Annotated in this window: 56 protein-coding genes (1 of these 56 running past the window's edge); 39 read left to right on the top strand and 17 right to left on the bottom strand. The window is 42.8% G+C overall.

Annotated features, from left to right (window positions below):
* The 4 genes in view from ACTF5Q_RS01680 to iolC are tightly spaced (at most 15 nt apart) and all read right to left on the bottom strand, a layout consistent with a single transcriptional unit that may run on beyond the window.
* Positions 1-347: the 5' portion of a hypothetical protein gene (locus ACTF5Q_RS01680; RefSeq protein ID WP_438952981.1), read on the bottom strand. Its footprint begins 28 nt before the window's first position; only the first 347 of its 375 coding nucleotides appear in the window; it begins with the start codon at positions 345-347; its stop codon lies beyond the left edge, outside the window.
* A complete protein-coding gene (locus ACTF5Q_RS01675; RefSeq protein ID WP_438952980.1) occupies positions 319-1,158 on the bottom strand; it encodes a class II fructose-bisphosphate aldolase in 840 nt (279 codons plus the stop codon). Before ACTF5Q_RS01675 ends, ACTF5Q_RS01680 begins: the two co-directional genes overlap by 29 nt.
* The gene (locus ACTF5Q_RS01670; protein ID WP_438952979.1) at positions 1,155-1,997 is read right to left on the bottom strand and encodes a 5-deoxy-glucuronate isomerase; all 843 of its coding nucleotides are present in this window, start codon (positions 1,995-1,997) and stop codon (positions 1,155-1,157) included. The genes ACTF5Q_RS01675 and ACTF5Q_RS01670 overlap by 4 nt, the downstream gene beginning before the upstream one ends.
* 15 nt (positions 1,998-2,012) lie before the next feature.
* The gene (gene iolC, locus ACTF5Q_RS01665; RefSeq protein ID WP_438952978.1) at positions 2,013-2,990 is read right to left on the bottom strand and encodes a 5-dehydro-2-deoxygluconokinase; all 978 of its coding nucleotides are present in this window, start codon (positions 2,988-2,990) and stop codon (positions 2,013-2,015) included.
* A 127-nt stretch (positions 2,991-3,117) separates the two neighbouring features.
* Between iolC and ACTF5Q_RS01660 the strand changes: the two genes are divergently transcribed.
* The 8 genes from ACTF5Q_RS01660 to ACTF5Q_RS01625 all read left to right on the top strand — a co-directional run bounded on the left by ACTF5Q_RS01660 (position 3,118) and on the right by ACTF5Q_RS01625 (position 11,666).
* The gene (locus ACTF5Q_RS01660; RefSeq protein ID WP_438952977.1) at positions 3,118-4,215 is read left to right on the top strand and encodes a Gfo/Idh/MocA family protein; all 1,098 of its coding nucleotides are present in this window, start codon (positions 3,118-3,120) and stop codon (positions 4,213-4,215) included.
* A 52-nt stretch (positions 4,216-4,267) separates the two neighbouring features.
* The gene (locus tag ACTF5Q_RS01655) at positions 4,268-5,416 is read left to right on the top strand and encodes a Gfo/Idh/MocA family protein (protein ID WP_438952976.1); all 1,149 of its coding nucleotides are present in this window, start codon (positions 4,268-4,270) and stop codon (positions 5,414-5,416) included.
* A 15-nt stretch (positions 5,417-5,431) separates the two neighbouring features.
* Positions 5,432-6,430: an inositol 2-dehydrogenase gene (gene iolG / locus ACTF5Q_RS01650; RefSeq protein WP_438952975.1), complete on the top strand. Its 999-nt coding sequence runs from the start codon at positions 5,432-5,434 to the stop codon at positions 6,428-6,430.
* A 93-nt stretch (positions 6,431-6,523) separates the two neighbouring features.
* Positions 6,524-7,420: a myo-inosose-2 dehydratase gene (gene iolE / locus ACTF5Q_RS01645; protein WP_438952974.1), complete on the top strand. Its 897-nt coding sequence runs from the start codon at positions 6,524-6,526 to the stop codon at positions 7,418-7,420.
* A gap of 36 nt (positions 7,421-7,456) precedes the next feature.
* Entirely contained in the window at positions 7,457-8,263 is an 807-nt protein-coding gene (iolB, locus tag ACTF5Q_RS01640) for a 5-deoxy-glucuronate isomerase (protein ID WP_438952973.1), read from the top strand.
* Complete coding sequence (locus ACTF5Q_RS01635; RefSeq protein ID WP_438952972.1) at positions 8,263-9,018, top strand: SDR family NAD(P)-dependent oxidoreductase; 756 nt, start codon at positions 8,263-8,265, stop codon at positions 9,016-9,018. The genes iolB and ACTF5Q_RS01635 overlap by 1 nt, the downstream gene beginning before the upstream one ends.
* Before the next feature lie 126 nt (positions 9,019-9,144).
* Positions 9,145-10,668, top strand: a complete 1,524-nt coding sequence (locus ACTF5Q_RS01630; RefSeq protein WP_438952971.1) for an acyl--CoA ligase — start codon at positions 9,145-9,147, stop codon at positions 10,666-10,668.
* Between the two features lie 14 nt (positions 10,669-10,682).
* Complete coding sequence (locus ACTF5Q_RS01625; protein ID WP_438952970.1) at positions 10,683-11,666, top strand: 2-dehydropantoate 2-reductase; 984 nt, start codon at positions 10,683-10,685, stop codon at positions 11,664-11,666.
* A gap of 36 nt (positions 11,667-11,702) precedes the next feature.
* On the opposite strand, the gene ACTF5Q_RS01620 is transcribed toward ACTF5Q_RS01625, so the two are convergent.
* The 7 genes from ACTF5Q_RS01620 to ACTF5Q_RS01590 all read right to left on the bottom strand — a co-directional run bounded on the left by ACTF5Q_RS01620 (position 11,703) and on the right by ACTF5Q_RS01590 (position 18,822).
* The gene (locus ACTF5Q_RS01620) at positions 11,703-12,410 is read right to left on the bottom strand and encodes a hypothetical protein (RefSeq protein ID WP_438952969.1); all 708 of its coding nucleotides are present in this window, start codon (positions 12,408-12,410) and stop codon (positions 11,703-11,705) included.
* 61 nt (positions 12,411-12,471) lie between these two features.
* The gene (idi, locus tag ACTF5Q_RS01615; RefSeq protein ID WP_438952968.1) at positions 12,472-12,999 is read right to left on the bottom strand and encodes an isopentenyl-diphosphate Delta-isomerase; all 528 of its coding nucleotides are present in this window, start codon (positions 12,997-12,999) and stop codon (positions 12,472-12,474) included.
* Positions 12,996-14,174, bottom strand: a complete 1,179-nt coding sequence (locus ACTF5Q_RS01610) for a geranylgeranyl diphosphate reductase (RefSeq protein ID WP_438952967.1) — start codon at positions 14,172-14,174, stop codon at positions 12,996-12,998. Before ACTF5Q_RS01610 ends, idi begins: the two co-directional genes overlap by 4 nt.
* A 1-nt stretch (position 14,175) precedes the next feature.
* Positions 14,176-15,465: a BCD family MFS transporter gene (locus tag ACTF5Q_RS01605; protein ID WP_438952966.1), complete on the bottom strand. Its 1,290-nt coding sequence runs from the start codon at positions 15,463-15,465 to the stop codon at positions 14,176-14,178.
* Position 15,466: 1 nt separating this feature from the next.
* Entirely contained in the window at positions 15,467-16,372 is a 906-nt protein-coding gene (gene chlG, locus ACTF5Q_RS01600; protein ID WP_438952965.1) for a chlorophyll synthase ChlG, read from the bottom strand.
* Positions 16,373-16,465: 93 nt separating this feature from the next.
* The gene (ppsR, locus tag ACTF5Q_RS01595; protein ID WP_438952964.1) at positions 16,466-17,884 is read right to left on the bottom strand and encodes a transcriptional regulator PpsR; all 1,419 of its coding nucleotides are present in this window, start codon (positions 17,882-17,884) and stop codon (positions 16,466-16,468) included.
* Positions 17,881-18,822 (bottom strand): cobalamin B12-binding domain-containing protein, encoded by a 942-nt coding sequence (locus ACTF5Q_RS01590; protein ID WP_438952963.1) that lies wholly within the window; start codon positions 18,820-18,822, stop codon positions 17,881-17,883. The genes ppsR and ACTF5Q_RS01590 overlap by 4 nt, the downstream gene beginning before the upstream one ends.
* A 150-nt stretch (positions 18,823-18,972) precedes the next feature.
* Between ACTF5Q_RS01590 and bchF the strand changes: the two genes are divergently transcribed.
* The 15 genes from bchF to ACTF5Q_RS01515 all read left to right on the top strand — a co-directional run bounded on the left by bchF (position 18,973) and on the right by ACTF5Q_RS01515 (position 34,664).
* The gene (bchF, locus tag ACTF5Q_RS01585) at positions 18,973-19,470 is read left to right on the top strand and encodes a 2-vinyl bacteriochlorophyllide hydratase (protein ID WP_438952962.1); all 498 of its coding nucleotides are present in this window, start codon (positions 18,973-18,975) and stop codon (positions 19,468-19,470) included.
* Entirely contained in the window at positions 19,463-20,734 is a 1,272-nt protein-coding gene (locus tag ACTF5Q_RS01580) for a ferredoxin:protochlorophyllide reductase (ATP-dependent) subunit N (protein WP_438952961.1), read from the top strand. The genes bchF and ACTF5Q_RS01580 overlap by 8 nt, the downstream gene beginning before the upstream one ends.
* Positions 20,735-22,267 carry a ferredoxin:protochlorophyllide reductase (ATP-dependent) subunit B gene (gene bchB, locus ACTF5Q_RS01575; protein ID WP_438952960.1) on the top strand — a complete coding sequence of 511 codons (1,533 nt, stop codon included), beginning with the start codon at positions 20,735-20,737 and terminating at the stop codon, positions 22,265-22,267.
* Positions 22,257-25,784, top strand: coding sequence for a cobaltochelatase subunit CobN (locus tag ACTF5Q_RS01570; RefSeq protein WP_438952959.1), 3,528 nt, complete (start codon positions 22,257-22,259; stop codon positions 25,782-25,784). Before bchB ends, ACTF5Q_RS01570 begins: the two co-directional genes overlap by 11 nt.
* Positions 25,785-25,817: 33 nt before the next feature.
* Positions 25,818-26,717, top strand: a complete 900-nt coding sequence (gene bchL, locus ACTF5Q_RS01565) for a ferredoxin:protochlorophyllide reductase (ATP-dependent) iron-sulfur ATP-binding protein (protein ID WP_438952958.1) — start codon at positions 25,818-25,820, stop codon at positions 26,715-26,717.
* Positions 26,717-27,388, top strand: coding sequence for a magnesium protoporphyrin IX methyltransferase (gene bchM, locus ACTF5Q_RS01560; RefSeq protein WP_438952957.1), 672 nt, complete (start codon positions 26,717-26,719; stop codon positions 27,386-27,388). Before bchL ends, bchM begins: the two co-directional genes overlap by 1 nt.
* Positions 27,385-28,830, top strand: coding sequence for a PucC family protein (locus ACTF5Q_RS01555; protein ID WP_438952956.1), 1,446 nt, complete (start codon positions 27,385-27,387; stop codon positions 28,828-28,830). The genes bchM and ACTF5Q_RS01555 overlap by 4 nt, the downstream gene beginning before the upstream one ends.
* A gap of 28 nt (positions 28,831-28,858) precedes the next feature.
* Positions 28,859-29,626 carry a photosynthetic reaction center subunit H gene (puhA, locus tag ACTF5Q_RS01550; RefSeq protein ID WP_438952955.1) on the top strand — a complete coding sequence of 256 codons (768 nt, stop codon included), beginning with the start codon at positions 28,859-28,861 and terminating at the stop codon, positions 29,624-29,626.
* A gap of 22 nt (positions 29,627-29,648) precedes the next feature.
* The gene (puhB, locus tag ACTF5Q_RS01545) at positions 29,649-30,287 is read left to right on the top strand and encodes a photosynthetic complex putative assembly protein PuhB (protein WP_438952954.1); all 639 of its coding nucleotides are present in this window, start codon (positions 29,649-29,651) and stop codon (positions 30,285-30,287) included.
* Positions 30,288-30,295: 8 nt separating this feature from the next.
* Positions 30,296-30,766 (top strand): photosynthetic complex assembly protein PuhC, encoded by a 471-nt coding sequence (puhC, locus tag ACTF5Q_RS01540; RefSeq protein WP_438952953.1) that lies wholly within the window; start codon positions 30,296-30,298, stop codon positions 30,764-30,766.
* Between the two features lies 1 nt (position 30,767).
* On the top strand, positions 30,768-31,064 hold the full coding sequence (locus ACTF5Q_RS01535) for a hypothetical protein (protein ID WP_164377612.1): 297 nt from the start codon (positions 30,768-30,770) through the stop codon (positions 31,062-31,064).
* Complete coding sequence (gene acsF, locus ACTF5Q_RS01530) at positions 31,061-32,158, top strand: magnesium-protoporphyrin IX monomethyl ester (oxidative) cyclase (protein ID WP_438952952.1); 1,098 nt, start codon at positions 31,061-31,063, stop codon at positions 32,156-32,158. Before ACTF5Q_RS01535 ends, acsF begins: the two co-directional genes overlap by 4 nt.
* A complete protein-coding gene (gene puhE / locus ACTF5Q_RS01525; RefSeq protein ID WP_438952951.1) occupies positions 32,158-32,973 on the top strand; it encodes a putative photosynthetic complex assembly protein PuhE in 816 nt (271 codons plus the stop codon). The genes acsF and puhE overlap by 1 nt, the downstream gene beginning before the upstream one ends.
* Positions 32,963-34,177, top strand: a complete 1,215-nt coding sequence (gene hemA, locus ACTF5Q_RS01520; RefSeq protein ID WP_438952950.1) for a 5-aminolevulinate synthase — start codon at positions 32,963-32,965, stop codon at positions 34,175-34,177. Before puhE ends, hemA begins: the two co-directional genes overlap by 11 nt.
* Before the next feature lie 67 nt (positions 34,178-34,244).
* A complete protein-coding gene (locus ACTF5Q_RS01515) occupies positions 34,245-34,664 on the top strand; it encodes a c-type cytochrome (RefSeq protein ID WP_438952949.1) in 420 nt (139 codons plus the stop codon).
* A 24-nt stretch (positions 34,665-34,688) separates the two neighbouring features.
* Here the strand turns inward: ACTF5Q_RS01515 and bchO are convergent, their stop codons facing one another.
* From bchO to crtA, 4 genes are read right to left on the bottom strand one after another with little or no spacing between them, the layout of a single operon-like run.
* The gene (gene bchO, locus ACTF5Q_RS01510; RefSeq protein ID WP_438952948.1) at positions 34,689-35,540 is read right to left on the bottom strand and encodes an alpha/beta fold hydrolase BchO; all 852 of its coding nucleotides are present in this window, start codon (positions 35,538-35,540) and stop codon (positions 34,689-34,691) included.
* Positions 35,537-37,216: a VWA domain-containing protein gene (locus tag ACTF5Q_RS01505; RefSeq protein WP_438952947.1), complete on the bottom strand. Its 1,680-nt coding sequence runs from the start codon at positions 37,214-37,216 to the stop codon at positions 35,537-35,539. Before ACTF5Q_RS01505 ends, bchO begins: the two co-directional genes overlap by 4 nt.
* Positions 37,217-37,218: 2 nt before the next feature.
* Positions 37,219-38,223: a magnesium chelatase ATPase subunit I gene (gene bchI / locus ACTF5Q_RS01500; protein ID WP_438952946.1), complete on the bottom strand. Its 1,005-nt coding sequence runs from the start codon at positions 38,221-38,223 to the stop codon at positions 37,219-37,221.
* Positions 38,220-38,987, bottom strand: a complete 768-nt coding sequence (gene crtA / locus ACTF5Q_RS01495) for a spheroidene monooxygenase (RefSeq protein WP_438952945.1) — start codon at positions 38,985-38,987, stop codon at positions 38,220-38,222. The genes bchI and crtA overlap by 4 nt, the downstream gene beginning before the upstream one ends.
* 41 nt (positions 38,988-39,028) lie before the next feature.
* Here crtA and ACTF5Q_RS01490 point away from each other — a divergent pair, with 41 nt between their 5' ends.
* The 3 genes from ACTF5Q_RS01490 to tspO are packed head-to-tail and all read left to right on the top strand — an operon-like array spanning position 39,029 to position 42,069.
* Complete coding sequence (locus tag ACTF5Q_RS01490) at positions 39,029-40,573, top strand: phytoene desaturase (protein WP_438952944.1); 1,545 nt, start codon at positions 39,029-39,031, stop codon at positions 40,571-40,573.
* Between the two features lies 1 nt (position 40,574).
* Positions 40,575-41,591 (top strand): phytoene/squalene synthase family protein, encoded by a 1,017-nt coding sequence (locus ACTF5Q_RS01485; RefSeq protein ID WP_438952943.1) that lies wholly within the window; start codon positions 40,575-40,577, stop codon positions 41,589-41,591.
* Positions 41,592-41,622: 31 nt separating this feature from the next.
* Positions 41,623-42,069, top strand: a complete 447-nt coding sequence (tspO, locus tag ACTF5Q_RS01480) for a tryptophan-rich sensory protein TspO (RefSeq protein WP_438952942.1) — start codon at positions 41,623-41,625, stop codon at positions 42,067-42,069.
* A gap of 4 nt (positions 42,070-42,073) precedes the next feature.
* Here the strand turns inward: tspO and crtC are convergent, their stop codons facing one another.
* Both crtC and crtD read right to left on the bottom strand, forming a co-directional pair.
* The gene (gene crtC / locus ACTF5Q_RS01475; RefSeq protein WP_438953077.1) at positions 42,074-42,925 is read right to left on the bottom strand and encodes a carotenoid 1,2-hydratase; all 852 of its coding nucleotides are present in this window, start codon (positions 42,923-42,925) and stop codon (positions 42,074-42,076) included.
* A gap of 17 nt (positions 42,926-42,942) precedes the next feature.
* Positions 42,943-44,502 carry a 1-hydroxycarotenoid 3,4-desaturase CrtD gene (crtD, locus tag ACTF5Q_RS01470; RefSeq protein ID WP_438952941.1) on the bottom strand — a complete coding sequence of 520 codons (1,560 nt, stop codon included), beginning with the start codon at positions 44,500-44,502 and terminating at the stop codon, positions 42,943-42,945.
* Between the two features lie 28 nt (positions 44,503-44,530).
* On the opposite strand from crtD, the gene ACTF5Q_RS01465 reads away from it, so the two are divergent.
* From ACTF5Q_RS01465 to dxs, 13 genes are all read left to right on the top strand, one after another.
* Entirely contained in the window at positions 44,531-45,457 is a 927-nt protein-coding gene (locus tag ACTF5Q_RS01465; RefSeq protein WP_438952940.1) for a polyprenyl synthetase family protein, read from the top strand.
* A gap of 4 nt (positions 45,458-45,461) precedes the next feature.
* Complete coding sequence (locus tag ACTF5Q_RS01460) at positions 45,462-46,571, top strand: methyltransferase (RefSeq protein ID WP_438952939.1); 1,110 nt, start codon at positions 45,462-45,464, stop codon at positions 46,569-46,571.
* A 100-nt stretch (positions 46,572-46,671) separates the two neighbouring features.
* On the top strand, positions 46,672-47,613 hold the full coding sequence (bchC, locus tag ACTF5Q_RS01455; RefSeq protein ID WP_438952938.1) for a chlorophyll synthesis pathway protein BchC: 942 nt from the start codon (positions 46,672-46,674) through the stop codon (positions 47,611-47,613).
* A complete protein-coding gene (locus ACTF5Q_RS01450; RefSeq protein ID WP_438952937.1) occupies positions 47,610-48,623 on the top strand; it encodes a chlorophyllide a reductase iron protein subunit X in 1,014 nt (337 codons plus the stop codon). Before bchC ends, ACTF5Q_RS01450 begins: the two co-directional genes overlap by 4 nt.
* A 1-nt stretch (position 48,624) precedes the next feature.
* Positions 48,625-50,205 (top strand): chlorophyllide a reductase subunit Y, encoded by a 1,581-nt coding sequence (bchY, locus tag ACTF5Q_RS01445; RefSeq protein WP_438952936.1) that lies wholly within the window; start codon positions 48,625-48,627, stop codon positions 50,203-50,205.
* Positions 50,205-51,677 carry a chlorophyllide a reductase subunit Z gene (bchZ, locus tag ACTF5Q_RS01440; protein ID WP_438952935.1) on the top strand — a complete coding sequence of 491 codons (1,473 nt, stop codon included), beginning with the start codon at positions 50,205-50,207 and terminating at the stop codon, positions 51,675-51,677. The genes bchY and bchZ overlap by 1 nt, the downstream gene beginning before the upstream one ends.
* A gap of 4 nt (positions 51,678-51,681) precedes the next feature.
* Positions 51,682-51,903, top strand: coding sequence for a cytochrome PufQ (pufQ, locus tag ACTF5Q_RS01435; RefSeq protein ID WP_438952934.1), 222 nt, complete (start codon positions 51,682-51,684; stop codon positions 51,901-51,903).
* Positions 51,904-52,035: 132 nt separating this feature from the next.
* Complete coding sequence (gene pufB / locus ACTF5Q_RS01430) at positions 52,036-52,191, top strand: light-harvesting antenna LH1, beta subunit (RefSeq protein WP_029207953.1); 156 nt, start codon at positions 52,036-52,038, stop codon at positions 52,189-52,191.
* A 13-nt stretch (positions 52,192-52,204) separates the two neighbouring features.
* On the top strand, positions 52,205-52,369 hold the full coding sequence (gene pufA, locus ACTF5Q_RS01425) for a light-harvesting antenna LH1, alpha subunit (protein WP_020044325.1): 165 nt from the start codon (positions 52,205-52,207) through the stop codon (positions 52,367-52,369).
* A 133-nt stretch (positions 52,370-52,502) separates the two neighbouring features.
* A complete protein-coding gene (pufL, locus tag ACTF5Q_RS01420; RefSeq protein WP_154033431.1) occupies positions 52,503-53,342 on the top strand; it encodes a photosynthetic reaction center subunit L in 840 nt (279 codons plus the stop codon).
* A gap of 2 nt (positions 53,343-53,344) precedes the next feature.
* Complete coding sequence (gene pufM / locus ACTF5Q_RS01415; protein ID WP_438952933.1) at positions 53,345-54,331, top strand: photosynthetic reaction center subunit M; 987 nt, start codon at positions 53,345-53,347, stop codon at positions 54,329-54,331.
* A 1-nt stretch (position 54,332) separates the two neighbouring features.
* Entirely contained in the window at positions 54,333-55,439 is a 1,107-nt protein-coding gene (gene pufC / locus ACTF5Q_RS01410; protein WP_438952932.1) for a photosynthetic reaction center cytochrome PufC, read from the top strand.
* Between the two features lie 211 nt (positions 55,440-55,650).
* A complete protein-coding gene (dxs, locus tag ACTF5Q_RS01405) occupies positions 55,651-57,594 on the top strand; it encodes a 1-deoxy-D-xylulose-5-phosphate synthase (RefSeq protein ID WP_438952931.1) in 1,944 nt (647 codons plus the stop codon).
* The last annotated feature ends 77 nt before the right edge of the window (positions 57,595-57,671 follow it).

Below are 57,671 nucleotides of genomic sequence, written 5' to 3'. Positions count from 1 at the left end.
GAAATGGTTAGGGCATTTCCTGTTTTCCAATACGAAGAACTGCAAAAGTAAAGCCCGGCTCTTATTTTTTCTTTCATTTGATCATCTAAGTTAAAATGCGCTCCATTAATTTCTAATGCAATCTGTGGAGTAATCCTAATATACCACCCTATAAAATCTGGGTTTGGTTCCTTAGTTAAGTTTCTGGTGGCTAATATATCCCCGTAAACGACGATGAGTTCAGATTCATAGTTTTTAATTTGCTTGGCGCTGGCTGTTAATGGAAACAGTAAAGCTAAAAATACAATGATTTTTAATCCAGACTTCATCTTCTTGTTTTTACTTCTCACTCTTTGGTTTAAATCCATTTAAAACTTTTCTTGTAGCTTGCACCAATGGTTCATGTGTCTTTTTTAAAATCTCCACGCGGTCAAATTGATCGGGATCAGATATTATAGCTTTTCTTAAAGCGTGACCAAAGGCCATTCTTAACTCTGTGCCTATATTGAACTTACATATTTTTGAATTTATTGATAAAAAAGATCGTTGTTTTGCCGGCACTCCGGATCCTCCGTGGATCACTAGTGGTATAGAAGTTACTTGCTCTATTTGCCTGATCTTCTCCACGTCCAGGTTACCCTCTTTGTGTCTTTGTAAATGAACGTTTCCAACGGATATGGCCATTGCGTCGACTTTTGTATCTTTTGCAAATATTTTTGCTTCTGATGGATTCGTGCCGTTTGATTTCTCTCCATCTGAATAACCTACAAAGCCAATTTCACCTTCGCACGAAATATCCGCTTCATGAGCCAACTCAGCGATACGTGCTGTTCGGTCTATATTTTCCTGAAGTGAAAGTCTCGAGCCGTCAAACATTACTGAGGTAAATCCACATTCAATAGCCTCTTTGCACTCCTCCTCTGTATACCCGTGATCTAAATGAGCTACTACAGGCACGCTTGCCTCACTAGCTAAATAATTGAACATCTTTCCTAAGATTGGCAAAGGTGTATGAGATCTGCAAGAAGGGCCCGCTTGAAGAATAATTGCAACATTTTCTTCTTCTGCTGCGCGAACATAGGCTCGCATATCTTCCCATCCAAGTGTTACCAGCCCGGCAACTGCGTATCCTTGTTCCATGGCAGGCTGTAATACGTCGGTTAGTCTAGCAATTGTCATTTAAATTTTGCCACCATATCCATGATGCCTGGTATTGTGGCTAATTGCTCTTCATGCGTTGGCTGAAAATATTGTTTTAATGGCCTTTGGCTTAATCCGCCAAGTATTGTGAAGTAATACATTTCGTAGCCCGGTAGTGCACAGCAGGGGTGGTAACCCTTATCGATTAAGACTGTCGAGCCATCAATTATATGATAAGCTTCACCCGGTTTATTATCCTCGCGTTGCAGCATCTGTAGGCCAGAGCCATAATTTGGCTTAAACCTAAAATTATAGGTTTCGTCATGTCGGGTCTCCTGAGGCAAACGATCAGTATCGTGCTTATGAGATGGGAAGCCAGACCAGCCACCAGAGCCTACTGTATAAAGTTCGCTTACGAGTAGTCTTCCAACTTTATCTCTTTGGTTAGCACCCAAGATATGTTTTATTTTGCGATGGGTTTTTGTTTCGTCCGATCCGTATTGAACTAAATCTATATCTTTGGGTCTTACTGCAAAAGGTTCTAACACTTTTTCATATTTCGCCCCAGCAATAAAAATCTCGGCTGTATCAGTAATACACTCAAAGCAAACTTTTGTATCTGTGGGGACATAGACACCTTCTGGTTCTCCACCCCAAACGTCGATAGATCTATTTCCCACTGACTTGAAATGTTGACCATCAACATCAACATTGATGGTGCCAGTAGCTGGTACTATGCAAGTTTCATACTTGTTTAATCTGTATTTAAAATTTTCACCTTTCGTTAATTTTACGATGTTGAAGTAATTTAGTGGCACGAGATCATGGTCCACATTCACTATAGGGATGTTTTTGTTATTGTATGGGGCAATATGCATAGGTTAGCTTTCTTTTTATGTTGCTTTGGACGAGTGGGTTTTTAAGAATGCCCCCAATTCATCTACCGTTGGCATTGCTCCAGCACAACCAGGTCGGGATACTACAATCGCAGCACAGGCTGAGGCCCTAAGAACAGAATCTTTGAGGTTGAAGCCATCTGCTATTGAAGCGAGCAATCCTGCCATAAAACTGTCACCCGCACCAACTGGCTTAATCGCCGAAGTGGGGTAAATACCAGTTTTAATTTCCTTTTCCTCCGTCAATGAAATAGCACCTTTCTCACCCATTTTATAAATTACTGTTTTTCCCAAAGAAGCTAACTCTTTCGCTTTATCGAGGCCTTTGCCATAGTCTCCGGCCATAAAGCCAAACTCTTCATCGTTTCCAACAATAAGATCGCTACTCATTCCGGCCTTCGATAATACGTCAGAAGCAATTTCAGCTGATGGCCAACTGTAAGGTCGATAATCAATATCAAATATCACGGGCATACCGGCTTGGCGTGCATTTTCGATGGCATGAAATGTTGAAGCCCGAGAAGGTTCTGAAGCAAACACAGTCCCCGCGGTTATTATCGCACTATAGTTACTGTAATCAACTAAGTCTACATCCGCTATTTGTACTTGAAAATCTGCTGCATTATTACGGTATATAACGTTCTGAAAATTCTCTAAGGTACTTTCATAAATAGCAAGAGAAGTGCGGCATTCTCCAGAAACCGCCTTTACATATTTTGTTTCCACTCCGTAGTCTCTCAATCGGTTAAGTGCAAACCGTCCAATTGCATCATCGGAAACTGAAGTAATTAAGCTCGCTTGTGAGCCAAGCTTTACCAATCCTGCACATATATTTGCGGAAGATCCACCCAAGTCGGACCTAAAAATTTGAGAGTTTTCACTTTTTACGCCTACTTCATCACAAAATAGATCAATACCTGCTCTTCCAAATACTGCGAATTTCTTGCCTTTTATAGCCTCAAATAAATCGTTCATTACCTTAAAATTTCTTTCATTATTTCGTGTGTAAAATACAAAATCTTTTATGTTGCCGTCTTTCCAAACTGGTGATACGCGTTCCTGCAAAGCTTATATTTTGGTTTGGCAGAGGTTCTAGCTAAAAATGCGTGAGATTGGAATAGGCATTGTCGGGGGCGGCTATATGGGAAAAGCCCACTCAGTTGCGATGTCTTCGGTTGGAGCTATTTTTGATACCTACTTACGGCCAAGACTTCAAATGATTTGCGCTCGGACTAATACGACTGCTGAGAAATATCGAAAGGCATATGGTTTCAAAACAGCAACCTCTGATTGGAATGTTTTAGTGAAAGACCCTGCTGTGGAAGCAATCGTTATTGCGACACCACAAACCGAACATCGTGAAATTGCTTTAGCAGCCTTTGCAGAGGGTAAGCCAGTATTCTGCGAAAAACCTTTGGGATCTTCTTTGGAAGATGCTCGAATAATGACTGACGCCGCAGATGCAAGTGGACTGCCAAATATGGTAGGTTTTAATTACATTCGGACGCCGGCAAGCCAGTTTGTACGAAGGTATTTGGCTAATGGTGAACTTGGAAGGGTGACTTGGTTTCGTGGCGAGCATACAGAAGATTTTCTTTCTGACCCACAAACACCCGCATCATGGCGATGCACTAGTATGTCAAATGGTACGCTGGGTGATCTGGCTCCACATATGATAAATGCAGCTTTGGCACTGATGGGACCGATCAGATCGTTAATGTGTGAGTACGAAACAGTACATGAAAAGCGTCCGGGTGGAGATGTCATTAACGATGATCATGCTCAAATTATGTGTCGATTTGATAGCGGGGCTATGGGGCACATGTATTTTAGTCGAGTAGCGACTGGTCGCAAAATGGGATATGCTTACGAAATCCATGGAACTAAAGGATCTGTTCGTTTCGATCAAGAGGATCAAAATTCAGTATGGTTATATCGATCAGAAGGACCAGAAGCTGAGAGAGGTTTCAAACAGATTTTAACTGGACCTGCGCACCCTGACTACGAACCTTTTTGCCAAGGCCCAGGTCATGGGACTGGATATCAGGACCAGATAATAATTGAAGCTCGTGATTTTCTTCTCGCAATTGAAAAAAATAAATCGTATTGGCCATCTTTTCAAGACGGTTTGCAGGTTGCTAAGGTGGTAGATGCTGCTCTTCATTCTGGAGAAAAAAGATCCTGGGTTAATTTGGCTTAAAATCAATTGAGAACTTTTAAAAACGAAATTAAACCTCCAAGAAAGACTAAGTATGACAAAATTAAAATGGGGAATGATAGGCGGCGGAGAAGGAAGCCAAATCGGTCCAGCACATAGGCTGGGAGCAGTAGCGGACGGTCGTTTTGAGTTGGTGGCCGGCGCCTTGGATCACAGGCCGGCAAAAGGTAAGGCATTTGCTGAAAGCTTAGGTATTGATAGTTCTAGAGCCTACGGTAGCTGGTCAGAAATGCTTGATGGCGAGAAAAATAGAGATGATGCAATTAACCTTGTAACTGTTGCGACCCCAAATGCCACCCATTTTGAAATAACGAAATCTTTTTTAGAGGCTGGCTTCAATGTTTTGTGCGAGAAGCCGATGACTATGACAGTTGAAGAAGGCGAGGAAATTTACAAAATCGCTCAAAAAAGTGGTAAGGTCTTCTCAGTTAACTATTGCTATTCTGCTTATCCAATGGTGAGGCAGGCTCGTGCAATGGTGCGAAGCGGTGATATTGGTAAATTAAGGCTAATAATTACAAATTTTAGTCATGGGCACCATGCAGATGCAGAGGATGCAGAAAATCCACGAGTGCGATGGCGTTACGATCCGCAGATGGCTGGCGTTTCTGGTCAGTTTGCTGACTGTGGTATTCATGCAATGCATATGGCTAGTTTTATCTCTGATGATACCGTGGATAGTTTGAGCGCAGATTTTGCGTCAACTATTTCTACAAGAATTTTAGAAGACGATGCTTTTGTTAATTTTCGCCTCAGTAAAGGGACCGTTGGGCGTTTATGGACTTCATCTGTGGCAATTGGCAGGCAGCACGGCTTTGATATACAAATTTTTGGTGAAACGGGTGGATTACGTTGGGCCTCTGAGCAACCAAATCAGTTAATCTATACTCCATTGTCAGGTCGAACCCAGATAATTGAAAAGGGTGAGGCTGATTTGTATGAAGATGCTAAACGTTTAACTAGGGTTGCAATAGCTCATCCCGAAGGTTTTCCACTCGCCGTTGCTAACATGTATATGGATTTAGCTGATGCGATAAGCGGAAGTGATAGAGATGGTTTGCCAACTGCTCAAGACGGTCTTCGATCGATGGCGGCAGTGTATGCGGCTGTGAAGTCCGCAAAGCAAAATGGTTCATGGGTTGATGCTAGGCCTCCAATTTTTAGTGACGAAAATAAACTTTAGAACTGGAGAAAGATAATGTTAACTGTTGGACTTATTGGGGCAGGACGCATTGGGCGAGTACATGCTAGTACGATTGTGCAAGATGAAGGGTCACAGTTAGTAGCAGTTGCAGATAGTGTTGATGAAAACGCCAAAAATTTGGCAGAAACATATGGAGTTAATCCAACATCAGTAGATGCGATTTTTGAGGATAATTCAATCGAGGCAGTTTTAATTGCCAGTTCAACGGATACACACTCTGATTTTATAGAAAAAGCCTCTATAGCTGGAAAGGCAATCCTTTGCGAGAAACCAGTTGATTTGAGTTTAGCTCGCGCAAAACGGTGCCTCGAAAATACAAAATCAAATGAACATTCAATTATGATGGGTTTTAACCGCAGATTTGACCCAAATTTTGTTGCTTTGAAAAACGCACTTGATGGAGGTGAAATTGGGACAGCAGAGCTGCTATCAATTACTTCTTTTGACCCTGCTCCGCCACCTATTGACTACGTAAAAGTTTCTGGCGGTATTTTTAAAGACATGATGATCCATGATTTTGATATGGTAAATTTTTTGTATGGAGAGTTGCCAAAATCCATCTTTGTTTCTGCAAGCGCAATTATTGATAAAAAAATTGGGGCGGTAGGAGATTATGATACTGCTGTGGCAACTTTGAAATATAGGGACGGCAGGTTGGCGGTGATTAAAAATTCGCGCCGAGCAACTTATGGATATGATCAAAGGACTGAAATCTTGGGTTCCAAAGGGTTGTTACAGGTTCAGAATATGGTTGAAAATTGTATGGTAAAGTCAACTGAAATGGGCGTTGAAAGCTCAAAACCGGAGTACTTTTTTTTAGAGAGATATAAGTCTGCTTATCAAAATGAATGGGCAGCATTTGTTACAGCATTAAAAACGAAAACCCCCATGCCAGTTTCATTATCCGATGGGATTGCTGCTTTAGCGATTGCAGAAGCAGCGGCTGCATCAGCCGAGAAGGGTTCCGAGGTAGAGATAGCAAACTTTCTATGAGTAAAGAAACATACATAATTAATAGAAGCCAGAATTACAGACACATCGATAGTGGTATAATATTGCGGTCAATTAATAAGAAAGATTTCAAAAATGAGTGTTAAAATTGGTATATCGCCGATTGCTTGGCAAAACGATGACCTTCCCGAATTAACGAAAGACTATACGATGGAGCAGGCCTTACAAGAGGCTAGAGAAATCGGCTATACTGGTGTTGAGAGAGGTCAGCGTATGCCTCATGATACAGAGGGGCTTAAAACCTATCTTGAGAGCGCAAAGATTGAACTTTGTGGTGGTTGGTGCTCAGGAAATAGTCTTGTAAATAATTTTTCTGAGGAGTGTAAGGCAATTAGTCAGCAAGTTGATCAATTCGTAGAATTGTCCAGTCCATGCATCGTATACGCTGAATGTTCAAATACAGTTCAGGGCGAAATAGAAACGCCTGTTAATAGCCGCCCTAAATTAACGCGTGATGAAATTTCCTCCTATGCTTTGAAAATTAGTGAGGTAGCAAAGTGGTGCGCTGATAAGGGAATGCCGATGGCATATCATCATCATATGGGATCAATAATTGAGACTGAGGATGATGTGAACTGGCTAATGGATGCATCCAGCAGGGATTTAAATTTATGTTTTGACACTGGTCACCTACTTTTTGGTGGAGGTGATGTAATGGCAACATTAGATAGATGGGGTGATCGCATCCATCATGTTCATTATAAAGACATTCGGCCAAGTATTGTTGGAGATGTTAGAAAAAATAATAAAAGCTTCCTGAATGCTGTAATTGCCGGTGCTTTTACAGTCCCTGGTGACGGTTGCATTGATTTTCAAGCTGTATCAAATTCATTGGCGGCAATGTCTTATTCGGGCTGGATTGTCGTTGAGGCCGAACAAGATCCTGCAAAGGCGCCGCCTTATGATTATTCCAAAATGGGATACGATCATATTTTGAAAGTGTGCAAAAAAGCTGATCTTTCAATCAATTAATTTTATTTGCCAATTCAAGCTAAAGGAATTCGTCAAATGGATAGTTTACATCTTAAGCCGACGACTAATAACGGTTTGGTCCACAATATAACTCCAGAAAATGCCGGTTGGAGATATGTGGGTTTCGATTTGCACAGGTTATCTGCCGGACAATCTGCAAATGGTGCCACGGGAGACCGTGAAGTGATTATTGTTATCGTAGAGGGCAAGGCGCATATTAAAAGCAGTGAAAACGATTGGGGTGTTCTTGGCGATCGTATGTCTGTGTTTGAGAAAACCCCACCCCATTCCCTGTATCTCCCTAATGATCACGAATGGGAAGTGGAGGCATCCACAGAATGCACTGTGGCCGTATGTTCCGCTCCCGGTAGGAGGAATTATGAGCCTTGTTTGGTGGGGCCGGATAAAATTAATCTCACCAAAAGAGGGCAGGGTGTTAATACACGGTATATTAACAACATAGCAATGGAAGATTTAGATATTTGTGACAGTTTGCTAGTAACCGAAGTCTTTACACCTGCTGGGAACTGGTCGTCTTACCCGAGTCATAGGCACGATGAAGATGATTTTCCTAGGATTACATATTTAGAAGAAACTTATTATCACCGTTTGAACCCTGAAAATGGATTTGGTTTTCAGCGTGTGTATACTGACGATAGATCTTTAGACATAGCTATTCCAGTAGAGGATGGCGATGTTGTTCTTGTCCCGAAAGGTCATCACCCTTGTGGAGCACCTTATGGCTTTGAAATGTATTATTTGAATGTTATGGCGGGTCCCCTCAGGAAGTGGCGGTTTTTGCCAGCTCCTGAGGTTGAATGGATCCTTGAGAGGGATGGTTAATGCCAGGGTCTGCAATTTATCCAAGTCTAAAAGATAAAATAATTTTTATCACTGGGGGAGCATCGGGTATTGGTGCGTCAATCGTTCGCGCATTTGATCGTCAGGGCGCAGTTGTTGGAATATTAGACATTGATAGTGCATCAGCCAACAAGCTTATAACCGATCTAGATGGGCCCCATCAATTTGTACAATGTGATTTACGCAATATTGATGAGTTGACTTCAGCCATTTCGAACCTTGAAAGAAAAATAGGAAAAGCGCAGGTTTTAGTAAATAATGCTGCACGGGATGATCGCCATGATTGGCGCGATATAGATGCAAATTACTGGAATGAGCGAATGGATATTAATTTGCGACATATGTTTTTTGCCATTCAGCAGATTGCGCCTTGGATGATAGATGAAAGATGTGGATCCATTGTAAACATAGGTTCAAATTCGTGGTGGGAATGTGGCGCAGGTTTTCCTGCTTATGCTACCGCTAAGTCCGCGGTTCATGGATTAACACGAACGATGGCAAGGGAACTAGGGGCGTATAATATTCGTGTTAATACTGTTGTCCCTGGTTGGATTATGACAAAAAGGCAAAAAGATTTATGGGTGACACCCGAGGCCTTGCAAAAGCAACTTGATAGGCAGTGTATTCCTACACCAATAGAGCCTGAGTATGTGGCAAATATGGTTGCCTTCCTTTCAAGCGAAGATGCCAAAATGTGTACAGCGGGAAATTTCATGGTAGAAGGCGGGTCCATTTAATTGACTTAAAAGCTTTTCAATTACTGACTTATTTAAACATAATGCTACCTAAAAAAGTTGGCAGAAATGGGCATCTGGGAGTTGTCAGTATTTTGAGGCTGCTAAAAATATTTGAGGTAAACTCTAATGAATAAGACTATTAATGAACTGATAAATACACAAAAAAGTGATCTGAACATACTCGGTGCACCAAATCGTAAATGGTCTACGTTTGGCAATCTCAAAACACTTTCCTCGTACGTCAATTCGCAGCTAAGGTCTTATGGTATAGCAGTTGAAGATAGGGTGGCCATTATACTACCAAACGGTCCTGAGATGGCGAGTGCCTTTTTAACAATGGCGCAAAGCTGCACGACTGCACCATTAAACCCTAATTATAGGGAAGAAGAATATTTATATTATTTGAAAGACTTAAAGGCGAAAGCTCTTGTAGTATTAAAAGATTACAACGGTCCAGCGCTTGCGGCAGCAATTCAGTTGAATATTTTAGTAATTAGAATGAGTGTTAATTCAAAGCATTCTGCCGGAGAATTTGAGCTCCACTGTGATTTTAATAATCCTGTCACATCGCAGCAAGTACCTACTCCAACAAATGTAGCTTTAATTCTGCACACTTCAGGTACCACATCTCGGCCAAAAATCGTACCAATTCTTCACTCAAATATAGTTTCGTCGGCAGAAAATATAAAAAGATCTCTCAGGTTGACGGAGGAAGATCTGTGCATGAATATAATGCCTCTATTTCACATACACGGTTTGATTGCGGCTGTATCTGCATCCATAGCAGCCGGTGGATCGGTGTGGTGCACTCCCGGTTTTGATGCATTAAAGTTTTTCCGATGGTTGGATGATGCTTCACCTTCATGGTTTACAGCAGTACCGACAATGCATCAGACAATTTTAGCAAGAGCTCAGCGAAATAGAGATATAATCGATCGAAATAAATTGAGGTTTCTCCGATCTTCTTCTGCCTCACTGCCATCGCAGGTGATGAAAGAATTAGAACGGGTATTTGGAGCACCGATAATAGAGGGATATGGAATGACAGAGGCAACGCACCAAATGGCTTCAAATCCGCTTCCTCCCCTTGAGCAAAAACCAGGTTCTGTAGGGCTTGAAGCTGGGCCTAAAATCCGAATTGCTCACGAAACTGAAAATCATCTAATTGATGGTACCGGTGAAGTAGTTATCTGTGGTCCGAATGTGACGCCTGGTTATGAAAATAATCTGGAGGCAAACAAGAATAGCTTTTTTACTTTTGAGGGTGAGCGCTGGTTTCGTACTGGAGATCAGGGTGCTTTTGACGCAGATGGGTACCTAAGTTTAACAGGAAGGCTAAAAGAAATTATAAATCGGGGCGGTGAAAAGATAAGTCCCCTTGAGGTAGACGAGGTTCTGATGGATCACCCAAGCATAGTACAAGTAGTCACATTTGCAGTGCCTCATGAGAAACTTGGAGAAGATGTGGCAGCAGCTGTAGTCCTAGAAGATGGCTCAAAGGTCACGGAGAGTGACCTGAAGGCTTTTGCTTCAGATCGAATGGTAGATTTCAAAGTACCAAAAAAGATTGTTATTCTCTCAGAAATACCAAAAGGTGCGACTGGTAAACTCCAGAGGATCGGATTGGCTGAGACGCTTGGTTTGACTTAAAAGGGGACCATAGGTTGAAAATTTGTATATTTGGTGCTGGTGCTATAGGGGGGTTTGTTGGCGCAAAGCTTGCTGAAGCGGGAGCTGAGGTAAGTATGGTTGCCAGAGGTCCGCATTTGTCGGAAATGAAAAGAAATGGGCTAACCTTATTAGAAGAGGGCCTAAATCCTAGAAGAATAAAAATCAAAGTTGCCCAAGATCCTTCAGAATTGGGTGCTCAGGATTTTGTTTTTGTCACTTTGAAAGCCCATTCAGTGCCATCTGTTGCTGAGAGTATGGCGCCATTATTCCGCGAGGATACTACAATTGTAAGCGGGGTAAATGGTGTTCCGTGGTGGTATTTTTACAAAGTTGGCGGTGAATTTGAGGGGACAAGGCTTTCTTCAGTGGACCCTGATAATAAACAATGGAACTTTTTTGGTCCAGAACGTGTGTTAGGGTGTGTGGTTTATCCCGCTGCAGAAGTTACTGAACCTGGAGTAATTAGGCATATTGAGGGTTATAAATTTTCGCTGGGAGAACCTGGTGGAGAGAAATCCCAACGTGCTTTGCAGTTCTCAGAGGCATTAAGATCTGCGGGTCTAAAAGCTCCCGTAAGGAAAAAAATTCGTGATGAAATTTGGGTTAAACTTTGGGGTAATTTATCATTTAATCCAATTTCAGCTTTAACACACGCAACCCTAAATATTTTATGTGAAGACCGGGATACACGACAAGTTCTTCGCGCAATGATGCTTGAAGCCAAAGCGATCGGTGAAAAATTAGGGGTAAATTTCCCAATTGACGTGGATCAAAGAATAAATGGAGGAGCCGCAGTTGGCTCTCATAAAACATCAATGCTACAAGATTTGGAGTTGGCTCGTCCTTTAGAGATCGATGCGATATTAGGCTCAGTCCAAGAGTTGGGTAAAATTACAAAAACGACGACGCCAACCATAGATACTGTATTAGCAATTATTAAATTACGAGCTAGGACGGCAGGTCTTTATCCAGGTTGATGTGATTGAACTAATTTGCGCTGTAGAAAAAGAAATTTAAGTTACAGAAACTGTTTCTCTCCATAGAAAATCAAGTGAATCAATTTCATCAGTATTAAAACTGTCACTTTTCTCCCAGTATTTACCGTCTTCTACAAAATAACCTAATGTAGCCTCCTTTTGTTTGGCCTGGTTAAATTTATTTTCATTTACTTTAAATGGTTTAGGAGCAGGTGAATTTACAGATTTTCGCCTTGGTGCAATTAGTTTGCTATCAGCCTTTGATAAATTGGTTATTTGACAGCCCTGCCTTAGGGCAATCGAGTAGACCCTTGCTGACTTTGCTTCAAGTGAGCGAAGTGAAATATCTTCCCTTAAAGGGTCGGCTGTACCAGTGCCATAAAAATGGGTTGAACCGGTTTTAGGATAAACCATATCGCAACCTAAAATATCTATCGAACTAGGTGAATAGTAGCCAAGTGCCCAGTAAAGTGCGGTGAATGCCATCGTTCCACCGGCGTAAACGAAACCACCATACTGATTTTGAATATCTACAAACTGTTTTTCATCAACTTTTTTTTGTGATGATTTTAAGACCTGGGGTTTGTTTTGATTTGGAAAATCATGAGGGAATATGTGATCTGTCCACCCTTCAATAACCTTCCAAGCGTTATTAATAACAACTATTTTATCATAGCCTGAGAGGTCTTGTTCTAATATATCAATTACATTTGGGCCAGAGCCCAAAATGAGAATTTTATTCACAAATATTGCCACCATTAGGATATGAAAAATAGGTAGATTTGTAGTTCATTTTATCTGTTAACTACGCAGTTATTGTACCAGATATTTGCTCAAAATGCTGTGACATATATATGCGAAGCCATGGAGTGAATTCATCTGGGTTTGTTTCAACCTTGTTGGCCAGTTCAATTTGGTCTAACCATTTAATTTCCATAACTTCTTCTGGATTTGGGGTAACTTTTGGAGGGGTTGAACAGGTTGCTGTGAATATTTCAACAATTTCGTGTTCTATAAGTCCTTGACCGACATCAGCGCGATATTTAATTTTCCCTCTCTTTTTTAGTTCCAACCCAGTTAAGTGCAATTCCTCGAATAGCCGCCGGTTTGCACAGTCAATATCTGTTTCATTCCAATAGGGATGAGTGCAACATGTGTTTGCCCATAAACCTGGGGTATGATATTTGCCCAAGGCTCGTCGCTGAAGTAATATTTTGTTATCGTGAAATAAAAAAACAGATATAGCTTTGTGCCTTAAGCCAAGTTTATGGGCTTCAAGTTTCTCTACCGGTTGAAGTGTTCCATCTACCCACGCTGGTATCATAATATTCATGTGAACTCCTTCGATACTATTCCAGTAAGATGAGCGAGGTTTTTGAACATAATTTTTAAATGCGCTAATGGTCGTGCGCTCACCAGTTTTTTATTCATGTACGCCTCGAATGTGAGGGTCTGTACATCTACATCGTGGCAAAGCGAGACAAACCGCTCTCGCCTATTGTCCGATTTATAGTAAGCATTTTGCATCGCACCTAAGACATTAAAAACAGTTCCATGCTCTTTAAGAAAGCGTTGCCTTGCTAATTTCAAAGTCTTTGGAGATCGTGATACTAAAGTTTCTACAATTGTTTCTGCTGCAATCTGTCCGGCAGCCATCGCATAATAAATACCTTCTCCAGAACTTGGCGCTACAACACCTGCCGCATCTCCAGCTACAAGCACATCTTTTCCATTATCCCATCGTTTCAATGGTTTTAGTGGTATCGGGGCTCCCTCTTTTCTAATTGTTTTACATTTATCTAAGCCTGCTCGGCTTCGTAGTTCTGATGTTGCCGTTTTTAGGTCAAAGCCATGGTGCCCGGTACCCATCCCAACAGATGCACTTTTGCCATGGGGGAATACCCAGCCATAAAAATCTGGTGATATTATTCCGTCATATATCACATCGCAACGTTCAGGGTCATACTTTCCGGTTGCCTCTGGAGCCTCTATAATTTCATGATATGCAATGACATATGGTATTTTATCACTGTCAGGAATTTCTGCTTTTGCTACGTTCGAACGAGCTCCGTCGGCTCCTATAATATATCTTGTTTTAAGCTGTTCAACGGTCCTATTTTCGTGATTTCGAAAGTGAATTGTAGTTCCTGAATTGTCTCGAGTTATTTTTTCAAATGTTCCTGTAAATCTTGTAGCACCTTTTTTTGCTGCGCGTTCTCTCAAAAACTCGTCAAACTCTTCTCGGTCGACCATTCCAACATACCCGTTTTCAATTGGTATATCTACAGAACGGTTGGTTGGAGAAACCATTCTAGCTGTGGTAACCTTTGCCTTTAATAGCTCATCGGGAATTTCAAAGTCTATGATTGCCCGCGGAGGTATAGCGCCACCACAGGGCTTTATTCTGCCCGCTCGGTCCAATAATGCTGTTCTGTGTCCTAGGCTGGCCAAATAGCTTGCTGCCGTTGACCCACATGGTCCTCCACCAATAACTACTACATCAAACATATTACTCTCCCACCATTTGGGTTGCCCCACTAAATGCGTTGGTTATACTTCTGGTTGCTATGGTTGCTGCCAACGCGAATAAAGCTGCCTCGAAAATGAATACCGCTCCATATGCATCTGCTTGACTGAAATTTATTAGACGCAGCAGGTCAACAAGAACAGTGCCTAGCAGGCCGCCGAAACCAGCAGCAATAGCTTGGGCTGCTCCCCATAATCCCATCCGTGTACCCTCTCTTTTATCATTGTTTTGGCTAGCTAACGACATCATCGAGCCGATCGCAGCTACCGCAAACATCCCGTTGAAAAATCCAAGTCCAAATACCAATGGAACAAGTGGAGAAATTTCAGGGGATTGACCCGCTAACGCTATAAGAATTAAGCTGATGCAAGATCCCATACATCCTGCCCAAACCCAATTTTTTAAAGCGCCAAACTTAAAGCCAGTACAGGCTATTCCAACTGCTAGCATTCCCAGAAATACACCGCCGTTTTGCATTCCAGAAAGTGACGTTGATTGACCAGGTGTAAAAGAAAACACAAGTCCTGAATAGGGTTCAAGTATAAGTTCCTGCATGAAATATGCGGTCATTGATAAAAATACAAAGATGGTGAAACGTTTTGTTTGGCTATTAGACCAAATTATTTTCAAGCCCAAAATAAATGATTGAGATTGATTGGTATTCTTCTTTACGCGTTCAAGCCCTCTTTCTATATTTAAAGTTACCACCCCTGTAAGTAAAATTGTCAGCATTGTGAGACCAAAGACAATTTTTATCATTCTTTGCACTGAATAAGGGTCAAGCAACTTTCCAACAATAGTGGCGGTTAGAGCAATTCCAAAAATCATCATTAGCCAAGTAATTGTTGCAGCGGCAGCGCGTCTGCGCTGTGCAGTATGAGTTGCTAAGAGAGCAAGTAATGAGGTGCCTGAGGCACCAACTCCCAGACCAATTAAAATATATGCTAGGATGGAGAGTAAAGTAGCAGCGGTGGTGTTAAGTGAATATAGAGGAATGCAAAGTGCTGCCAAGTTTGCGCCAAGAGCTAGTATTATCATACCTAAAATAATCCATTTAGTTCGATTTCCTTGAACATCTGAGATAAATCCCCATCTGGGTCTAGAAATTTGAACTAAGTAATGAATTGCTACCAAAGCGCCAGGAATTGTGGCTGCTAATGAAAGTTCGACTACCATCAATCTATTGAGAGTTGATGTCATTAGAACGACTACTGCGCCTAAGCACATTTGCACCAAACCCAATCGAATAATTGAAAGCCATGAAAGTGTCATCTTACAAAGCCCCAAAATTTCTCAGGCCAAAAGCACAAACCATCATGCCGAGCACAAACATTAATACTCCGGTTGCATTATACCACGGTGCAAGTTTGAGAGGGTCTTTCAATAATCTACGCATTGCTACGAATTGACCCGCGACTAAGCAGCTTACAACAATCGCGTATTCAATCGCGCCCCAACTGGCCATCAACATTACAACTATTAATTGGGGAGTGGTCATTACCCAACAGGCAATTTTAGCTGCTTTGTCTGGCCCAAATTTAACGGGTAAAGAATTAATTCCCGTTTGTTTGTCACCTTCAAGAGCTTTGAAATCGTTTAGGGTCATAATGCCGTGAGCTCCCACAGCATAAAGTGAAGCAATCACTACTATATTAAAATTTGGAAAAGTTTGGCTCATGACAGCAGCACCGGTAAACCAAGGCAATCCTTCATAGCAAAGTGCTACAATGCCTGGACCCCACCAGCCGGATCTTTTTAATCTGATCGGTTCGCAAGAATAAGCCCAGGCTGCAGCTACGCCCAATAAAGTGGCGCAAAATCCCCAGATACCAAGTTGCCATCCAATAACCAACGCTAGCAGGCTCATGGTTATTGCTATCCAAAGGCCCCATAAACCCGGAATACGGCCTGATGGGATTGGTCTGTCCGGTTGGTTTATCGCATCTACATGCCTATCGCACCAATCGTTTGCTGCCTGACTCATTCCACAGACAACTGGTCCGGCCAAAGCAATGCCCAAAATAATTAACGCTAAATTAGGCAGAATACCCATACCTGAAGATATTACTCCACAAGCATATGCCCACATAGGTGGAAACCAAGTAATTGGCTTTATAAGCTCAAGCACCGCTAACGGGTTAGAAATAGATTGGTTTTGTTTAATATAATTGACACTCATGTGTCATATATTATTGACAATTAATTTTGTTTCAAGAAAAACCTGCTTAAATATCGTTACCAATTCAATTTGTTATGGGTCAAAATTGAAGGCTTAGCTTTCTTCAGTATCTACCAAACCGTACTTGTGTAGTTTTACATAAAGGCTTTGCCTTGAGAGGCCAAGCATTTCAGCTGCCGCTGCTTTGTTGTTATTTGTGGTTTCAATGGCAGTCTGAATACAGATTTTTTCAATCACATCGGTTGTCTCGGCTACTATTTCTTTTAGTGATGCACTGCCAACTAACTCTGCAACAGATGGATTATTATCATTTGAAGCTAACGCAGGTCTGGTTGGCACTGGTTGCTCAGTGCGAGAAATTTCTCTTATAACAAAAGAAATTTGTTTCAATGTGCTGTTAGCTATTTTCGTCATTGAAACTTCAACGGCTGTTTTTATTCCAAAATCATTTTTTAGATCAGTAGAATATATACGCATCGGACCAGCTCTTTGGACATTTTCAAGCATAACTGCGAGGTCAATTTGTCCTTTTGAAAGGAAATCTCCTAAACTTCGTCCTACAATCTCTGATCCTTGAGCTGTGTTTATAAGTTCTAAAAAACTTTCATTCACATAGGTTATAACCCCATTGGGGTTTGTAAATACTATTCCGTCTGTTCCGTTTTTGTATAAAGCAATAAGATTTTGGGAAAGAGGATCATTAGGGCTCAATTGGCTAGATTGAAGGTTCAGCCTTACAAGAAGGACTTTTTGTCCTGATGCTCTGTATATAACAGGGTATAAACTTGCTTCAGTACTTTGGCCATTATGACTGACGGTAATTGTTAATGTCGTCTTATTTATGGCTGCCATTGCCATTTTGTCAGTAAGTTCCTTTTTATCTTTTAAAGCCACGAATCTTGCAAACGGTTGGGTTAATAATGTATCTGTATCTTCTCCAAGCAGTGTACATGCGGCTGGGTTCGCTTGTCTTATATTCCCGCTGTTTGCGTCTAGAACAAAAATAGGTTCACTTGCAGTTGAAAATATTGACCTGTAATGAGCGTCGTACTCTTTACGCTCTTCATGACTTTTCTCAACTGCAATTTGTGCTTGTACGAGTTGTTGCTGCGTTTCAGATATGGTCCTCAGATCTCTACCCAACAGCAAAATATTATGATTTTGACCTACCAAATGGGCATTATAGCGAACGGGAAACTGCCATTTTGCATTATCTTGGTGGTTTAGCTCAATCGAGTGTAGTATGGTTTTTCCGGAATTGAGCTGTTCTAAAGCCCTTTCAAATTTTGGCACACTCTCAATCGTTAGGAATTTAGTAATATTTTTCCCTTCCCAGTGGGATAGATCACCATAATACTGTTCGCTTTGATTAACGAGTACTGATTTAATTGAGCCCTGTAGATCTATCATCACGGCAATATCTGATGATGTCGCTAGGATGTTTCCTAAAAACTCTGGCTCAATCATTGGTATTGAGCCAAAATCCCAAAAGGTACTTGCGCTAGTCTTCATTTGCTAGCCCCATTTTTTATATAAATCGCAGGTTCATTTGCCTTATAGTTCTCTATTTTTGAGATAACAACATCGATATTGTTAGAAAATCCATCTGCATCTACTTTATCCTTAATTTCTGGTTCAAGATCTAGAATTTTGCCTCCCAGAAAGATGAGGGGTTTTTGTGCTACCTCTTGTTTAATCAAATTGATGCTTTTGGTAATGTAGTCGATTGAGTGGTGGCCGGAGCAAGAAAATAGAACAGCTGAGAATTCATGGTCTTTACACAGCGTTATAAGTTCTTTTGAATTTGCGGAGTGAAGAAATTTAACAGAATGCCCTCGTCTTCTTAGCTTATCAGCAAGGATTGACGGTCCAAGTGTATGTTGCTCATCTTTACAAACTATGAGCAAAAGTCCATGTGCAGATTCAATTTCGGACTCGCTGTTCTGATAATTAATCACATTATTTAAAATCATTTGCAGCCGTGAAGTCGCTAAGGTCACTTGGCCAAAACCTTTCAAATCATCCACCCAGTCATCACCCAATTCTTCCGCAGCCATAGGTATGCAATAATCAATAACAATTTCAGCTGGAATTAGTTTTTGATCTAATGCGTCAAGAGCCAAATCAAGATCAAAATTTCCCGATACGCAGTAGCGTGTTAGCCATTTGGCTGTTTCAGTAATCTTCTTTTGTTCACTGGGTTGTAATTTCTGCCGAACACCGGACAAAGCTCTCTTTGCCAAATCGTCGATTTGCAGTTTCAAATCGCTCTTTGAAGTCGACGATATTTCTCTGTCCGACATTGAAGCGCTTTCGGTGTGCGTTTCCCGAGGGGCTAACTTCTCGTTATCCGCACTAAATTGTCCCACGCCGAGTGTTACAGAATGCGCGCGATCTGTCAAATTTATCCGACTAAACTTCTTGGCCAGATTAAAAAAATGTCTTGTCATGTTTGCTTGCTCCGAACGCGAGATACGTGTTGTTCGTACATTAGCTGTAAATACCTTTATACACTCTTTAACCAAAAAGTGTAACTTTTAATTGACATTCGGTATTACCGAGCAATATCCTTGCTTTAAAACGGCCTTGGGGGGACACCCATGCAGAAACAAAATTGTGGGACGAGGCAGCCGCCTCAACTCTACACGTCTGAGCAAAAAAAGCGACGTGATGAAAGCATCTGGACCCTTATTCAGGGTGTACTTGCGCCAACTCAATTTATTGCTTTTGCAATTTCAACAGTCCTTGTGATTTGGTATCTGTGGACCGGTGACGGATATGGATTAGCTACAATTTCAGTGCTCGTTAAGACCGCGCTTTTACTTACAATAATGGTCACTGGAGCTATATGGGAAAAGGTTGTTTTTGGTCAGTATCTGCTTGCACCAGCATTTTTCTGGGAAGATATTGTAAGCTTTTTCGTTATATTCTTGCACTTGGCATACGTTGCTTTTCTTTGGGCAAACTACCTTACAGAACAATCGCTTATGATACTAGCATTGGTGGCTTACTTTGCCTACGTCGTGAATGCTGGTCAATTTCTTTTGAAATTCAAAGCTGCAAAAATTCAATCAAATCTGGGGGATAGCTATGCCTAAAGATGCACCACAACTTGGGTGTGCTCAGGCACCTATTCTCAAAGAGCGGGGTCAGCATGAGGTGTTTTGTGGCTTAACGTCAATCGTCTGGCTTCATAGAAAAATGCAGGATGCTTTTTTTTTGGTAGTCGGTTCACGTACTTGTGCACACTTGCTTCAAAGTGCAGCTGGTGTAATGATTTTTGCAGAGCCAAGGTTCGCAACAGCAATTCTTGAAGAGACAGATTTAGCGGGGATGGCCGATGTCCACGAAGAGCTTGATCGTAATGTAAGTCAATTACTGTCAAGGCGACCTGACATAAAAAGACTTTTCCTAGTGGGTTCATGTCCATCTGAAGTGATAAAGTTGGATTTGGCTACTGTGGCTGAAAAATTGTCAGAAAAATATTTTCCTAATGTAAATGTTATTAATTTTTCGGGTTCAGGTATTGAGACTACTTTTACCCAGGGCGAAGACGCTTGTTTGGAGGCGGTGATTCGCTCGCTGCCTTCGAGCGAAAAGACACAACTGGCAGTTCTGGGAGCACTTCCTGACATTGTACAGGATCAAATGATGCGTCTTTTGGAGCAGCTTGGATTGAAAAATGTTTTTGTGCTGCCTCAGGTAAAATTTGATGATGACGTTTCTATAGGGAAAAATACTCAATTTATTTGTGTGCAGCCGTTCTTGGGTGCCAGCTATGAAGAAATGGTTCGTAGAGGTGCAAAACCAATAAGTGCAAATTTTCCATTTGGGGCTGAAGGCACCACAAAGTGGCTATGGGCAATCTCAGAGAGGTTTGGTATTTCAAAAGCTAAGTTCGATACGGTGGTGGCCGCTCCAAAATTGAGAGCGGAACAAGCGGTAGCAGCGGTCGCTGATGGACTTAGGGGAAAATCAGTCTTCTTTTTCCCTGACAGTCAGCTTGAAATTCCATTGGCGCGTTTTTTATCTGCTGAATGTGGAATGGAGTTAACAGAAGTTGGCAGTCCTTTTATACACAAATCTCTAGTTCATGCAGACTTAGAGGACTTACCAGCGCCAACTCAAATTTCAGAGGGGCAGGATGTTGATAAACAGTTAGATAGGGTCTTCGATTATAATCCTGACCTTACGGTTTGTGGCTTAGGGTTGGCAAACCCGTTGGAGTCAAAAGGATTGTCAACGAAATGGGCTATAGAACTAGTATTCAGTCCAATTCATTTTTATGAACAGGCTGCCGATCTGGCTAGTCTGTTTGCACGCCCCTTAAAACGAGCAGAATTGCTCAAGGTGGGCCCTTAAATGAAGCTATCTGTTTGGACATATGAAGGCCCTCCGCATGTAGGAGCCATAAGAGTGGCTACAGGCATGGAAAAGGTACATCTTGTTTTGCATGCACCGCAGGGCGACACCTATGCCGATTTATTATTTACAATGATTGAAAGAAGAAATCACAGACCACCAGTAACTTATACTACTTTCCAGGCGCGTGATTTGGGGTCTGATACTGCAACTTTATTCAAGTCTGCTTGTGAAGATGCTTACAACCGATTTAAGCCAGACCTAATGCTAGTAGGGGCTTCTTGTACGGCAGAGTTAATTCAAGATGATCCTGGAGGATTAGCTGAAGCGCTAGGTCTACCAATTCCAGTCGTTGCGTTAGAATTGCCTAGCTATCAGAGAAAAGAAAACTTTGGTGCTGACGAGACATTTTTCCAAATTGTTAAAAAATTAGCGGTTCCTCAGCCCAGGACTAAAAATATAAGTTGTAACTTAATAGGACCTACTGCCCTTGGGTTTAGGCATAGAGATGACGTCGAAGAAATTGAAAAAGTTCTCCAAAATTTGGGAATTGAGGTGAATGTAGTAGCCCCAATGGGCTCAAATCCTGGAGATATCAGAAATTTAGGGGCTGCTCATTTTAATGTTTTGATGTATCCAGAAACGGGAGAAAGTGCATGTAGGTTTCTGGAAAAGAACTTAGATCAACCATATACAAAAACTGTTCCTATAGGCGTTGGCGCTCTTTCTCAATTTGTCAGTGAAATAGAAGAGGTAACGGGCCTCACGGATTTGCAAAATAAAGTTGGATCAAGATTGCCTTGGTACTCTGCCTCAGTCGATAGTACATATTTAACTGGTAAAAGAGTATTCATTTTTGGTGATGGTTCACATGTTATTGCAGCTGCGAAGATAGCAGCGGATGAAATCGGATTTGAAGTTGCTGGCTTAGGCTGTTTTAATCGAGAGATGGCTCGCCCTGTGAGAGCCGCCGCGAAATCTTTGGCCCTCGAAGCACTTATTACCGACGATTACCTTGAGGTGGAGGCAAAAATTTCCGAGCTGGCGCCTGAGCTTATTCTTGGAACACAGATGGAAAGGCATATTGGTAAACGACTGGGTATTCCATGTGCAGTCATTTCCGCGCCAGTCCACGTCCAAGATTTTCCTGCTCGCTATTCTCCTCAGATGGGGCCAGAGGGTGCAAATGTAATTTTTGATACATGGGTGCATCCATTAGTAATGGGACTCGAAGAGCATTTACTAACAATGTTTAGGGAAGACTTTGAGTTTTCGGATGCAAACGGGCCAAGCCATCACGCTGCTCATCAGCCAAAAACCATTGAAAAAGAAACTATAGTTGAAGAGGCTTCGTCTCAAACTGGATCCTCCCATGTGATTTGGATGAGCGATGCTGAAAAAGAGTTGCGGAAAATCCCCTTCTTTGTTCGTGGAAAAGCTAAGCGAAATACTGAAAGATATGCCGTTGACAAAGGTGTTTTAGAAATTTCAATCGATACACTATACGAGGCTAAGGCTCATTATGCTAGATAATCGCCTCGATAAAATATCATACCGTATTTCAATAATTACATTGGATTCGCATAATGCAATGCCCTGTAAGCGCGCTTGGTCTAATCTGTTGGAAGAATTTGATGGCTTAGAAGTTTCAATTTTTGCAGCCGCTGAATGGGGCGAAAATCCCAGTGCCCTGGCTCAAACCAAAGCCGCAATTGATAAATCAGATATAATAGTTGTAAATCTTCTTTTTCTGGAAGACCATATCAAGCCAATTTTACCCTTGTTAAAGGCTAGAAGAGAAAAGTGTGATGCGATGATTGGTGTAGTTTGTGACGCTGATTTAGTAAAACTGACTCGAATGGGCTCATTGGATATGCAGGCCCCAGAAAGCGGTGCGGTAGCACTATTAAAAAAATTAAGAGGTTCTTCGAAACCATCTTCTGAAACCGGTGAGAAAAAAATGCGTATGTTACGCCGGTTGCCAAAAATTTTAAAGTTTATACCCGGTAAAGCCCAAGATTTACGCGCTTGGTTTTTGGTAATGCAGTACTGGTTAGGAGGTACAGACGAAAACATCGAGGAAATGCTCAGATTCTTAATTTCGCGATATTCACATATTGATAGTTGGCGGGGTGTGAAAGCTGAGCCGCCACGAGAATATCCCAATGTTGGTGTATACCATCCAAATTTGAAGGGTCGTATTTCAGAAGATCTGACTGATATTCCAGAAGTCAAAAAGCCAATTGCAACAATTGGTTTATTATTGATGCGTTCTTATGTTTTAAGCGGAGATACTGCACATTATGATAAGGTTATAGAAGGTTTTGAGGCTTTAAACGTCAAAATTATACCAGCTTTTGCTGGTGGCTTGGATGGCAGGCCAGCCATAGAGAAATATTTTATTGGCGCAGACGGGCCGTTAATTGATGTTCTGGTTTCCCTTACTGGTTTCTCGCTCGTTGGAGGTCCAGCATATAATGATACAAATGCCGCAGTAAAAACTCTCTCAAACTTGAATGTCCCGTATATCTCGGCGCATCCCCTTGAGTTCCAAACCTTGCCTCAATGGGAAGTTTCGTCAACTGGGTTGGGGCCAATAGAAACAACTATGCTTGTTGCTCTTCCAGAACTTGATGGAGCAACCGTGCCGACTGTGTACGCTGGCAGGCAGGGAGATGCTGATACGACGAAGGCAATGTTGCCATATAATGAAAGGGTCAATGCATTAATTTCCCGCGCAGTAAAAATTGCAGAATTAAGGCGCTTGGAGGTTTCGAGGAGGAAAATTGCTATTATTCTATTCGGCTTCCCACCTAATGCCGGAGCTGTTGGTACAGCTGCCTATTTAGAAGTTTTTCAATCTCTTTTTAATACTTTGACGGCAATGAAGGATGCTGGTTATGAAATAGAACTGCCAAAATCATGTGCTGAGCTAAGGGCTGAGGTAATAGGAGGAAATGCCAAAGTATATGGTCAAGAAGCAAATGTAGAAGGCCAGGTTAGTGCAGATTGGATAGTAAAAAATACGCCTTGGCTTTCTGAAGTAGAGGAGCAATGGGGTCCTGCTCCTGGAAGGATACAATCTGATGGAAAATCTGTCTTTATACTAGGTAAGACATTTGGGAACGTATTTGTTGGTGTTCAGCCTACCTTCGGTTATGAGGGAGATCCCATGCGACTTTTGTTTGAAAAAGGCTTTGCTCCGACGCATGCTTTTTCAGCTTTTTATCAGTGGTTAAAACTAAATTTTGACGCTAATGCTGTCTTGCATTTTGGTATGCATGGCGCCCTAGAGTTCATGCCTGGAAAACAAACTGGCTTGAGCGGGAAAGACTGGCCAGATAGATTAATTGGTAATTTACCCAATATCTATTTGTATGCGTGTAACAATCCGTCTGAGGCAAGTCTGGCCAAACGGCGGAGTAATGCAACAATAATTAGTCATTTAACACCGCCGTTGACCTGTGGTGGGTTATACAAGGGTCTTCTAGAATTAAAAGAAAGTTTGGTTCGTTGGCGTGAGATGGACAGTGAAAACCCGCTTCGCAAAGAGCTTGAGCTTTTAATTGCTGAGCAAGCCGAGGCTGTAGATCTTAAAGATCAAAATATTGAGGAATTGTGGGTTAAACTTTTAGAAACTGAGGATGCATTAATACCTGAAGGTTTGCACGTAGTAGGTAAGCCGTTGAGTGATGATCAAGTTGAAAACTATCTAAATGCTTCCGGATGTACATCATCCGACAGTAAAGAACGCTTAGTTGAAAATTTAAGGCTAAATAGTGAAATTCCTGCCATTCTAAATGCTTTGGGTGCTAATTATATAGCACCTGTGCCAGGTGGTGACCTTGTAAGATCTGCCGAAATTGTTCCAACGGGCAGAAACATCCATGCTTTTGATCCGTTTCGGATGCCAACAACATTTGCCTGTAAGCAAGGATTTGAGCAGGCCCAAATGCTTCTCGACAAATATGACGGCATCCCTAAAAGTTTAGCCCTGGTTTTATGGGGATCAGACAATATTAAATCGGATGGAACCCAAATTGCTCAGGCTCTTGCTCTTATAGGTGCAAAACCACGTTTTGATAGTTTTGGAAGGTTGTGCGGCGCTGATTTAATTGAATTGTCCGAGTTAGGTCGGCCGCGAATTGATGTTGTTATGACCTTATCTGGGATTTTTCGTGATTTACTCCCGTTGCAAACACGGATGTTGGCTGAAGCCGCCTTTAAAGCGGCATCTGCTAATGAAGATCCAAGTGTTAACTATATAAGGGCAAATGCACTGGAGTATGTGAAAAATACCGGTGTAGATTTGGAAACAGCTGCGTTGCGAGTTTTTTCGAATGCGGAGGGCGCTTACGGATCGAACGTAAACCAGTTAGTAGATAGTTCATCGTTTGATGACGAAGATGAATTGGCTGACGCATATGAAGCGAGAAAAGGTTTTGCTTATGGGATGTCGGGCAAGCCACAAAAAAATCAAAAATTGCTTCAATCAGCGCTATCTAACGTCGAAATTGCTTATCAGAACCTAGAAAGCGTCGAATTAGGTATCACTAGCGTGGATCATTATTTTGATACTCTTGGGGGTATTTCTAGAGCGGTAAAGAGGGCGCGCGGTGGCGAACAGATTGAAGTCTATATTTCAGATCATACCAAGGGATCAGGTAAAATCCGCACATTATCTGATCAAGTAGCGCTTGAAACTCGCTCGCGTTCCCTTAATCCAAAATTTTATGAAGCTTTACTTGAACATGGTGCGGAGGGTGTGCGTCAACTTGAGGCGCACGTAACGAATACAATGGGGTGGTCGGCCACCACGGGTAAAGTGGAGCCATGGGTGTATCAAAGAATAAGTGAAACTTTTGTTCTTGATGAAGAGATGCGTAATCGTCTTGCAGACTTAAATCCTACTGCAAGTTCTAGAATGGCAAATAGACTTTTGGAGGCAAACGAGCGCTCCTACTGGAGCCCAGATGCCGAAACAATCGAAGCATTACAAAATGCGGCGGAGTCGCTCGAAGATAGAATGGAAGGCATTGCTGCACAATGACTGAAACGAAGTATAAAATGAAAGGCATCGATAATGAGCCCATTAGATAAAGAAGCTCCTCAATTGCGCGGGATGGATGGTGAAGGTTCCGTACAGGTACATCAAGATACTGGCGTAAGCATTGATGGAGTAAAGGTTTTTTCAGTTTATGGAAAGGGTGGCATTGGAAAGTCCACGACTAGTTCGAACTTGTCAGCGGCTTTCTCAAAACTGGGTAGAAGAGTTCTGCAAATTGGGTGTGATCCTAAACATGATAGTACGTTTACTCTAACAGGCTCGTTAGTCCCCACCGTTATTGATATCCTGAAGGAAGTTGATTTTCATCCAGAGGAGTTACGGCCAGAAGATTTTGTTTTTGAAGGATTTAATGGAGTAAAATGTGTGGAGGCTGGCGGACCGCCGGCTGGAACGGGCTGTGGTGGCTATGTGGTTGGCCAAACTGTTAAACTTCTTAAGCAACATCATTTGTTGGATGATACTGATGTAGTGATTTTTGACGTTCTGGGAGACGTAGTATGTGGTGGATTTGCTGCTCCATTACAGCATGCAGATAGAGCTTTAATTGTCACAGCTAACGACTTTGACAGTATTTATGCTATGAATCGCATTATTGCTGCGGTGCAGGCCAAGTCTAACAATTACAAGGTCCGGCTTGCAGGCTGTATTGCTAATAGATCTCGAGAAACAAATGAGATTGATCGGTATTGTGAAACGGTGGGGTTTAGCCGCATTGCTCATATGCCAGATGCAGATGTTATCCGGCGCTCTCGTCTGAAAAAGAAAACTTTATTCGAAATGGATGCGGATGATGAGGTTGTTGCTGTACAGGCAGAATACATAAAATTGGCAGAGACATTATGGAATGGAACTGAGCCACTAGCGCCTGCGCCTATGGAAGATAGGGATATTTTTGAATTATTGGGATTTGATTAATGAATTATGATCAAACACTTTCACGTGTAGAGACGTATTTTGATAAAACGGCCCTAAAGACTTGGGAGCGCTTGACTTCCACGGCGCCGGTTTCTCGTATACGCCAATCTGTTCGTGATGGCCGCAATCAAATGCGAACAAAGCTAATTTCACAGCTTCCAAAGGATTTATCTGGAGCGAGAGTTCTGGATGCGGGATGTGGTACCGGTCAGCTTAGTGAAGAACTTGCTTTGCGTGGGTGCCAAGTAGTAGCGGCTGATATAAGTCCGTCGCTCTTAAATGTAGCGAGATCCAGAATTCCGGATCATCTTCATCAAAACATAGAGTTTATAGCAGGAGATATGGTCAGTAGTGAGCTCGGTAAGTTTGATTATGTGATCGCTATGGATAGTTTGATTTACTACAGAAGGAATGATCTTCGGGCGCTATTACTTGAGTTATCATCAAGAGTATCGGAGTCTGTTTATTTTACATTAGCACCAAAAACCATGCTCTTAATGCTTATGTGGTACATTGGGAAACTAGCTCCAAAAGGTGACCGCTCGCCAGTTATGGTGCCGCACTCCCTAAAGTCGATTGAAAGAGAATTTAACGGGAAATTGGAATTGAGTGATCTCGGGATCATTAACTGTGGCTTCTATATATCACACGCAATTGGGTGTCGAAAATGAAAAATCGGTCACCTCGTCTTTTACCAAATATTACGCGGTGGATGCTGCCATTTGCGGATGCAGCGAGTTCAGATTTTCCGCTTGGTCAATTGTTGAGGTTATCTCTATTCCAAATATCTGTCGGTATGGCAAGCGTCATGCTCTTGGGTACATTAAACCGTGTAATGATTGTCGAGCTTAGTGTACCTGCTCTCATCGTTGCTAGCATGATAGCCTTGCCTGTGCTTATCGCGCCTTTTAGGGCTCTTTTAGGTTTTAGATCAGATAATTATCGATCTGCAATCGGATGGAAGCGTGTGCCATATCTGTGGTTTGGCTCACTATGGCAAATGGGTGGATTAGCTATAATGCCATTTTCCCTTATGGTTTTATCTGGTGATCAAACCTTGGGTCCAAGCTGGGCAGGTGAAGTTTTAGCCGCGCTTGCATTTATTATGACAGGGATCGGTTTGCACATGACTCAAACGGCAGGTTTGGCTTTAGCGAGTGATCGAGCCAGTGATGAAAATCGCCCGCGGGTAGTAGCATTACTATACGTGATGTTTCTTGTTGGTATGGGTATATCCGCACTGATTATTGGTTGGTTGCTTCGAGATTTCACCAGTTTATTATTGATACGGGTTGTTCAAGGTGCTGCAATAGTAGGGCTTCTGCTTAATCTTATCGCACTTTGGAAGCAGGAAAGTATTAAACCAATGAGCAAAGAGGACCGCTCACTGCCAAAACCAGTTTTTAGAGAAGCTTTTTCAGATCTTATCAAAAGTGGCCAAACTGCTAGACTCATTTCTGTTGTATTTTTGGGGACAATCGCGTTCAATATGCAAGATGTTTTGCTGGAGCCATTTGGAGGCGAGGTTTTAGGTCTTAGCGTAGGTAAAACTACTTGGCTTACTGCATCTTGGGCCTTAGGCGCGTTGCTTGGTTTGGCATATGCAGCTCATCGTTTAGATCGAAATGGAGATTCAACAAGACTGATGCGAGGAGGCTTATTAGTCGGTCTAATCGCGTTCCCAACAGTAATCTTTTCTGCACCATTGGGATCAGCGGTATTATTTTTTATTGGTGCTTTATTAATCGGTTTTGGAGCTGGATTATTTTCCGTTGCTACTTTGATTTTAGCGATGACAATTCCAATATCTGGTATTGCTGGTCGCGGATTAGCAATAGGTGCTTGGGGTGCAGCTCAGGCTACAGCCGCCGGTATATCAATTGCATTAGGAGGTTTCTTACGAGACCTAATTAATTACCACGCAATGCGTGGTGCATGGGGAGAGGCGCTCGCCACGCCTGCTACGGGATATTCATTTGTTTATCATAGCGAGATTGCTTTGCTCATTGTCACATTATTGGTTCTGTTTCCATTAATCAGGCAAGGGCAGGGTATTGCCTCAAAAACTGATCAGGGGTCCGCCGGTATTCGGCTTGCGGATTTCCCGATGTGATCAAAGTGACCCTAGAAAGGAAACTATAATGACTACTACATTTTTTGCAAATTTTGATCTAGCGAGTGCCGCTATTTGGCTGTTCTGGATATTTTTCGCTCTTTTGATCATCTACATCCAGCGGGAGAACATGCGGGAAGGTTATCCCATGGAAAATGACGATGGAACTGCTGCGCCTAATCAGGGCATGTATCCTGTGCCAGATCCAAAGACATTCAAATTGCCTCATGGGCGTGGCGAGGTAAGTGTGCCAAATGCGAATGGAGAAAATCGTAAGGTTGCGCTTCAGCAAACTAGTCAGGCTAATGGTTACCCGCTTGAACCGACTGGTGATCCGATGAAAGATGGAGTGGGTCCAGCTTCTTGGGTTGCGAGAAGGGACGTTCCGGAGTTAGATGCTCATGGTCATCCTAAAATAATTCCAATGTCTGCCAATGGCCAATTTTCCGTTTCGAGTGGTCGTGATCCTAGAGATCTACCTGTCGAGGCTGGTGACGGCGCAATAATTGGGAAAATTTCCGATATGTGGGTGGATGAGCCTGAACAACTCGTTCGATATCTAGAAATTGAATTATCGCCATCTCATGGGGACGGTACTCGCCTTGTTCCAATGACCTTGGCTAGAATTCATTCTGACCGTGTGACGATAAAGTCTATTTTTGGATCACATTTTAGCGACGTTCCAAAACACAAATCACCTAATCAAGTGACTCTTTTGGAGGAAGAGAAAATTTCGGCGTATTACGCTGGAGGTAATCTCTATGCATCCTCTGAGCGCTTGGAACCGCAACTATAAGAAGACTGATGGGAGGGTCAAAATGTCTGAAGATGATTTTGCAGTAGAACCAATTGAGGGATTGCCAGAACTTCTACCAAAAGGAGAAGTAATATTATGGCAAGGTCGGCCAAATTGGTGGCGTTTAACTGTTGAATCACTTAACCTGTGGTGGGTCATCGGATATTTTGGCCTTTTGGCAGCTTGGAGGTTCCTTACGGTAATTGATTATATGCCCTTAGGAACTTCACTCTCTTTAAGTATACCATTTCTGTTTGTCGGCGGTTTTGTTGGGCTATTACTCTGTATAGTTGGATATATTCAAGCAAGGGCGACTTTATATACAATAACAAATAGAAGAGTAGCTATGAGAATTGGTGCTGCTCTTACGGTTACATTGAACTTACCCTTCACACAAATTGATAACGCCGCAGTGGCCAAAAAGAGCGGTGGTTTTGGCAATATAGCTTTAGAAACCGCGGGTCGTGCAAAGTTTTCTTACTTTGTACTGTGGCCTCATGCTAGAGCATGGTATTTTCGTAAACCACAGCCTACCTTCAGATGCATACCTGATATTGAAGAGGTTTCTTCAATTCTTGGTCAAGCCGCAAAGTCGAGAATAATTGAAAAGGAAAACCAAACCCAGCCTAATGCTCCAGGGGTGGGTATGGTCGTGAATTAGGTGAAGAAATGAACAATATAGCCATGCAAAACCGACAGTCAGAAAAAATCCCTAAGGCAATGCTTCGATTGATGTTTGCCTTGGTAGTTTTTGTTCTAATTGCAGTCAGTGTTGCGAGAGTAAGTGGACTGTCTCTTGTTGGCACACCTCCCCAGTCAGAAGTTGTGGCCAAAGCTTCTTTATACCTCTTTAGCGAGAAAAGTGGCGCTGTGAGGGTTCTAAATTCGCAAGGTGTCCTGCTTGCAAATTTAAGTGGTGAGGAAGGTGGCTTTGTAGCCGGTGTAGCCCGCGCTGTTGACTATGAACGTAAGAAACAAGGCGTGGAGTTGAATGCGCCAATAGAAGTAATCTGGAGAGAAAATGGACGAATTTCTGTCTATGATCCATCGACCGCGTGGCAAGCGGATTTGATGGGATTTGGCGCGGATAATTCTCGCGCTTTTGCCATGCTTTTAGCCAAAGCAAAGAAAGGGGAATAAAGTGGGAATATTTACTAGAGAAAGAGAAAAAGTACCTTGTACGGTAGAAATCAGTCACAAGTTTGAAAGTCTACATGCCCATGTGCGATTTAATAATGGAGCAGTGGTGCACCCAGGAGATGAAGTGCTGGTTGAGGGGCCAGAAATAATGGCGCCTTTTGGTGAAGTTGTTACAGAAGATCGCAGTGCGATAATTTTAAGGGCGAGTGTCATTGAACGACTTTGGACCCGAGCCACTGGAGACCTTGAAGTGATGGAGCTATGCGAATTTTCTTTTTCTGAGGAGGCAACATTATGAATAAGCACAGTGCAGACGCCACGACCGCTGAGGAAGCTTTAGCCATTCAAGAAAATTTGGATAGCAATATGGCTACTGAAGTGGCAATGAAAAATACCTTGCTAACTCCTCGATTTTACACAACAGACTTTGATGAACTCGATGCAGTAGATGTAAGCCACATAAAATCCGAGTGGGATCCATTGATAGAAAGGATGCTCAGTGATCCAAATAAGGGCCACTTTAAGAAAAATGATGATTGGGATCAGGTAGACTGGGATAATATGGAGCCGCAATTAAAAAAAGAATTTATAGATTTTTTAATTAGTTCCTGCACTGCTGAATTCTCTGGTTGTGTTCTGTACAAAGAAATGAAGCGACGTGGATCTAACAAAGAAATTACTCAATTATTTCAGTTAATGGCCAGAGACGAGGCTCGGCATGCCGGTTTCATCAATGATGCTCTTAGAGAAGCTGGTGTTGCTGTTAATCTGGGTTTCTTAACGCAAAAAAAGAAATATACCTATTTTAGGCCCAAGTTCATTTATTATGCGACTTACTTGTCGGAAAAAATTGGATATGCTCGCTATATTACAATTTTTAGGCATCTTCAGGAAAATCCTCAGCACAGGTTCCATCCAATTTTCAAGTGGTTCGAGGAATGGTGCAATGACGAATTTTCACATGGAGAGGCATTCGCATTGCTAATGAAGGCTGATCCGAAACTTACAAGAGGGATAAATGTTTGGTGGATAAAGTTTTTTCTTACCGCAGTTTACGCGACTATGTATATACGAGATCATCAGCGACCAGCTTTCCATGCGGCATTGGGCGTAGATCCCGATTGGTATGCTCATGAAGTATTCACAAAAACTTCCAAGCTTAGCAAACAGATTTTTCCTATTACTCTGGATATTGATCATCCACGTTGGAAAAAAGGTCTGTTAAACATACAAAAGGCAAATCAAGATCTTGCAGATGCGAAGGCTAAGGGCAGGAAGTTAGCGCAACTAACTTCCAGTATCCGAGCTGGTTTGGCATTTGTAATGTTATTCACCGTGCCAAGTAAAAAACACTCTGTTCCCTCGGTCACACGGTTGGAGCCTGCTTACTGATGTCAAATCCTATTGTTATAGCATGCCTTGTGGCAGTATTTAGCTGGTGGTTCTTCACTGGCATTATTTTGCTTCTTGTCCGCTATTCAGACGGTTCCAGTTATCGGTCTAGAAGACTTTATGCTATATGTTCATTACCCTTTCTTGTAGCTGGGTTTATATTGATGCAATACTCGTCACAGTTTGTTTCAGTATTGGCAGTGTACCTGTCTTTTCTTGGTGCTATGCTTGTTTGGGGTTGGCTCGAATATGTTTTTTTGATTGGAGTAATAACTGGGCCAAATACATCAAATTGTCCCTCGAATGTAACAAATGCTGAACGGTTTATCAGAGCTTGGGGGACACTAGCTTATCACGAGATAGCACTCCTTATCGCTCTTGGCTCAATTTTCTATCTATGCTGGTCCGCTGAGAATATGTTTGGTGTTTGGACATTTGTAATATTATATTTTGCTAGAATATGCGCCAAGTTGAATTTGTTTTTTGGTGTCCCGAGAATAAATGTAGAATTTGTACCGGCGACGCTATCTCATCTCAAAAGTCATTTTAGAATATCAGCTTTAAACTGGTTTTTCCCTCTATCAGTTACAATTCTGACCTTCGCATTAGGTTGCTGGATTGAACGTTTGTTATCAGTGAATTTGCTTAATGATATCACAGGCTTTACTTTGCTATCGTCTCTAACGGCTATGGCACTTTTAGAACATTGGGTAATGGTTTTACCCATCCCAGATGCCAAGCTCTGGCGTTGGATGTTACCTCAAGAAAAACAAAAAGAAGACCACTTTCGTCGAAAGGATTACCATGGACTATGATGCAATTTTTGCCACCCAGCTCAATCAATTAAAAGAGGAAGGCAATTACAGAATTTTCGCAGAACTTGAGCGTCAGTCAGGAGCCTTTCCCAAGGCTAAAAGTTATGATGACAATGCGCCAGACGAAGTTACAGTGTGGTGTTCTAACGATTATCTTGGAATGGGACAAAACCCAATTGTACAAAATGCAATGAAAGATGTTATCGATTCATGTGGGTGCGGTGCGGGTGGCACCAGAAATATTTCTGGTACTAATCACCATCATTTACTTTTAGAGAAGGAACTTGCAGATCTTCATAACAAAGAGGCTGCGCTTCTATTTACTTCTGGATATGTGTCTAATTGGGCTGCATTGAGTACTTTGGGGTCTCGTTTGCCGAAGGCTGTTATACTATCTGATGCATCGAACCATGCTAGTATGATTGAGGGCATAAGGCACTCAAGAGCTGAGAAAGTTATTTGGAGACATAATGACCCCGAAGATCTGGATCGAAAACTGGCCGCTATAGACCATGACCGTCCGAAGATCGTAGCGTTTGAGTCGGTTTACTCCATGGATGGAGATATTTGTCCGATGCAAGAAATTGTGGAAGTTTCAGAAAAGCACGGGGCAATGACATATCTGGATGAAGTGCATGCGGTCGGTTTGTATGGGCCCAGGGGTGGAGGAGTTTCTGAACAACTTGGGCTGTCAGATAGAATAACATTAATTGAAGGCACACTGGGAAAGGCTTTCGGTGTATTAGGTGGTTATATTACAGGATCCAGTCACTTGTGTGATTTCATTCGTTCGTTTGCCAGTGGATTTATTTTTACTACAGCGCTTCCACCAGCCATTGCTGCTGGTGCGCGCGCCTCAGTAGCTCATTTAAAGGTTTCTGAAATGGAAAGATTACGGCAGCGAGAGCAGGTTGCAAAATTAAGGGCAGGGTTAGACAAAGCTGGGATTCCACATCTGGAAAATTCTTCACACATTATTCCCGTCATGATCAAAGACCCAATAAAATGTCGTCAGATATCTGATATTTTGATGCATGAATATGGTATATATGTACAGCCTATAAACTATCCAACTGTCCCCAAAGGAACAGAAAGACTAAGGTTCACACCATCACCACTTCATTCTGATATCGATATAGAAAACTTGATATTTGCACTTAGTACACTTTGGAAGCAATGTGCTGTATCAAGGGCGGTTGCATAATATATCACTTTATGTTGACTTTACACAACAAGTACTAACTCTCTTTTTAGAACTAGTGGAGGATTATATGAATAAAGTTTTGAACATTTGTGCTATCGTAACCATGGTGGCCTCTAGTGCCGTTGCAGCGGGAGATGCTACGAAGGGAAAAAAGGGATTTAATAAGTGTAAATCCTGTCATATGATCGTTGATGATGGTGGAAACACAATTGTAAAGGGCGGTAAGACAGGTCCAAATCTCTACGGTATTTCTGGAAGAACAGCAGGTAGCGTTGATGGCTTCAAATATGGAAAGAGCTTGGCAGCCCTCGGGGAAACAGGATTTGTTTGGTCGGAAGCAGAGTTTGTTACCTATGTAGCAAACCCTAAAAAGTTTCTGGCTGATAAATTAGACGATAAAAAAGCCAAGTCTAAGATGTCCTTTAAGCTGAAGAAAGAAGCTGACGTCCTGAATATTTGGGCATATTTGCTCTCTGTTTCTGAATAATCTGTCCATTTTTGCAAGATAAAATTAGATGGCATTTTTCCCTAATATAGATGAAACAGATCTGGGGCTTTCCTCGTGCAGTAGGTGTCCTAATTCATCAAATTGAGTAAGCGACGAGTTGGGCATCAACTGATCCCAACTTTTAGAGATGTGAGGGGGAACGGTTTTATCCTTCTCTCCAACTAAAAAATGGATAGGTAACATTTCTCCAGGCAGTCGATCCAAAAATTTTCCAAGATCCCAATCCGCCATCAGTTGCAGCGTCCCGTCTACATGGTCGGAATTACTAAAGAGATATTGATAACACTTTATTTGCGGCTCTGGAATGATGGATCCAGTGCTATTAAGTAACTTTCTGACTATTTCTTCATTGTTTGCAAGTAGGTTTAAAAATCTTGCTGGAATAGAAGTAGAAGCAGCGATTTTTGCAAAATAGGGAAAAGCTAAGCCTGCTAGCCCTGAAAATTGGCCAAATGCAGCATTGATAGCTATTGTATTTGGTTTTGTTTTAATTTTTTTTGCTAGTTCGTAGGCTACAGCGGCGCCTGCGGAATGACCCATGATTATGTTGGGATAAAAGTCGATATTTCTCAGTAAAAGAGAAATTTGATCTACAATAATCATTAGTTGCTTTTTTTGCCTTACAAGTGCCCGAGTGAAACCGTGTCCTGGCAAATCCAAACATAATATTTCAAACTCCAAGTTAAGATTTTCAATCAACGGATACCAGCTATGTGAAGATGCGCCGGTTCCGTGAATAAGTAATAACTTTTTACCGTCAGAGCCAAACTTCTGAATGTGCCAATTGTAATTTTCTGACTTAATAAATTCGGAATTCGATCTATTTGGCCACCAGTTTGGTATAATTACGGTCACGCTTTTTCCAACGAGGTTTTGAGCGATTGAGAAAGATCTTTCGCGTTCGCTCTAGGTAGATTTATATACTCCGCTGCCATTTTATGTGCCAAATCGATAAGTTTTGGATTTGATTGTCGACCAACATCAATGAAAACTGCGGAAATTTTTCTGTCACGGGCTATGCTGGCTATCTTTTGAGCATCTTCCATTGCTTTGTCGCGTCCTGGGTTACCGTCCAAATCTATGTTTGCTTTTCCATCGGTTAATACAGCGATTACAGGAGTTTTGCTATTTTGTCGTGAGCGCTCCGCCATTTTAAGAGCCTTTTCCAAACCAGATGCTAACGGAGTACCACCCCCGGCTGCAAAAGAAGACAAGTTCTTTTTTGCCTGAACTAAGGAACGTGTTGGCTCTAGTAGGATCTCTGCGACTTGACCTCTAAACCCTATTAACGCAACAAAATCTCGTTTCGAATATGCATTTGTAAGCATTAGTTCTACGGCACCCTTCGCTTCAGCTAATCGAGCCATTGCTGCTGACCCTGATGCATCCACTACGAAGATAATTACGCGCTCGGATCTATCGTCGAATTGTTGGATTTGTAAATCTCCAGGAAGTATGATTATTCCGTCTCGATCTGGTTGTTGTCCTTTTCTCATTTTTTGCCATGGGGCTGCATTTCGTAGTGTTGATAAAATTTCTATTCTTTCTTGGCCGTTTGGCCTTCCATTAATGGATGGCCTTGGACGTCCTCGCTCTTTGGCTTTTATCTTGTAGCCGAATCCTGTTTTTCTACTCACTGATATCCCTTTACTTGTAACCTTTAGTTGGTTTATCAAATCGTCAGGGAGTTTTGCTTTTACAGCTTCAATAATCATATCTTGCAAAAATCGTGTTTGGTCTTCTTCAGTTAAATCATCACCTTGATCGTTTTCAGATGTTTTGTTTTTCTGAATGTTATCATCTGTTTGATCGGGTTCGGTTCTCTCCATTATGACGGCCCTGTGAGCCAATACCAAAACACTAGCAAGTTCTAGGTCGCCGTTTGAGACCTCTTCACAGCCGTTGATAGAAGATAAAATTTGAGCGGCTTTTTGAGCCATTAATACTGGACGGATGCTATAGATACCAAGTTTTATGGCTGAGAGTACAAGCGCTTTTTGTTGGTGCTTGGTTAGTTTTGCGCGAAAAGTATTACCAGCAGATGTTAACGGTTTTGCAGGTTTAAAGTCACAATATCTCACGTTGATCAAGTCAACCTGGAACGCGAGCCGATCCGAAATTTTAGGTAAAGCATTCGGTTCATCCTGTCGGGATTCATCCAAAATTAAGACTGGGCCAATTTTTTTCTCATCTATCCGTTTGCACATTACGGCTTGATTTTCTAAGGGCAATCGCTCGCCCATTACTTGTATAAACCATCCCGGTTTTTCCAATAACCCAGGCTGCTTAACAAGTTTCCCACTCGACATGGTAGAGATAGCATCTATCCCACCGGTAAGATCCTTTAGTGTGTAAAAAGGTTGAAGGACTGTTGCATTTATTTCCCCTGCCTTAAATAGGCTTCTTATATGGGAAGTATGTGTTTCACTGGCATTTTTAAAAACTATACCTCCAAAATCATGCGGTGCCGACGAACACAAACTTAGAGCTATTTCAGCAAGTTTAGCACTGTCCATGTTAACTTCTGGCATTTTTATCCTATAATTTTTTGAACAGATCTCTCGACCCTTGTTCCTGAGCCTGCGTCATCAAGCGGGTCTCTTCTTAGTCTATGACTTAGCGCCATTGGGGCAATTTGTTTTATATGTCCGAGATCCACACGTTCTTTATCATTAAAAGCCGCTAAAGCTCTTGCCGTTCTAACGAGGGTAAGCTCTCCTCGAAGACCGTCACTACCCAAGTCTATACAAATTTGTGCGCAATGTTCCAGAATTTTGCTGTCCACAGTAATTGAACCTAGGCTTTTTCTGGCTTTTTGGATTTTGTTCCTGAGTTTTCTGTTTTCTTTGTCCCAAGTTGCTGCATAGTCGTCAGGGTTTTTATCGTAGTCATCTCTTCTTTTTATAACTTCAACACGCTCATCGACCGTATCCGGTGTCAAAACCTCAACCGATAACCCAAACCGATCAAGAAGCTGAGGTCTTAGCTCTCCTTCCTCAGGATTTCCTGAGCCGATTAAAATGAACCGAGATGCATGTCGGATTGATAAACCTTCTCGTTCCACAACATTCTCGCCGGATTGTGCTACGTCCAATAATAAATCGACAAGATGGTCTTCTAACAGGTTTACTTCATCAATATAAAGATATCCTCGATTTGCTTTCGCAAGTAGGCCGGTTTGAAACCTCTTTATTCCCTCAACTAAAGCAAATTCTATATCCAGAGCGCCAGTTATACGGTCGGAGCTAATGCCCAGTGGCAAGTCAACTACGGGAGTATTTATTTTTTGTGTTTTTTTTGTCGTTGTATCTACCCAAGAAGGTACGTCTGAATGGCTCTCTGAGTTTATTGGACATCCATTTACTACTTTTATCGGTGGTAACAGATCAGCAAAAGCTCTTATGGCAGTGGATTTTCCAGTGCCTCTGTCTCCAAACACTAGTACGCCGCCAATCTTTGGGTCAATGGCGGTAAGAACCAGCGCTAACTTCATATTATCTTGGCCAACTATTGCCGTAAATGGAAAGGGTGTATTCATCTATATTTTTCCTGATTATTTAGTTTGCCAAGAGCAGGCCAATATCCTTCAATTTTCTTTACGCGAAAACGGGCGTATAGTTCTTCTTTAAACCAATTTCCACTTCTGACTTTATCAATTGCTTCACGATGGGGCCCGCTCACATGAGCAAATTTTTTCATCGAGCCCAAGTTTGGCCAGATTGAAAAAGTTAGTTGCTGGCGTAATGGCACCTCTCCCAACCCAACCTTGAACATAACATCTGTATTATTCCCTATTCGCTGACTAATTGACGGCGATTGCTTCCAAAAATTTATTAGTTTTGTCCAACGAACTGTAGCGCGGGTTAAAATGGCAATTGGCCCCTCTATATCCTTAGAATTAACCAAAAATGGTTCTTTATGAGACCATTTCCCACGAGATGAAACTGCTTCCATGTAAATTGTAGCATGTTCTATGGATTGTGATTTATAGCTTGAAAATACTTTTGAATTATTTGTAAGCTCAAGAGCTTCCTCAGCTGTATCCCACACGCAAAGAATTGCATATACGCCAAAATTGGGGATCGGAGTGAATCCTTGATCCGTTCCTGAACCTAATAGCTTCCAGAAGCGTAAATTATTTAAATTTTTAAGTTTTTGCCTCGCAAGTCCCATCATAGCAAATGCCCAAATTTGGCGCATTACCCCGTCAAAACGATAAAGGCTTATGGTTACCGTCTGTATAATATGCCTCCGATTAACAAAATAGAGCAGGGCTTGCCGGTAGTGAAGCACAAAAGACATCTATTGTAAAATAAAATGGACAGATGTATTGTCAATTTAATATGACACGTTTGGAGCCAAATCTTAAGATACCGCTGGTGTCGCATGCCAAATCGTCCGCCGTTGTAATAGGGGCTGGCCTGGGGGGGTTGTCTGCAGCAATGCGACTGGGTGCTAAAGGCTATTCTGTAACTATAATTGATCGGTTGGATCGCGTTGGTGGCAGGGGTTCATCAGTTACAAAAAATGGATTTAGATTTGATTTAGGTCCGACAATACTTACAGTTCCCCAAGTATTTGAAAAACTTTGGGCGGATTGCGGAAGAGAGTTTACTGCAGATGTTAATTTAGTCCCATTAGATCCTTTTTATGAGATTAGATGGCAGGATGGATCGCGTTTCCAGGTGCGGCAAGATGAAAAAGATATGCTTGCTGAAGTTACTCGTAATTTTCCTCAAGATTTAAAAGGTTACCTTAAATTTCTGGACGATTGTGAAAAGCGATACGTTTTCGGGTTCGAGGGCTTGGGCAGAAAACCCATGAACAGGCTTTGGGATTTAGTGAAGGAACTCCCAGGCTTCGTAAGGTTAAGAGCGGATAGATCTGTATATGCCCACGTATCCGCCCGAGTTAAAGACCCTAAATTCAGGATGGCGTTGTCCTTCCATCCACTATTCATTGGCGGAGACCCAAGAAATGTAACTTCGATGTATATTTTAGTAAGTCATTTGGAGAAGGCTTTTGGTGTTCACTACGTCCAAGGTGGTGTTCAGGCTCTAGCCGATTCTATGGCTAACGTGGTTAAAGAACAGGGGGGTCAGGTATTATTAAATTCAAATGTTGCGAGGATAAGTGTTAATGATCAGAAGTCTGATGGAGTTATATTAGAAAATGGGCTTAAACTAAACGCTGATGTTGTTGTTTCTAATGCGGATCCTGGCTGGACTTATGACAAACTTCTTCCCACTCACAAAAAGAAACGTTGGTCGGGAAACAGATTAAAAAAATCGCGTTGGTCAATGGGGCTTTTTGTTTGGTATTTTGGCACTCGAAATACAAAAGAAAAATGGCAGGACGTTGGGCATCATACAATTATTAATGGACCTCGTTATCGTGGATTATTAAGTGATATTTTTGATAGATGTTATTTAGCTGATGACATGTCAATTTATCTTCACCGCCCCTCAATAACGGATCCCAGTGTTGCGCCTGAGGGCGGCGATTGTTTCTATGCATTGTCTCCAGTCCCGAATCTCAAAACGCTAACTCCAGTCGACTGGTCGAAAGAATTAGAAATCTATAAAAATAAGATGCGCAAAGTGCTAGAAGAGACAATCCCTGGGTTTTCAAGTGAAGTCGTTGCAGAGCACATACTAACTCCTGAGGATTTTGAGAAACGCTACCTTAGTCCGTATGGAGCAGGTTTTTCTCTTGAGCCTCGCATTTTTCAATCGGCCTGGTTCAGGCCACACAATATTAGCGAAGAGATTGAAAACCTCTATCTTGTCGGTGCAGGAACTCACCCGGGCGCAGGCATTCCAAGCGTTGTAACCTCATCCGAAGTTTTAGCGCAGCTTGTCGCAGATCCAGTGTCCGGAGGCTCATAGAATGTCCAATAGCCAAGAAGATTTAGACTATTGCGAAAATGCGATTAAAAATGGCTCTCTCAGTTTTCACGCAGCTTCGCGGTTATTACCGCATGCTGTTCGTAATTCGTGCTTGGCGCTCTATGCTTTCTGTCGTTTAGCTGATGATGAAGTTGATCTAAAGGAGGATAAATCCGCCTCTGTTTATGACTTGGTCGAAAGGTTAGATCAGGTTTATTCTGGCAAGCCTAGAAATCTTCCAATGGATCGAGCTTTTGCACGAATGGTTGAGGAAACGCAGATGCCACGTGCGTTGCCGGAAGCCTTAATTGAAGGTTTGGTTTGGGATGCTATGGAGCGTCGTTATAATACATTCGACGAACTAGTTGCTTATTCGGCTAGGGTGGCTTCGGCAGTTGGCGTGATGATGTGTGTTATTATGCGGCAGCGGGACTCTAATGTTCTGGCACGTGCATGTGATTTAGGTGTTGCGATGCAACTTACCAATATTGCTCGTGATATTGGGGAAGATGCTAGGGAAGGACGTTTATATATCCCTCTAAACTGGATGAAAGAGTTTGGTGTAAACCCAAATTCTTTTTTAAAGGCTCCTGCTCCAACACCCGAAATAAGGGAGTTAGCGCATCGGTTACTATCAAAAGCAGAAATTTTATATCAACGTTCAGAATCTGGAATCGTTTGCCTGCCAAAAGCGGTCAGGCCAGCCATGTTCTCTGCACGTCACATTTACGCAGCAATTGGACAGGAAATTCGAAACAACAAATATGACAGCATCACTCTTCGGGCTAAAACGTCGCGGACAAAAAAGGTGGGATTACTTTTATTATCTTGTGCGCAGGCGGGTGCTAGTTTGATGTTGCCAGGCCCCGCTACTCGTTATGCCCAGCCTCTAGAGCAAACAAAATTTCTTGTTGATGCCGCTGAAGTTAAGAAGCTTGATGGCTCTGATTGGAGTGAACGTTTTATTTCTATACTCGAGCAACTTCGCCAAAGAGACCTTGAGCATTATCGCGCCTAGCCAAGACAGTTTTTTGGGAAGATGAAACAATATGTTCTGGATAGATTTTCTGATTTTTTTATTTGCTTGTATGGCTGCGGGCCTAACAGGATCACTTTTCCCTCCGGGAAAGTGGTACTCAGATTTAAATAAGCCAAGGTGGACGCCACCTAATTGGATTTTTCCTGTTGCTTGGCCAATTCTTTACATACTTATGTCCTATAGTGGGGCAACTTTGGCAAATCTTGAGAATTCAGGCTCTGCATTAGCATTATGGGCGCTCCAAATTGCTATCAATACCTTGTGGACGCCAGTATTTTTTGGATTAAAAAATATAAAAGTCGGTCTAATTATTATACTTTTATTATTAGTTTCTGTGTTGATTTCCACATGCGTCTTCTGGCTATATTCACCATTGGCAGGAGTTCTGTTTTTACCATATTTAGCCTGGGTAGTATTCGCCACGACACTAAATGCTGCTGTATTTAGGCTAAATTAATTCCCTACTTAAATGCCCAACGCCTGCGTCGAGGAACGCGTACAGCGAGCATTGCTAAAATTATAGGACTCCTGAAACGATGAAGATCTAAAGCTTCGAAAACTCCTGTAGTTTTGGCCCCATCTAGAGTTGTTTCAACTGCTGCCCTACTGTAAAATGGTGCATCGAGCATGTTTTTGATCTGCCGAGGTTTAGAAGATTTGTCACACCGAGTACTACGTTTTACAAACCAAAGGCTTCGTTTAAATTTTTTAATAGGAGGTGGATCTGAAATCAACGAGGCTTCGCCATCGCCGTCGAAATTAAATGCGTGGCTTTCTTTTTCTCCATTTGTAAATTCGAGATCGTAAAAGCATTTTGTTCCGCCTGAAACGGGGAACCGACCCCACGTCCAGTAGTTAAAATCTTGCTCAAGTGCGCGAGTTCCAAAATTTGCATCAAAATAGCCATGTCCTGACCATTTCCAGCCTGCCGTATTTAGATCCACCTCAATTTCTGCCGTTGGGGCGAACGGTCTCCAAATATGGGTACCAGTGGATGTCAATGGTAGCTCGACATCAGTGATCGACTTCGGCTTCACAATAATTGTACCCTTAACAGGTGATATTATAGGTAAGCTACTGACTTCATTAACGGATATAATTAAACTTTGTTCTGCCTCATCCCAAATCATTGAGGATGGCCCAACAGTAAGGCTGTGTTTTGATTGCTGCAAAGCTGAACTTCCACGGTCAGTCATAGTAAACCGACCTCCAGGGCCGTAAGTGGCGACATTTATACAAACGTTGTTCTGTGGAACTTTTCTTCCTGACCACTTATACCATGGCGAAAATACTGAACCGATGAACGCTATAATTGAAATAGCTTTTCCACTTAATGGGTCGATTCCGTCAATGTACCACCATGCGTAGCCATTGGAGGGAACGTCGATATTGAAGTTTGGTCCTTTGTCATCTCCTCGACTGCCAGCTGGGCGCAAAGTGTTGCCATTGGAACTCCTGCCCCGGGGTGTACTCCCCCTCCCACCAGAAATAGGTTTTGAAGAGACGTCGCGCATTTCGGGCGCTTCAAAGTTGCCAGCAGGCTGTGAGGGCTCCGACCGTAGAGTGACCCGTCCGATGCTGGAAAAAGTCTCTCGAAGTCCTGAGGTGTTGTTAGGTTCTCTCTTTTCAGTTTTGATTGAAAGTTCAGGCCAAACATTTCCAGCCGCTTGAATGTTATTTCTTTGCATTTTTCATAATCCTCTGGAGTAGACTTTCTCTTTGAGACTGGTGGAGCGTTTAAAATTATCTCAAAGCGCTCTGTAGTGGGGTATGGTGCATTTTTACCACGATCCTGAGCACAAATATAAATGGATGGATCAACCGGCATTTTGCCCTTTTTTATGTCGTAAAACTCTGAATTTGTTACATCAGAAAAAAAGACGTTGTGATGGACTAGATCTGGGCCAGAAACCTTTGCATCAAAGCCCCAAACGTATGCTGATAAGCTTCTTTCGCAATCAGCTTCCTTGGAAGCAGCTTTTTTCACTTTTTGGCCAAGTCTTCCTAATGCTAATGCTCTTGGGTCCCCATTAAAGATAAACTTGTCAGCCTCATGGCTTATATTTAAGTTGTCTGTGACGGAAACTATTCTGTCGTGCTTAATATTTAAATTTTTTACCTCGGTGTTGTAATGAAACGACGCGCCACGATCTGCGGCCAGCCTCTCGAGCACTCGTGCAAGTTTTTTCATTCCGCCTTTAACAGACCAAACCCCACGTGCTTCAGCTTGCCAGATTAATGATAGAAGAGCTGGGGACTCTAACGGTGAGCCTCCAACATAAGTAGCGTATCGACCAAATAGTTGCTGCAGTCGAGTATCTCGAAATTTATAATTAAGTAAGCTACTTAGCGTCCTCAGTGGATGCATTTTAAAGAGAATTTTTGGGTTATTTAGAACGGCACGATTCATGTCTAACATTGATGGGTTTGGATTCTGCATCACTGGGATGTCAAAACATGAAAATAAATCTCTCGTATCGTAAAAGTACTTCTCAAATTCTTTTGCGGAATCGGATCCACTGAAATTGAGTATTGCATCTCGTGATGATTCAAAGTCGTCATAGAGGTCTAAAGTTTCCCCGTCTGGCCACCAGTGTCGGGCTATAATTTTTTGTCTTACCAGCTCAATATGGTCAAAAATATCTTCGCCAACTGACCTAAAAAGGTTTTGAAAAACTGGCAAAAGTGTAAGAACTGTAGGCCCTATATCAATCTCTCCAGTTTGCCCTGTTATTGTTCTGAGCTTGCCGCCTCCGGTTTCTGCTGTTTCAAAAACCTTTACATTATAGCCCATATGAGACAGGCGCAGCGATGCTGCAAGGCCACCAATACCAGCTCCTACAATAATAACTCTTTCTTTATTAGCTATGGGTAACTGATGGAGGGTCATAATTGAATTGTTGACTCGAATAAATAATATGTCCAGTATAATTTACACATATGTAAATAATAATTGTCACTACTGGAGGATTGCTGTGCTGGATAAGAGAATTGAGGCCGCCGTCAGGCGCGGTGTTGGGGTTTTTGATGAAAAACTTTCTATACCGCAGAAACTTGATGGTGCAATTCAATACTCGGTGTTTCCTGGTGGGGCCAGAATACGGCCGACGATATTGCTTTCCGTAGCAGTAGCCTGTGGTGATGACAATCCCAGCTTAGCTGATGCGTCTGCAGCAGCTTTAGAAATGATACATTGCGCAAGTTTAGTTCATGATGATTTGCCTTGCTTTGACAACGCGGAAACTAGGCGTGGGAAGCCCTCTGTTCATAATAAATACGGCGAGTCTACTGCTGTGCTGGTGGGTGATAGTTTGATTGCTAATGCGTTCGGCGTAATAGCAAAAGCGTCAAATAGCGACGCTATAAGGGCAGCAAAACTGATAGAATTGCTATCAAAGTACACTGGATTTCCAAAAGGTATTTGCGCTGGTCAGGCATGGGAGGCTGAAAAGAGTGTAGACTTGTCGGCGTATCATCAGACAAAAACAGGTGCATTATTTATAGCGGCGACCCAGATGGGGGCGGCAAGTGCTGGCCATGATCCTGAGCCTTGGTTCGAGTTAGGAGCTCGCATAGGGGAGGCATTTCAGGTTGCTGATGATTTATTGGATGTTCTTTGCTCTGAAGACGAAACTGGCAAGCCATCTGGCCAAGATGTAACGAACCAACGGCCTAATGCTGTCAGCGAATATGGTATTAATGGTGCTAAGCAGAAACTAAGAGATATACTCGGCGGGGCAATTGCGTCTATTCCTTCCTGCCCCGGTGAGGCAAGGCTTGCAGAGATAGTAAAGTTACAATCGAACCGCCTCTTGCCCAAGGAACATATGAAGCCAGTGGCGTGAGTTTATGGTAGTGGATAGTCCAGAAAGTGGTTTCGTTAAGCATCCAAAGTCCTATTTTTGGATGCGGGCTAAAAATAACTTATTCCAAAGTCGGAAATTTCATAAAATTATTGCTAAGTTACCAATTCTTTCGGGCATAGCAAAGCGTGAAGGTGAAGATATCTTTAAGCTTATGGCCGGCTTTGTTGCGACACAAATCCTTTATGTGTGGGTTCAAACAGGAGCGCTGCAAAAATTAGCGAGCAAACCATATTCTGCTGCGATGTTATCTTCAGTTTGGGGCTTTGACTTAGAGCGTTCAGAAATTTTATGCCGCGCCGGCGAGGCTATTGGGCTGGTAATCGAGAGGAAGGGTTCCTATCGCTTAACGCGAAAGGGGGCGGTACTTATAGGCCTGCCAGGAGTTACCTCGCTGATAGAACATCACAAAATTCTTTACCGAGATTTGCTTAATCCAGTGGATTTCTTCAAAGGGGGTGAGGAAACACAGCTTTCAAAATTTTGGCCTTATGTGTTTGGTGGTGGAATGGACCTTAAGTCCTCTGAGGTGGAGAAGTATAGTGATTTAATGAGTGAATCTCAGCATTTGGTTGCCGCTGATACTTTGGCAGCAGTAAATATACCGTCGGTGTGCCGCTTTTTGGACGTTGGTGGTGGAAAGGGCACCTTTGTCAGCGAGTTAAAAAAAATCTATCCTAAGGTGGATGCTGCTGTTTTTGATTTGCCTGGCTCTCATAAGGAGACCTCAGGGCATCGCTGTATCATTGGATCTTTCAAGGAAGATGAGCTGCCAGCCGGATACGATATAATTTCACTCGTTCGTATACTGTATGATCATCGTGATGAAACAATTAAGGATTTACTGGGTAAAGCCTACAGTGCGCTCGGTAATGGCGGCCGTTTAATAGTTTCGGAGCCAATGCTTGGCGCTGACCGGCCAACGTTGTGGGGCGATGTATATTTCGCGATGTATACACTCGCGATGAGCACAGGCAAAACTCGATCGCCCGACCAAGTGTATCGGTTTATAAAGGATGCCGGCTTTTCTGATGTCAAGATTCACAAATCTGCACGGCCCTTCATTACAACCGTAATAGAGGCTCGGAAAACTTAAATTATAAAAAATGTCAAAACAAATTGACACTTGAAATTGTCAGGTTAAAGTGACACTAGGTTGCGACTCTTTAACGCAGCTCAATGTTAAGGATTAAAGGATGGAGACATCGGCAGTTCTGTTGGAGGGTGCTAAGCAACTTTCAATCCAGTCGGTTGGCTTGAAGGAGCCGGCTGACGGCGATGTTGTTGTTCAAGTAAGTCATTCTGGAATTTCAACCGGTACTGAAAGTTTGTTATGGTCTGGTACCATGCCGCCATTTCCGGGTATGGGCTATCCTTTAGTGCCTGGTTATGAAGCCGTGGGTGAGGTTATTCATGCCGAAAAAGGGGCAGCGCTTTCACCTGGTGATTATGTATTTGTGCCTGGCTCTAATGGATTTACGGACGCATTGGGACTTTTTGGTGGGTCAGCAAGACTTTTGGTAACTCCTTGTGATAGAACAATTAAAATTGACCAAAATTTGGGTGAGCAGGGCGCTCTCTTTGCGTTGGCAGCAACGGCACGCCACGCGATTGCTGGAATGGAAGTTAGGTTACCAGATCTTATTATAGGCCATGGAGTCCTCGGACGGATGTTGGCACGGCTTACGCTTGCTGCAGGTGGCGAGCCTCCCACAGTTTGGGAGATAGACGCAGCTCGCAGAGATGGTGCTGTTGGTTACGAGGTTGTGCATCCGGATACAGACAATCGAAATAATTATCGCGCTATTTTTGACGCGTCGGGGCGTTCTGATCTTTTAGATCAATGGATCCAGAGAGGTCAAAAAGGTGCGGAAATAGTGCTCGCGGGATTCTATAGCGAAAGAATCAATTTTGCTTTTCCTCCAGCTTTTATGAAGGAAATCAAAATAAGAATAGCGGCTGAATGGTCTCAATCAGATCTTATTGCAGTTCGTGCCTTGGTAGAGAGCGGGGCGCTTTCTTTAGACGGATTGATTACCCACAGGTCGTCAGCTGAAGAGGCCGATTTGGCCTACAGAACGGCATTCGAAACAGCTGATTGCAGCAAAATGATGCTAGATTGGAGCAATATAAAATGAAAGATGATGTCCCAAACTTGAAGGACTATTCTCAAAGGCTCAGAGATGAGGCGAGTATGGATCTTGCGGATATACAATCTGACGGTGAGGCTAACGAGCCCACAAAGCATACCCAGATCATAGCAATTTATGGCAAGGGTGGTATTGGAAAGTCTTTCACACTAGCAAATCTTTCTCACATGATGGCGGAAATGGGGAAGAGAGTACTTCTCATAGGATGTGACCCCAAATCTGACACAACAAGTTTGTTGTTTGGTGGTAAAGCTTGTCCTACAATTATTGAGACTTCCACCAAGAAGAAGCTGGCCGGTGAAGAAGTAAAAATTGGTGATGTATGCTTCAAGCGTGGTGGTGTGTTTGCCATGGAGCTTGGTGGTCCTGAAGTTGGAAGAGGTTGCGGTGGAAGAGGCATAATTCATGGTTTTGAACTACTTGAGAAGTTAGGTTTTCATGATTGGGATTTTGACTATGTTCTCCTAGACTTTTTGGGCGATGTAGTTTGTGGAGGTTTTGGACTTCCTATTGCCCGAGATATGGCTCAGAAAGTAATTCTTGTCGGTTCCAATGACTTACAGTCTCTTTATGTTGCAAATAATGTATGCTCCGCCGTTGAGTATTTCCGTAAGCTTGGGGGTAATGTTGGTGTCGCCGGTCTTGTTATTAACAAAGATGATGGGACTGGAGAGGCTGCTGCATTTGCTAAAGCTGCAGACATACCAGTATTAGCTTCGATACCTCAAGATGATGATCTGAGAAAAAAATCTGCAAATTACCAAATTGTTGGAACCGCCAGTGGGCAGTGGGGAGATTTATTTACGCAGCTTGCAGAAGCTGTCGCAGGTGCACCGCCAGTTAGGCCAAAACCGCTAGATCAGGACGGTTTGCTTAATCTTTTTGATAGCAAAGATACTGGTGGTGATTTTGTCTTGGTGCCAGCGACTGATGTGGATATGCGGGGCAAAAATGCCAAACCGAAAAAGTCTCTAGAGGTTATGTACGACGAGGCATGAAGTGAGCAAAGAAGTAACATACGACACCGCTGCTGATGCTGAAGTGATAAAAGGGCATCCTGCAGAGAATGCCGGAGAAGGGTTGCCTCAATCCGATTTTACAGCTGATCAATCCCTGGGTTGCCACTCTGGAAACACTATGGCTGAAGCCGCTGCTAACAATCAGAATAGTGAAATTTTAGAGAAATATGCGGAAGACTACCCTTTAGGTCCGCACGATAAGCCGCAATCGATGTGTCCTGCATTTGGTTCATTAAGGGTTGGCTTGCGAATGCGTCGTGTCGCTACTGTTCTATCGGGCTCTGCTTGCTGCGTTTACGGGTTAAGCTTTGTTAGCCACTTCTACGGTGCTAGACGGTCAGTAGGTTACGTTCCATTTAACTCTGAGACATTGGTAACAGGTAAACTTTTTGAAGATATACGTGACGCAGTTCATGAACTTGCAGACCCAGATCATTACGATGCAGTTGTTGTAACAAACCTGTGTGTTCCTACTGCTAGTGGCGTCCCTCTCAGACTACTTCCAAATGAAATAAATGGTGTCCGAATTATAGGTATTGATGTTCCGGGCTTTGGGGTTCCCACTCATGCCGAAGCTAAAGATATACTTGCGGGCGCCATGTTAAATTTTGCTCGACAAGAAGTAGAGGCTGGGCCAGTTCAAGCTCCTGTCGGGGGTAAAAATGATAGGCCCAGTATTGCTATATTGGGGGAAATGTTTCCGGCAGACCCAATGGTTTTGGGAGCAATGATTGAGCCGCTAGGTTTGGCGACAGGTCCTGTTTTGCCTGCTAGAGAGTGGCGTGAGTTGTATGCAGCTCTGGATTGTCAAGTTGTTGCGGCAATCCATCCATTTTATACAGCAACGCTGAGAGAATTTGATGCTGCTGGTCGTCAAGCGGTTGGAAGTGCTCCAGTAGGGTATGATGGAACTGCGAATTGGCTTTCTAGCATAGGAGAAGCATTTGGAGTGCCCTCTAAGCAAGTGGCTAAAGCGCAAAACATGTTTCTTCCATCAATAAGAGAAGCACTAAAAAATAATCCAATAAACGGAAAAATCACGCTCTCTGGGTACGAGGGAAGTGAGCTTTTAGTTGCTAGATTGCTTATTGATAGTGGAGCAGAGGTTCCATATGTTGGAACAGCTTGTCCCAAAACAGAAATGTCGGCATCTGACGCTGCGTGGCTTAATGAAAAAGGAACAGTAGTTAAGTTCCGGGCTTCATTGGAGGATGATCTGGCGGCAATTGATGCGTTTGATCCTGATCTAGCTATAGGTACTACTCCAGTCGTTCAACATGCTAAAGAGCAAGGTCGGCCTGGTTTGTATTTCACAAACTTAGTATCCGCGCGACCTTTAATGGGTGCGGCCGGTGCGGGAAGCTTGGCACAAGTTATCAACGCTGCAATATCAAATCGTGAAAGAATGGCCGATTTAAAAGGCTTTTTTGAAGGTGTTGGCTCTGACGATACCGCGGGTGTTTGGGAAGGTAGTCCAAATCTTCGCCCAGACTTTCGAGCACAGCATCAGAAAAAATTAGATAAGGCTGCTCGTGCTGCCAAAGCGCAGGAGATGATCTGATGTTAATCCAGGATCATGATCGTGCCGGTGGATATTGGGGGGCTGTATATGCCTTTTGCGCTGTAAAGGGTCTTCAGGTAGTAATTGATGGTCCGGTTGGTTGTGAAAATCTGCCAGTAACATCTGTACTTCATTACACTGACGGGTTGCCACCTCATGAGCTGCCTATTGTCGTAACTGGCCTCGGTGAGGAAGAATTGGGAAGGGACGGTACAGAGGGGGCCATGAAAAGGGCTTGGGGTGCTTTAGATCCTGCGTTGCCCGCCGTTGTGGTCACCGGTTCAATAGCTGAAATGATTGGTGGAGGTGTTACCCCGCAAGGAACTTCGATACAGAGGTTCCTACCGCGAACTATTGATGAAGATCAATGGGAGTCAGCTGACCGTGCAATGACTTGGATTTTTACTGAGTTCGGTATGACTAAAGGCAGAATGCCACCGGAAAAGAAGCGTGAAGAAAACTCTAAACCGCGGGTAAATATTTTGGGGCCAATGTACGGCACGTTCAACATGCCAAGTGACTTGCAAGAAATTCGGCGTCTGGTGGAAGGAATAGGCGCTGAAGTGAATATGGTTATGCCCTTAGGAGCCCATCTGGCTGAAATGCGAAATCTTGTAAACGCTGATGTTAATATCTGTATGTACCGCGAATTCGGACGAGGCTTAAGTGAAGTGCTTGGTAAGCCATATTTACAGGCGCCAATTGGAGTTGATAGCACTACGAAATTCCTTAGATCCTTAGGGGGGCTTCTGGAATTAGATCCTGAACCGTTCATTGAAAAAGAGAAGCACTCTACCATAAAGCCCGTATGGGACCTATGGCGTTCTGTAACACAGGATTTTTTTGGTACAGCCGAATTTGGAATTGTGGCAAATGAAACGTACGCCCGAGGCCTCAGGAACTACTTGGAAAATGACCTTGGATTTCCTTGTGTATTTTCAGTTGCTAGGGTTGCTGGTAAAAAGACAAACAATCAAGAGGTTAGGTCATTAATTGAACAAAAAAGACCATTGATTGTTTTTGGCTCAATTAATGAAAAAATGTATTTGGCAGAGTTAAAAAATGGGCATGGACCCCAACCTGCCTTCATACCTGCCTCTTTTCCCGGTGCTGCAATTAGACGGTCTACTGGCACGCCGATGATGGGATATGCTGGTGCAACCTATGTACTTCAAGAGCTATGTAATGGTTTATTTGATGCATTATTCCACATTTTACCCCTTGCCAGTGATATGGACGCGGCTGAAGCTACTCCGACAAATCTGAAACGAGATTTGCCTTGGGATGCTCAGGCTCAGGCAGAATTAGACCGTATAGTGTCAACACATCCGATTTTAACAAGAATTTCGGCAGCGAAAAGACTGCGAGATGCAGTCGAAATAGCGACCCTCAATGCTGGTCACGACCATGTGACTGTAGAAACAGTAATAGCTCTTGATGGATCAAGTGCTAAGCAAAAGAAAGGAGCTTAGAACATTGACAGATGTTTCTTCATCCACTCGAAAGTTTAGAGCGAAGCCACGCCGCTCTGTCGAGTTTACGATTTATTTTAGTATAATTTTTATGCTCGCAATCCCATTTGCTACAGCAAGTTGGATTGCAGAGGTGTTCCGAAAAAAATCTATATTTGTAGATGGCCCACTAGCTCGGTCAAGAGCTGAGGCTGATCGGATCACACCAGTAATTTTCTCGGCCTAATGTTTGAGGTTGAGGATCAATATCTGCTCTGCCGTATCGGTGGAACAGGACCCCGAAGGAGGCATCAGCCTCTAGAGGGACCCGGCCGCAGGGGTGCTGTGGCGTCAGCAAATTATTTCCGGAGGAAATGTCATGGCTGATAAAAACGACTTGTCATTTACAGGTCTAACCGACGAACAGGCGCAGGAGTTGCATTCTGTTTATTTGAGCGGGATGTGGTTATTCGTAACTGCATGCATTATTGCTCATATAGCAACTTACATCTACCGCCCTTGGTTCGCATTCTAGGGAGGATTGATTTATGGCTAAATTCTATAAAATCTGGCTCGTTTTCGATCCACGCCGAGTGTTCGTAGCACAAGGTGTTTTCCTATTCTTGCTAGCAGCAATGATACATCTTGTTTTGCTAAGCACAGAGCATTTCAATTGGTTTGAGTCAGCAGCTGCAGCAGCTGCTGGTGGTTAAGCAATTGGTTTGCAATAGGTGAACTAAAAAATAATGCTACGGGCAGATGGTATATCCATTTGGCCGTAGCGACTAAATTATAACGATCGGCTTTCGTTTCTAGTAAACGGACCGAAGAAAGCGGAGAGAAGAGATGGCATTGCTCAGCTTCGAAAGGAAGTATCGCGTCCGTGGAGGGACGTTGATAGGCGGTAATCTGTTCGACTTTTGGGTGGGGCCTTTTTATGTGGGCTTCTTTGGAGTTTCGACAGCATTTTTCGCCCTTTTGGGTACTGTTTTGATATTTTGGGGTGCGAGCCAACAAGGCACGTTTAATCCCTGGTTAATCAATATAGCGCCCCCAGATTTAAGTTATGGATTAGGTATGGCACCTCTATTGGAAGGTGGGCTGTGGCAAATAATAACTATTTGTGCAACCGCAGCTTTCATTAGTTGGGCTCTACGAGAAGTGGAAATTTGTCGAAAGCTAGGTATTGGATATCATGTTCCTTTCGCCTTTGCTTTTGCGATTTTAGCCTATGTGACATTGGTTATATTCCGACCGTTGTTGATGGGTGCATGGGGTCACGGGTTTCCATATGGGATTTTCAGTCATTTAGACTGGGTAAGTAATACTGGATACGCGTATCTGCATTTCCATTATAACCCCGCACACATGCTCGCAGTTACCTTATTTTTCACAACAACCTTGGCACTAGCTTTACATGGAGCACTAGTTTTAAGTGCGGCGAATCCTGAAAAAGGAGAAGAAGCAATGGGTCCGGATAATGAGGACACATTCTTCCGTGACTTCATAGGATATTCGATTGGTACTCTAGGTATTCACAGATTAGGTTTCTTGCTTGCAATAAATGCGGTTTTTTGGTCCGCAGTTTGCATAATAATTTCTGGACCTGTTTGGACTAAAGGTTGGCCAGAATGGTGGAATTGGTGGTTAGAATTACCAATTTGGCCTAGTCAGATGGGGATGTGAAAATGATTGAGTATCAAAATATTTTTACCCAAGTTCAGGTGCGCGGCCCTGTGGAAATGGGTGTCGATAACGAAAACAATATGGCTGCTGAGAGAGGCGGTACACCTTGGTTTTCACGTTTAGCTGGATGGATTGGGAATGCACAGATAGGACCAGTTTTTCTTGGTTGGACAGGTGTTGTTGCTCTTTCCACAGGTCTGCTATGGTTTGTAATTGTCGGGCTTAACATGTTAGCCCAAGTTGGTTGGTCTATCCCAGAATTTCTTCGTCAAGGGTTTTGGCTAGCGCTGGATCCTCCAGGTCCAGAATGGGGACTTCGTATGCCGCCGCTTAATGAAGGTGGCTGGTATATAATAAGCTCATTTTTCCTATTAGTTTCTGTAATGTCATGGTGGCTAAGAAGCTATCTTTTGGCTCAGCAACACAAAATGGGGAAACATGTAGCATGGGCTTTCTTGTCTGCAATATGGTTGTTTTTAGTTTTAGGCTTATTTAGACCGGTGCTTATGGGTAGTTGGTCTGAGGCCGTTCCATATGGCATTTTCCCACACTTGGATTGGACAACTGCATTTTCCATAAGATATGGCAACTTGTATTATAACCCATTCCATTGTCTATCAATCGTATTCCTATATGGATCTGTTCTTCTTTTCGCGATGCATGGTGCTACGATTTTAGCAACAACGCGATTTGGTGGTGATCGTGAACTGGAGCAAATTTACGACAGAGGAACGGCTTCTGAACGAGCTGCATTATTCTGGCGCTGGACAATGGGTTTCAATGCAACAATGGAAGGTATCCATCGATGGGCTTGGTGGTTTGCCGTTTTGACTCCGATAACCGGAGGCATTGGCATTCTTCTAACAGGAACTGTTGTTGATAACTGGTTCATATGGGCTCAAGAGCATTACTTTGCTCCAATGTATGATGGTTCATACGGTTACGAAAGTTACGGGTCGTATGAGGCCTTTATAGGTCAGGAGAATTAAGATGTTACCAAAATGGTTTAATGTATGGAATCAAGAAAACCCTACAAATGTCTTTGGCCCTGGTATGTTAGTCGGAGCTGTGGGTGGAGCTGTATTCCTCGGAATTCTAATTATTACTTGGGGTCAACCTTATGCTACTGACAGCCTTCAAACTGGACCTCGTGGAACAGGAATGTCTGTTACTGAATTCAGTAGTGATCTAGCCACACCTGATCCAGATATTGCCAGTTTGATGGAAGATGAACCTTACATACCTGATGGATCTGAGCCATTGGCAAAAGATATCTATCAGAATGTTCAGGTGCTTGGAGATCTAACGGAAGATAATTTCAATCGCTTGATGGCTGCCATGACTAATTGGGTAGCCCCAGATCAGGGCTGTGCTTATTGCCATGGTGAAGGTGATTTGGAAACTTACGGTGAGGATGCACTCTATACGAAAGTTGTCTCACGTCGAATGATCCAAATGACCCAAAACATCAATGAGAATTGGGATGGACATGTAAATGCCAACAAACAAGTAGGCGTCACATGCATGACCTGTCACAGAGGTCAGAATGTTCCGAGTGAAATTTGGTTTAAGATTACTCCTGTTAATGAGGCCACAGCTGGATGGCCTTCGGTACAGAATAGAGCCACTTCTTTGAGCCAATTCACATCTCTTCCGTCGGATGCTTTGGAGGCATACCTTCTAAATTATGAGCAAATAAATGTTCATGACTTAGAGTCTAGAGTAGAAAATCAGCCAGGAGATCCTTTAATTCAGCAAACGGAGCGTACATACTCTCTAATGAATTATTTCTCCAATTCGCTTGGGAAAAATTGCGTCTTGTGTCACAACAGCCGCGCATTTTACGATCCTGAGCAGGTAACTCCACAGTGGGGCACCGCTTCATTGGGAATTTCCATGGTCCAAGAAATGAATAATGATTATCTTGTTCCATTGGCTGATGTTTATCCGGAAAACCGGCTTGGGCCTGTGCATGGTGATGCACCTAAAGCGGCATGTAAAACATGTCACAAGGGGTATCAGCAGCCATTACAAGGTTCAAATGTGATACAGTACTGGCCTGAATTGGCTACAACTGGAGCTCCGGTGTACGAATGATGGGATTGGCGCAAATAATTGGTAATTGTCGAAACCGTGTTTTGACTTTTTTCAAGGGCGCCAATCTCAGATGCCAGATTTGGCCTATTGTCCCATAGGCCAAATTCGGGGTTTCCACACCCCGGTTCCCTTCCTGTTGGCTACAGGAAACTGGCGTCGCACTTGCCCAATACAGGTGCGGCGCCTTTTAACTTAATAAAAGGATACAGAAATGTCTTTTCCGTTTGAACTGCCAATTTTGGACAAAGTTTCTGGTCCGGAAGATCTGAGAAAGCTGAGTGATGCTGATTTAGATCAAGTTGCCAAAGAACTCCGTAACGAAGTCATTGAAGTTGTTTCTCAAACGGGTGGGCATTTGGGTTCCTCGCTTGGCGTTGTAGAATTAACGGTTGCCTTGCACGCTATATTTAAAACCCCACTAGATAAGTTAATATGGGATGTTGGTCATCAGTGTTACCCCCATAAAATCATTACCGGACGCAGGAAGCGAATGATGGGTTTGAGACAGAAGGACGGCGTCAGTGGTTTTACCAAAAGGAGTGAAAGCGAATATGATCCTTTTGGAGCCGCACATAGTTCAACCTCTATTTCAGCTGCGTTGGGCTTTACCATGGGCCGAGAACTTGGCCAGACAGTCGGTGACTGCATAGCGGTAATAGGTGACGGATCAATTTCTGCCGGTATGGCCTATGAGGCGATGAATAACGCAGGTGCAGAAAATAAAAGATTATTTGTAATTTTAAATGATAATGAAATGTCGATTGCTCCACCAGTTGGCGCGATGTCTAGTTATCTGTCAGGCTTATATGGAAACTCTGCCTTTCACAAATTGAAAACGCTTGCAGAAGAAGTTGAAGTTCATTTGCCATGGGCAATGCGCGATGGAGCTCGCAGAGCGAGGCAAATTGTAACTGGAATGCATGGGCAGGCGACTTTGTTTGAGGAGCTAGGGTTTGATTATTTAGGGCCAATTGACGGCCATAATATGCCTCAATTATTATCCGTTCTTCGAGCCGCAAAAGCACGAGCCACCGGACCAGTTCTTATTCATGTTTGCACAAAGAAGGGCTGCGGATATGCACCAGCTGAAAACTCTAGCGACAAATATCATGGAGTATCAAAATTTGACATAGCGACAGGGCTTCAATCAAAGACACCTGCTAATGCGCCGAGTTACACAAGCATATTTGGGCAAGCGCTTACCATAGAGGCAGAGGCAGACCCCAGGGTTGTCGCCGTTACTGCGGCAATGCCATCTGGTACAGGTGTGAATGCTATGGCCAAGGTTTTTCCTAAGCGTGTTTTTGATGTTGGGATCGCTGAGCAACATGGTGTAACGTTCGCTGCCGGTATGGCTGCAAGTGGACTTAAGCCATTTTGTGCTATTTACTCTACATTCCTTCAAAGAGGTTACGATCAGATAGTACATGATGTAGCGCTGCAAAATTTACCTGTACGCTTTGCAATTGATCGAGCAGGGTTAGTGGGTGCAGATGGAGCAACACATGCGGGCGCATTCGATGTTGCTTACCTTTCAAACTTGCCAAACTTTGTTGTCATGGCTGCCGCAGATGAAGCTGAATTAATGCACATGGTGCGAACAGCTGCCGACTATGATACGGGGCCAATTTCCTTTCGATATCCGAGAGGAAATGGTTTGGGCGTTGAATTACCTAAGCGAGGGGAAGTCCTTGAAATAGGAAAAGGTAGAATTATCCAAGATGGTTCAGATATTGCTATTCTCTCATTTGGAGCACATCTATCTGTTGTTCAAGAGGCAGCTGTCGCTTTAAAGAACAAAGGAATTTCAGTCACGATTGCTGACGCCCGTTTTGCAAAACCACTTGATACAGCTTTAATTGATGAGCTGGTAAATAATCATTCTGCTATTTTGACAGTTGAACAGGGATCTGTGGGTGGCTTTAGTAGTTTGGTACTTCATTATTTGATGCAGTCAGGCCAGTTACATCATGGAATCAATATAGACAGCATGGTCCTACCAGATCGTTTCATTGATCAAGCTAGCCCGGCTGAAATGTACAGTGATGCGGGCATGAGTGAAGGGCATGTGATCGATCGTTGCACAAAGTTATTGCATAAAGGCTTAAGTATACCGGAAAATCATACAGATACTGTAAATATTCAAAGCTCTTAAAGCCCGTTGAATTTTTAATCTGTTAATTGAAATTATTTGCAAAGTATTTTTATATGCATAGTTAGATCAATGGTTTA

It is taken from the genome of Candidatus Salinivivens marinus (assembly GCF_965655845.1).
Classification (GTDB): domain Bacteria; phylum Pseudomonadota; class Alphaproteobacteria; order Rhodobacterales; family Rhodobacteraceae; genus Salinivivens; species Salinivivens marinus.
This window is presented reverse-complemented; position numbering and strand designations above follow the sequence as displayed.

What these genes read in the sequence shown, in the direction of transcription:
- puhB (WP_438952954.1), top strand. Translation starts at nt 29,649, where the DNA reads ATGTCTGAAGATGATTTTGCAGTAGAACCAATTGAGGGATTGCCAGAA.
- ACTF5Q_RS01465 (WP_438952940.1), top strand. Translation starts at nt 44,531, where the DNA reads ATGTCCAGTATAATTTACACATATGTAAATAATAATTGTCACTACTGG.
- ACTF5Q_RS01570 (WP_438952959.1), top strand. Translation starts at nt 22,257, where the DNA reads ATGCTAGATAATCGCCTCGATAAAATATCATACCGTATTTCAATAATT.
- iolE (WP_438952974.1), top strand. Translation starts at nt 6,524, where the DNA reads ATGAGTGTTAAAATTGGTATATCGCCGATTGCTTGGCAAAACGATGAC.
- ACTF5Q_RS01660 (WP_438952977.1), top strand. Translation starts at nt 3,118, where the DNA reads ATGCGTGAGATTGGAATAGGCATTGTCGGGGGCGGCTATATGGGAAAA.
- hemA (WP_438952950.1), top strand. Translation starts at nt 32,963, where the DNA reads ATGGACTATGATGCAATTTTTGCCACCCAGCTCAATCAATTAAAAGAG.
- ACTF5Q_RS01505 (WP_438952947.1), bottom strand. Translation starts at nt 37,216, where the DNA reads ATGCCAGAAGTTAACATGGACAGTGCTAAACTTGCTGAAATAGCTCTA.
- ppsR (WP_438952964.1), bottom strand. Translation starts at nt 17,884, where the DNA reads ATGAAGACTAGCGCAAGTACCTTTTGGGATTTTGGCTCAATACCAATG.
- pufC (WP_438952932.1), top strand. Translation starts at nt 54,333, where the DNA reads ATGTTACCAAAATGGTTTAATGTATGGAATCAAGAAAACCCTACAAAT.
- iolG (WP_438952975.1), top strand. Translation starts at nt 5,432, where the DNA reads ATGTTAACTGTTGGACTTATTGGGGCAGGACGCATTGGGCGAGTACAT.
- ACTF5Q_RS01675 (WP_438952980.1), bottom strand. Translation starts at nt 1,158, where the DNA reads ATGACAATTGCTAGACTAACCGACGTATTACAGCCTGCCATGGAACAA.
- ACTF5Q_RS01515 (WP_438952949.1), top strand. Translation starts at nt 34,245, where the DNA reads ATGAATAAAGTTTTGAACATTTGTGCTATCGTAACCATGGTGGCCTCT.
- ACTF5Q_RS01655 (WP_438952976.1), top strand. Translation starts at nt 4,268, where the DNA reads ATGACAAAATTAAAATGGGGAATGATAGGCGGCGGAGAAGGAAGCCAA.
- bchF (WP_438952962.1), top strand. Translation starts at nt 18,973, where the DNA reads ATGCAGAAACAAAATTGTGGGACGAGGCAGCCGCCTCAACTCTACACG.
- ACTF5Q_RS01485 (WP_438952943.1), top strand. Translation starts at nt 40,575, where the DNA reads ATGTCCAATAGCCAAGAAGATTTAGACTATTGCGAAAATGCGATTAAA.
- ACTF5Q_RS01450 (WP_438952937.1), top strand. Translation starts at nt 47,610, where the DNA reads ATGAAAGATGATGTCCCAAACTTGAAGGACTATTCTCAAAGGCTCAGA.
- iolB (WP_438952973.1), top strand. Translation starts at nt 7,457, where the DNA reads ATGGATAGTTTACATCTTAAGCCGACGACTAATAACGGTTTGGTCCAC.
- dxs (WP_438952931.1), top strand. Translation starts at nt 55,651, where the DNA reads ATGTCTTTTCCGTTTGAACTGCCAATTTTGGACAAAGTTTCTGGTCCG.
- ACTF5Q_RS01605 (WP_438952966.1), bottom strand. Translation starts at nt 15,465, where the DNA reads ATGACACTTTCATGGCTTTCAATTATTCGATTGGGTTTGGTGCAAATG.
- ACTF5Q_RS01635 (WP_438952972.1), top strand. Translation starts at nt 8,263, where the DNA reads ATGCCAGGGTCTGCAATTTATCCAAGTCTAAAAGATAAAATAATTTTT.
- pufA (WP_020044325.1), top strand. Translation starts at nt 52,205, where the DNA reads ATGGCTAAATTCTATAAAATCTGGCTCGTTTTCGATCCACGCCGAGTG.
- puhA (WP_438952955.1), top strand. Translation starts at nt 28,859, where the DNA reads ATGACTACTACATTTTTTGCAAATTTTGATCTAGCGAGTGCCGCTATT.
- ACTF5Q_RS01630 (WP_438952971.1), top strand. Translation starts at nt 9,145, where the DNA reads ATGAATAAGACTATTAATGAACTGATAAATACACAAAAAAGTGATCTG.
- bchZ (WP_438952935.1), top strand. Translation starts at nt 50,205, where the DNA reads ATGTTAATCCAGGATCATGATCGTGCCGGTGGATATTGGGGGGCTGTA.
- bchC (WP_438952938.1), top strand. Translation starts at nt 46,672, where the DNA reads ATGGAGACATCGGCAGTTCTGTTGGAGGGTGCTAAGCAACTTTCAATC.
- crtA (WP_438952945.1), bottom strand. Translation starts at nt 38,987, where the DNA reads ATGTCTTTTGTGCTTCACTACCGGCAAGCCCTGCTCTATTTTGTTAAT.
- idi (WP_438952968.1), bottom strand. Translation starts at nt 12,999, where the DNA reads ATGAATATTATGATACCAGCGTGGGTAGATGGAACACTTCAACCGGTA.
- ACTF5Q_RS01555 (WP_438952956.1), top strand. Translation starts at nt 27,385, where the DNA reads ATGAAAAATCGGTCACCTCGTCTTTTACCAAATATTACGCGGTGGATG.
- bchB (WP_438952960.1), top strand. Translation starts at nt 20,735, where the DNA reads ATGAAGCTATCTGTTTGGACATATGAAGGCCCTCCGCATGTAGGAGCC.
- pufB (WP_029207953.1), top strand. Translation starts at nt 52,036, where the DNA reads ATGGCTGATAAAAACGACTTGTCATTTACAGGTCTAACCGACGAACAG.
- puhE (WP_438952951.1), top strand. Translation starts at nt 32,158, where the DNA reads ATGTCAAATCCTATTGTTATAGCATGCCTTGTGGCAGTATTTAGCTGG.
- ACTF5Q_RS01610 (WP_438952967.1), bottom strand. Translation starts at nt 14,174, where the DNA reads ATGTTTGATGTAGTAGTTATTGGTGGAGGACCATGTGGGTCAACGGCA.
- ACTF5Q_RS01580 (WP_438952961.1), top strand. Translation starts at nt 19,463, where the DNA reads ATGCCTAAAGATGCACCACAACTTGGGTGTGCTCAGGCACCTATTCTC.
- crtD (WP_438952941.1), bottom strand. Translation starts at nt 44,502, where the DNA reads ATGACCCTCCATCAGTTACCCATAGCTAATAAAGAAAGAGTTATTATT.
- bchI (WP_438952946.1), bottom strand. Translation starts at nt 38,223, where the DNA reads ATGAATACACCCTTTCCATTTACGGCAATAGTTGGCCAAGATAATATG.
- acsF (WP_438952952.1), top strand. Translation starts at nt 31,061, where the DNA reads ATGAATAAGCACAGTGCAGACGCCACGACCGCTGAGGAAGCTTTAGCC.
- iolC (WP_438952978.1), bottom strand. Translation starts at nt 2,990, where the DNA reads ATGAACGATTTATTTGAGGCTATAAAAGGCAAGAAATTCGCAGTATTT.
- ACTF5Q_RS01590 (WP_438952963.1), bottom strand. Translation starts at nt 18,822, where the DNA reads ATGACAAGACATTTTTTTAATCTGGCCAAGAAGTTTAGTCGGATAAAT.
- ACTF5Q_RS01670 (WP_438952979.1), bottom strand. Translation starts at nt 1,997, where the DNA reads ATGCATATTGCCCCATACAATAACAAAAACATCCCTATAGTGAATGTG.
- pufL (WP_154033431.1), top strand. Translation starts at nt 52,503, where the DNA reads ATGGCATTGCTCAGCTTCGAAAGGAAGTATCGCGTCCGTGGAGGGACG.
- pufM (WP_438952933.1), top strand. Translation starts at nt 53,345, where the DNA reads ATGATTGAGTATCAAAATATTTTTACCCAAGTTCAGGTGCGCGGCCCT.
- chlG (WP_438952965.1), bottom strand. Translation starts at nt 16,372, where the DNA reads ATGAGTGTCAATTATATTAAACAAAACCAATCTATTTCTAACCCGTTA.
- bchM (WP_438952957.1), top strand. Translation starts at nt 26,717, where the DNA reads ATGAATTATGATCAAACACTTTCACGTGTAGAGACGTATTTTGATAAA.
- tspO (WP_438952942.1), top strand. Translation starts at nt 41,623, where the DNA reads ATGTTCTGGATAGATTTTCTGATTTTTTTATTTGCTTGTATGGCTGCG.
- ACTF5Q_RS01490 (WP_438952944.1), top strand. Translation starts at nt 39,029, where the DNA reads ATGACACGTTTGGAGCCAAATCTTAAGATACCGCTGGTGTCGCATGCC.
- bchL (WP_438952958.1), top strand. Translation starts at nt 25,818, where the DNA reads ATGAGCCCATTAGATAAAGAAGCTCCTCAATTGCGCGGGATGGATGGT.
- puhC (WP_438952953.1), top strand. Translation starts at nt 30,296, where the DNA reads ATGAACAATATAGCCATGCAAAACCGACAGTCAGAAAAAATCCCTAAG.
- ACTF5Q_RS01460 (WP_438952939.1), top strand. Translation starts at nt 45,462, where the DNA reads ATGGTAGTGGATAGTCCAGAAAGTGGTTTCGTTAAGCATCCAAAGTCC.